Origin of the sequence: Brevibacillus sp. HB1.1, assembly GCF_013332445.1 — a bacterium.
GTDB lineage: Bacteria > Bacillota > Bacilli > Brevibacillales > Brevibacillaceae > Brevibacillus > Brevibacillus porteri.
Map to the genome: position 1 here is coordinate 1 of NZ_JABMIV010000004.1, position 57,671 is coordinate 57,671.

A 57,671-nucleotide genomic window follows, 5' to 3' on the forward strand; every position below is an offset into this window, starting at 1 on the left:
GAATAATCTATCACATATAAAACTCTAAATCAAGAGTGTTTTTAAAAGTTTTTTTACCGATAAACGAGCAACAGCTAAAATACCGCGATACGAAAGGAAAAAGAGCGAGAATCCTATCTCGCTCTTTCTATTAATTATCTCTACTATTTTCAAGCTTGAACGACATATCCATTTCTTTTCTTGCTAGCTTGCAGGAAATCCATCCCCACAATGATAGAAGCAATCATCATAAACAGCAAAGTCATAAACAAGCTTCCCAAGCCCATCATTAAAATAATATTAGCCAGCTTTAAGCCTAATCCTGAGTGCCTCATGAATTTTCGACAACAGGGACCTATTCCTTCGCTCGCTGATAAAACTCTTCACGTAGTAGCCCCATCATAATGGTGTCATAATACTGCCCATCTACATATTCATTTTGGCGCAGTCGGCCTTCTATCACAAAGCCTGATTTTTCATAAGCGCGAATGGCACGCGTATTTCCGCTCCACGTATCCAGCTGCACCCGATTCAAGTTCAACTTGGAAAAGAGGAAGTCGAGCAGGAGGCGCAACGTATCTGTACCGTAGCCTTTGCTCCAATACTCTTTTGCCATGATCGCAATGCCAATTGTTGCGGCCCTCGTAATTGGATTCACATCTCGGTAATCACAATTTCCAATGTGCTCTCCGTCCAAGGTATAGACAGAGAATACAAACCTCTTTAATTTATCATCCAGCCGTGAAGCACGAACGTTTTCCTCATACATGGCTTTCAGTGAGTCGAGCGAAACATAACTATAGGTTACCAGACTTGAGCCCGCTGCCCATTTGGCCGCTTCTTCATCGTTGCGCCAATGGAAAAGTCTCTCCATATCCTCAGCAATAACTGGCCGTAATTCTACTAAATTCCCTTTGATCATTTGGTATCCTACCCTTCGATTGGTGTTTGAAAATGGAGTCTCTTTGGTTTGAAGTGAACTTGAATTTATTCATGGTCACCACACCTTTCGCAGTAAGATACCGATTATTCTAACAAAAAAACCACGCTCTGGAAACAGAGGTGGTTATTACTTTATTTGTTAACGACGCCTCTGAAGCTCCGTCAGCACTTCATCCAGCGGCAGCTTTTGCTCCCGTAACAAAACCATTAAGTGAAAGATCAGATCAGAAGCCTCATACCGCAGCTCCTCACGACTTCGATTTTTCGCTGCAATAATGACCTCGGCAGCCTCTTCCCCGACCTTTTTCAGGATTTTGTCTACGCCTTTTTCGAACAAGTAGGTAGTATAGGAGCCTTCCGGACGCTCTGCCTCCCGCGCAGCAATCAGTTCTTCGAGCTCACCCAAGATTGCAAACCGATCTGCTTGTACCGGCTCCTCATCTGTATCGGTGAGAACTTCCTGCGAGAAACAGCTGTAAGCTCCCGTATGGCAAGCAGGCCCGTTCGGCTCGACCATCACAACCAGTGCATCTCCGTCGCAATCATACCGCATGGAAACGATCCGCTGCGTATGACCCGAGGTCTCACCCTTGTGCCACAATTGTTGTCGGGAACGGCTCCAAAACCATGTTTCTTTGGTCTCTAATGACTTTTGTAGCGATTCTTCATTCATATAGGCAAGCGTTAAGACTGTCTTGCTTCCGGCATCCTGCACGATGACAGGAAGCAAACCCTTTTCGTCAAAACGCAATTTTTCCACTGCAAATGCTTCTGCTCCTGTCATGGTCGTACGACAACTCCTTTGCTTTGCAAATACTCTTTCACCGAGTGAATCGACGTCTCGTCATAGTGAAAAATGGAAGCGGCAAGCGCGGCATCTGCCTTTCCTTGCGTCAGCACATCGTAAAAATGCTCCCTTGAGCCCGCTCCACCAGAAGCAATGACCGGAATTCCGACCGCTTCTGATACCCGCTTGGTCAACTCGAGTCCAAAGCCTTTCTTTTCTCCATCGCCGTCCATGCTGGTCAAAAGGATTTCGCCCGCTCCGAGCGCCTCTGCCTCCTGCGCCCAACGGATGACGTCTCTCCCCGTCGCATTCCGTCCACCGTGGGTATACACTTCCCAGCGATCTTCCCCGACACTTCTCGCGTCGATCGCTACGACGATACATTGTGAGCCGAAGACCGTCGCTCCCTCGCGGATCAATTCCGGACGCAAAACAGCTGCTGTATTCAACGAGATTTTGTCCGCACCCGCACGCAATATCCTTTTCATATCGTCGACGCTGTTAATGCCACCACCAACCGTGAAAGGAATCGTAATGTTTGCGGCCGTTTTTTCGATGACATCCACCATTGTCTTGCGCCCTTCGTGGGACGCAGAAATGTCGAGAAAGATCAGCTCGTCTGCTCTCTCTTCACTATACTTCTTTGCCAGTTCAACCGGGTCTCCTGCATCGCGAAGTCCGACAAACTGCACGCCTTTTACCACCCGTCCGTCTTTTACATCGAGGCACGGGATGATTCGTTTAGCCAGCATGCGATTCACGCCCCTCCATACGCTGGAGCGCTTCTTCCAATGTAAAAGCGTCCGTGTAGAGTGCTTTGCCAACAATGGCGCCAGAGACTCCGTTCGAAGCATGGGCAGCCAGCGTCAACAAGTCGTCCAGTTGGCTGACGCCTCCCGAGGCGATCACCGATTTACCTGTAGCCATCGCCAATGCTGCAATTTCTTCTACATTGGGTCCTGTCATCGTGCCATCACGGGCGATATCGGTGTAAATAAACGTCTCGGCACCATACGTAACCAACCGTTTGGCAAGCACTGTCGCTAGCACATCTGTCGTGGTCAACCAACCTCTGGTAGCCACCAGCCCATTCCGGCAGTCCAGACCAATCGCGATTTTGTCCCCATCGTTTTGAAGAATTCGCTTCGTAAAAGGCTCGTCTTCGATTGCAGCAGTCCCGACGATCACTCGCGCGACGCCTGATTCCAAATAGTCCGCAATCTGCTCTTCTGTTCGAATACCGCCCCCAACCTGCACGGGTACAGGGATCGAGCGCGCTATCTCTTTGATGAGCGCTGCATTTGCAGGCTTGCCTTCCTTTGCCCCATCCAAATCTACGAGATGAACCCAGGAAGCCCCTTGTTCTACCCAGCGCTTCGCCATCGCGAGCGGCGAATCAGCATACACTGTCTCTTGCCCGTAATCTCCTTGGAAAAGTCGAACACACTTGCCCCCGCGAATATCGATCGCCGGATAAACGATAAAGCTCATGTCAAAACCCCCTCGCATTGAACGGCAAAGTTACGCAGCAGTAGCATTCCTGTCTCTCCGCTCTTTTCCGGGTGAAACTGCATACCATATACGTTGTCACGATTCACAATGGCCGTGACGTCCTGGTGATAGTCACTCGTCGCAAGCAAGACATCAGACTGGCACAGGACATGATACGAATGGACAAAATAAACGTAATCGCCATCCTGCACACCGTTTAGTAACGGTTGCTTTTGCTTTATCATCAGTTGGTTCCAGCCCATGTGCGGTACCTTGTAATCCCCGCGAAAACGAACGACCTCACCACCGAGCAGTCCCAAGCCCGTATGCTCGCCATGCTCCGCACTTTTCTCAAATAAGAGCTGCATACCGAGACAAATGCCCAAGATTGGACGACCTGTTACTACGTATCCCTTGATCGCTTGCTCTAATCCAAGCTCACGTATGTTGGCGATAGCATCCCCGAACGCCCCGACTCCCGGCAAAATCAACCCGCTATATTGCTGTAGACGCTCTGCTTGAGAGACGAACTCGTACGAATAGCCCAGCCTTTCCAACGCCTTGCTCAAGCTGTACAAATTCCCCATGCCGTAATCGATGATGCCAATCATGTTACAAAACCCCTTTTGTTGACGGGACCCCTTTTACACGCGGATCGATCGTCGTCGCTTCATCCAGTGCACGGCCCAGCGCTTTGAAAATCGCCTCGATCATGTGATGCGTATTGTGACCGTAGTGCAGGATCACATGCAGATTGATCCGCGCCTCCAGTGCGAGCTTCCATAAAAATTCGTGTACCAGCTCCGTCGGAAACTGACCAACCATATTCGTAGGGTACGTAGCGCGATAATCCAGATGAGGACGGTTGCTGATGTCAATGACGACCTGCGCTAGCGCGTCATCCATCGGGACAAACGCATTTCCATAACGCTTGATGCCTTTCTTGTCTCCCAACGCTTCCCGCAGAGCATGCCCAAGACAAATCCCGATATCCTCCACCGTGTGGTGATAGTCGATTTCGATATCTCCCTTTGCCTTGACAGTCAGGTCAAAATGTCCGTGTCGGGTAAACAGGTCTAGCATATGATCCAGAAATGGAACACCCGAATTTTGCTTGCTCTCACCCGCGCCGTCTACACCAAAGGAAAGCGCGATCTGCGTCTCATTCGTATTGCGTTCGATCTGTGCTGCACGTTGTTTCCCTTCACTCATCTCTTTTCACTCTCCTGCTCTTCGGTCTCAAAATCTCGCAATCGCGCAAGGATAGCTCGACCGTGCCCAGACAATCCTTCCTGCTCTGCTAGTACCACAATTTTATGTCCATTGTCTCGCAAATCTCGCTTGCTGTAGGAAACAACACTCGACTTCTTGATAAAATCATCCACGGATAATGGCGAGGAGAATCGCGCCGTTCCATTCGTAGGAATCACATGATTGGTACCGGCAAAATAATCGCCGACTGGCTCTGAGCTGTATGGGCCGAGGAAAATCGCACCTGCATTTTCCACTTTTCCGAGATACTCAAACGGCTCCGCCATCATGATTTCCAAATGCTCAGGTGCGATACGGTTGATGACGGCAAACCCTTCGTCCAAATCGTCGACGAGTAAAATAGCGCCGTAGTCGCGTATCGCCGCTTCCGCAATCGATTTGCGTGGAAGATCGGCAAGCTGTCGCTCGATTTCCTGTGACACCTGCTCCGCCAACGATTTTGATGTCGTAACCAATATAGCGGCTGACATCGGATCATGCTCAGCTTGAGACAGCAGGTCTGCCGCAACGTATTGCGGGTTGGCCGTTTCATCTGCGATCACCGCAATTTCACTTGGCCCTGCCACCATGTCGATACTGACCAATCCGAATACTTCTCGCTTTGCCAGTGCCACGAAAATATTGCCAGGCCCGACGATTTTATCAACCGCTTTGATTTGCTCCGTTCCGTAGGTCAGTGCCGCGATTGCCTGTGCCCCACCTACCTTGTATATCTCGGTCACATCTGCGATTTGAGCCGCAACGAGTATCGCAGGGTTGATTTTCCCATCCGCTCCTGGTGGTGTCGTAATGACGACTTCTGGAACACCTGCGATTTTCGCAGGGATGGCATTCATCAGTACGCTGGAAGGATAAGCAGCCGTTCCGCCTGGTACATACAATCCAGCGCGCTGCAACGGACGTATCAGTTGGCCCAGCAATGTGCCACTCTCTTTGGTGGTAAACCAGGACTGACGCACTTGCCGCTCGTGAAACGCCCGAATATTTTCGGCTGCTTCCCTCAATGCTGCCTTTACTTGTGGAGAAACGAGCTCACTTGCTTCTGCAAATTCGCCTTCGCTCACCCGGAAGTTTTGTAGAAGCACACGATCAAATCGTTCCGTGTAATAGCGCAGCGCTTCGTCCCCTTGCTGGCGAACCGAGGTGAGGATTGCCTTCACCGCTTCTTGCTGTTCTCTCGTCCCTGCGTCTACCGATCGTTTCCCGTCATACTGGCTGGCTGACATGATACGCATGGCTGTCTCCCCTTTTTCTCTAGTTCCCGCGAGGAACGACCTCTAAAAATTTTCCAGCGATCTCATCCACCGCTTCACTTTTCATCCGATAGCTGGCTCGATTGGCAATCAGCCTCGTCGTAATTTCACAAATGCTCTCCAGTTCGACCAATCCATTTTCCCGCAATGTCCTACCTGTTGAGACAATATCCACAATACGATCAGCCAGTCCAATCATCGGTGCAAGCTCTACGGAACCATTCAGCTTGATTACTTCAACCTGCTGTCCCTGCTCACGAAAATAACGTGACGCAATCTTCGGATATTTCGTCGCAACACGCAGCGCTTCCGTCGGTTTCCAATCTGGTAGACCCGCTACCATCATGCGACAATAGCCGATATGCAAATCCAACAGCTCGTAAACATCTCGTTCTTCTTCCAATAAAACATCCTTGCCAACCACACCAACGTCAGCCACCCCATACTCGACATAAGTAGGAACATCGGTAGGCTTCGCCATAATGAATTCGAGCTTGGCATTTTTCACAGGAATGATCAGTTTACGAGAATCTTGTAGATCCGCAGTAACCTGCAAACCAGCCTGCTGGAGGAAGTGGACGGCCTCTTCAAAAATCCGCCCTTTTGGCATGGCGATCGTCAGCTTTTGGTCGTTTTTCGTAAGTGCCATCTCCTACTCCCCCTGTTGTGTTATGCAAATGACCTTGGTAAATCCCGCTTCTTGGCCAACCTGTTTCTCATCTATTTTGGAGACGAGACGTGTCACCACTACGAGCCCGTCCTCACGCAATTGCTGTGCCTCTGCCAAAGCGGCACTGCGGCAATCCTCCGTGTAAACAAGCAACACGCGAGCATGTGCTTGCCTTTTTACCAAAGGAGTGACCTGAAGCAGCCGATCCATCTTGATCGCAAAGCCTGTGGCGGGTGCAGCACGCCCAAATTGGGAGAGCAATTGATCGTAGCGTCCTCCGCCCAATAGTGGGGAGCCCAAGTCCGCAGCGTACCCTTCGAAAACAACGCCTGTATAGTAGTTCAAATTGATGATCAGATTGAAATCAATCAACAAATCTTCGGTCACTCCGTAGGCTTCTAACGACTCCCACAAGGAAGCAATCGTCTCGACTGCCCTCCCTGCCTTTCCCTTGCCTGCCAGTTCGCGGGCGACCTCAATCTTCCCTTTTCCCCCTTGCAGGCGCAATAAGGATTCCAATCGGCTTTTTGCCTCCGTAGGGATGTCTACTGTCGCGAGTAGCTGCCGGAAGCCAACGAAGTCCCGTTCGTACAAAAACTGTCGGAATTGATTGCGAATAGGCTCATCCTCAATCTCTTCCTCCAAAAGACCGTCTACGAAATCAACATGCCCAATGGCAATGCGGAATGTTTCCACACCCGCTGCCCGCAAGCAAAACACAGCAAGCGCAATGGCTTCTGCATCCGCATCGACAGACGCATCTCCGATTAGCTCGATCCCGGTTTGAGAAAACTCTGCATTCCGTCCCGCTTCCTTTTCTTGTGCCCGAAACACATTTGCCTGGTAATACAACCGAATTGGCAATGCAACATCTTTATAAAGGGAGGAAACAACCCTTGCAATTGGCGTTGTCATATCTGGACGCAGGACTACGGTATGGCCTTGTTTATCCAGGAGGCGAAACATCCGGTCTGTTAATGTTGCACTTGCTGCTCCTACCGTATCGAAGTATTCCAGAGAGGGTGTGGATATTTCGTCATAGCCCCATCTCTCGATACACCGCCTCAGCTCCCGCTCCAAGTGCCGTTGTTTCGCCAGTGATTCCGGCAGTATGTCCCGCATCCCGAGCGGCTTTTCGAATCCCAACGGCTTTGCCATCTTTGTTCCCTCCATCGCATTCGCTTTACTCTGCTAATATGGTAACAAACTAAAGTGTTATGAAGAAGATTACCACGACGAGAATCTTAGGTCAACCAAGATAAGAATAGTCGGAAAATTTAACACAAAACAAAAACCGCCAGGATAAGCACCTGACGGCTGAACACAATGGAAGAGACGCTACATGACTTCTTCCTCTGAAGCTTTCATTCGAATAAGCTGCATGGGGTTCCCACCTACAAAGGCACCAGGCGGGACATCTTTATGAACAACCGTTCCCGCTGCGACAATGGCCCCTTTGCCAATCGTTACTCCAGGCAAAATGGTAGTGTTGGCCCCCACTAGGACAGCATCCTCAATAATCACTTCTCCCAAACGGTATTCATCTATTAAATATTCATGCGCAAGTATGGTCGTATTGTACCCGATCACGCAATTACGGCCGATCTTGATTTTCTCCGGAAACATGATATCCATCATCACCATCAGCGCAACCGCACTATGCTGGCCTACTTCCATACGCAAAAATGTGCGGTACATCCAGTTCTTCCATGAAACAATCGGCGTATATCTCGAGAGTTGGATGACGATGAAATTTTTCATGACTTTCCAGAAGCTTACCGTTCGATACATGTGCCAAAGCGGATTTACCCCATTTACGGGATAACGTGTTGTCTTCCTCATATGCGTCTCTTTCTCCTACAAGTCAGAATCGGCATCTTCTAAAATGGCATTCGACTGTTTGCGTGTGAAGTGCATTGCTGCGTTGTAACCCATCCGTTTCAGACGGAAGTTCATCGCTGCAACCTCAATGATGACTGCCAAGTTTCGTCCTGGTCGAACAGGAACGGTAATAATCGGAATTTCGGTATCCATGATCTTCAATGTTTCCTCATCGAGCCCCAACCGCTCGTACATTTTATGTGGCTCCCACAGCTCTAGCTGAACAACCATCTCGATGTTTTTCACATTGCGCACGGCACCAGCACCAAACATCGTCATAATGTTGATAATCCCCACACCGCGGATTTCCAAGAGATGCTGAATCAGCTCAGGAGCGCTACCACTTAGCTGCCCACCCTGTGTCTGCTTAATCTCCACTGCGTCATCTGCTACGAGTCGGTGTCCGCGCTTTACAAGCTCAAGTGCGGCTTCACTCTTCCCGATCCCGCTCGATCCCATAATCAAAACGCCGACGCCATAAATGTCTGTGAGTACCCCATGAATCGTCGTCGTTGGTGCAAGACGATTCTCCAGGAAGTTGGTCACTTTCCCGACTAGCGTCGTCGTTGCCAGCGGGGACTGAAGTACAGGTACCCCCAACCGATTGGAAACGTTAATCATCTCTTCAGGCACCATCTGATTACGGGTCACACAGAAGCAAGGAACCTGACTTTGCATGAGAAAATTCATCCGTTCCAGCCGTTCCTCTGGGGTCAGCGTCTGAAAAAAGTTGATTTCCGTCAAGCCGAACAATTGAATTCGCTCTTCCACAAAGTACGAATAGTAACCGGCTAACTGCAGGCCGGGACGACTCAAATCCGTTACGGTAATCTCACGCCCCAAGCCCTCTTCCCCGCTCAAGATCGTCATATTGAAATGGTCCACTAGATGGCTCACATTCGTCTTACGCATGAATCTTCCCCCTCACATGGGATTTTCCGTCCCTATGGTTGTGTCTCTATTGTATCGAAACCTCTGTACTTACGACAACCTAATAAGACCGAGCATCCTTATTAGGCAAAAACCCCGCGACTCGTTTGAGAGAATACGGGGCTTTTTCGAACATACTATCTCTTTTCTCTTTTCATCCCTACCACAACTTCAATGAGGTAGCCAAAAATACTCATCAGTGCTGCTGCTACGATGACAGTCCCAATGTTGTCAGGCCATGGCCCCACTTCAAATCCATCAATAAAGTAGGCTGTCAACGCAAACGTCACAGCATTAATGACAAACCAGAACAAACCGATCGTCAATACTTGCAAGGGAAAAGTAAAAAACAGGAGAATCGGCCGAATCACGGTGTTTACCATCCCCAATATCAACGTAGCCCATAGTGCTACTGTGAAATTCGCGACATGAATGGAGTGGAACCACTTGCTGATCAGAAGTAGCGCAGCCCCATTTAAAAGCATTTTGATTATCCAGCGGCTCATGGTGCATTCCCCCTATACAGTCTTGCCTTCGCGCAACGATTAACGAATCCCCGTTACTTCCCATTCCCATTGCTCAAAAAACGTTGTCATGAATCGATGCCTGTCTTCGGCGATTTTCTGGGCAGTCTTGGTGAAAAGCTTGTCTTTGATGCGCTGCAGCTTCCAAGTGTATTCCTTATACGGTGTATGCTGATTGGGATCATCCGATTGTATGGGTTGCCCAATAACCCCAGTATAAGCAAAAACCCGAGCCACTCCAATAGCCCCAATCGAATCCAGCTTGTCGGCATCAAACAGGATCTTTTCTTCCAAAGTATGTGGAGGTCGTTCTTTGCGAAAACGATGGGCGAGAATTGTAGACTGTACACGTGAGATAAATTCTTCCGTCATACTGCGTTCGGAGAGCCATACCCCTGCTAGTCTTGCGCTGATTTCGGCATGGCACTCTCCTGTTTGCCGTTCTTCTGCTCTCCCGATGTCATGCAGCAAAGCAGCGAGGCGCAGCACTTCCATATCTGCCCCTTCCTCGCGACCAATCCGCTCACACATCGCCATCACACGCAAATTATGCTGCCAATCGTGTGCAGGATCTTGTCCATCAAAGCGCTTCTGTGCTTCTGCCACCAGATCGGCAGGTAGTGCGGCAAGAGAATCCTTCACGTAATCCATCTTTTCCTCCCCCTTTACGTCCACCTAGAAAAGATGCCCCCCTGGATCAGGGAGGCTATCTCTTGATTACTTCGAAACGAATTGCTCTAGCTTGGCATTCGTCCGTTCTCTATCTCGTTCCAAAATCGGCTTCAAATAGATACCCGTATAAGAGCCTTCTAGTTTGGCCACTTCTTCAGGTGTGCCCGTTCCGATAATCTCTCCACCGCGAGTACCGCCCTCTGGTCCTAAATCCACGATGTAGTCAACCGTTTTGATCACGTCGAGATTGTGCTCGATGACAAGAACCGTCTCACCGTTTTCAACCAATCGTTGCAATACCTTCAACAAACGATCAATGTCATCTGTATGCAGACCCGTTGTCGGTTCATCCAGGATGTAAAGCGTACGTCCTGTACTGCGGCGATACAGTTCAGAAGCGAGCTTGACGCGTTGCGCTTCCCCGCCAGAGAGCGTCGTAGCAGGCTGCCCAAGCTTTACGTATCCTAGCCCTACATCTACAATCGTCTGTAGTTTGCGCTCAATCTTTGGCAGGTTGCGGAAAAACTCTACGCCATCCTCAATGGTCATTTCCAGCACATCTGCAATGTTCTTGCCTTTGTATTTTACATCGAGCGTCTCGCGATTGTAGCGTTTGCCATGGCAAACTTCGCAAGGCACATACACATCCGGCAAAAAGTGCATCTCGATTTTAATGATCCCATCACCACTGCACGCTTCACAACGGCCACCCTTGACGTTAAAGCTGAAGCGACCTTTTTTATAGCCGCGCACTTTGGCTTCGTTGGTGGAAGCAAACAGGTCGCGAATATCATCAAAGACACCTGTATATGTCGCCGGATTGGAACGCGGTGTACGTCCAATTGGAGATTGGTCGATGTCGATCACCTTATCCAGATGCTCCAGTCCTAGGATGCGACGATGCTCCCCTGGCTTCACTTTTGCCTTATTCAAATCGCGAGCCAGTGTCTTTTGCAAAATTTCATTGATCAATGTACTTTTTCCTGAACCAGATACACCTGTTACGGCAACAAAAACGCCTAAAGGAAGCTTCGCAGTGACGTTTTTCAGGTTGTTTTCCTTCGCGCCCTCAATCTTGATCCATTTGTCCGAAGGCTTGCGACGCTCCATCGGAACAGGGATGAATTTGCGCCCACTCAAATAGGCACCAGTCAAGGAGTTAGGGTCCTTCATGACTTCATCCGGTGTTCCTGCCGCGACAATTTGACCGCCATGTATGCCGGCGCCCGGTCCAATATCAATAATATAATCGCAAGCCATCATCGTATCTTCGTCATGCTCGACGACGATCAATGTATTCCCCAGCTTGGTCATATGCTCCAGCGTCTTGATCAGACGCGCGTTATCCCGCTGATGTAGTCCGATACTCGGCTCATCCAAAATGTAGAGAACGCCCATCAGACTAGAGCCGATCTGTGTAGCCAGTCGAATCCGCTGCGCTTCTCCCCCGGACAATGTTCCCGCCGCACGGCTCAGCGTCAAGTAATCCAGTCCGACATCAATCAAGAAGTTCAGTCGCGCCTTGATTTCTTTTACGATCAGGTTCGCGATCTTCGTTTCCCGCTCTGTCAGTTCCAGCCCACCGACAAACTGATGCGCATCGAGAATCGACAGCGTAGTCAGCTCGGAAATGCTGCGCTCCCCGACCTTTACCGCCAAGCTCTCTTGACGCAAACGTTGGCCTTTGCAGACAGGACACGCCTTTTGGCTCATGAAGCCTTCGATTTGTTCACGGATGTAATCTGAGCTCGTCTCCAAATGACGTCGTTGCAGATTAATGACGACACCCTCGAACGGTACGACCGCCTCACGCACTTGCCCGAACTCGTTCTCATAGCGGAAGTGAATTTTTTCGCCTTCACTGCCGTACATCAAGATTTGTCGGTGCGCTGCTGTAAGCTCCTCGTATGGCACATCCATCCGAATGTTAAAGTGGCGGCAAGCTGATTCCAACAATTGTTGATAGTAAGTAGAAGTCTTCGGCTCCCATGCGCCAATCGCCCCATCATCGAGCGTCTTCGTCGCATCGGGAACGACCATATCCGGGTCTACCTCCAACTTGACACCCAGTCCATCACACTCCGAACAAGCACCAAACGGGCTGTTAAAGGAGAAAATCCGCGGCTCTAGCTCCCCGATGGAGAATCCACAAATCGCGCAAGCATGCTTTTCACTGAACAGCAGCTCTTCTTGCTCCATTACATCGACGATGACCTTGCCATCTGCTAAGCGAAGTGCCGTTTCCAAGGAGTCTGCGAGACGCGCCTGTACATCCGGCTTCACGACGATCCGGTCAACGACAACCTCAATGTTATGCTTCTTGTTCTTTTCCAGCTTGATGTCTTCGGACAGATCGGTAATTTCACCATTGACCCGCACACGGACGAAACCTTGCTTGCGGATGTCCTCGAACAACTTGACGTGCTCTCCCTTGCGTCCTTGTACCATCGGCGCGAGAATCTGCATTTTCGTGCGCTCAGGATACTCCAATAGTCGATCGACCATTTGTTCAATGGTCTGAGATTGGATCTCGATGCCATGCTCCGGGCAAACCGCTCTCCCAACACGCGCATACAAAAGGCGCAAATAGTCGTAGATTTCCGTAACCGTACCTACCGTGGAGCGAGGGTTGCGGCTCGTTGTTTTCTGGTCAATCGAGATCGCAGGGGAAAGTCCCTCAATCGAATCCACGTCCGGCTTGTCCATCTGCCCAAGAAATTGACGGGCGTATGCAGACAGAGACTCGACATAGCGTCGTTGTCCCTCTGCGTAAATCGTGTCAAAAGCAAGCGAGGACTTACCCGAGCCAGACAAACCCGTCAGAACGACGAATTTGTCCCTCGGAATGACTACATCAATATTTTTCAGATTGTGGGCACGTGCACCCTTTACGACAATATGTTCTAATGGCATGAAAAAAACCTCTCCTTAGAGTTCCGCCTTCAGCTCAAGAATCAAATCACGCAATTCGGCCGCACGCTCGAACATAAGGTTGCGTGCCGCTTCCTTCATTTCTTCTTCCATACGTTCTATAACAGCCACGCGATCCTTCTTCGGCATTTTCTTAAAGTCTGCATGTGGCAAGTAATCTGCTTTTTCCTCCGCTACCTTGGTCGCCTCGATCACTTCGCGGACGGACTTTTTCACGGTTTGCGGCGTGATGCCGTGCTCTTCATTGTAAGCCATCTGAATGGAACGACGACGTTCTGTCTCTCGAATCGCAGAGGTCATCGAATCTGTCATTTTGTCCGCGTACATGATAACGCGTCCCTCTGAGTTCCGCGCAGCCCGACCAATCGTCTGAATCAGCGAACGCTCATTGCGCAGGAAGCCTTCCTTGTCTGCATCCAAAATCGCCACAAGCGATACTTCCGGCAAGTCCAAGCCTTCCCGCAAGAGGTTGATTCCGACTAGCACGTCAAACTCACCCAAGCGCAATGAACGTAATATTTGCATCCGCTCAATCGTTTTAATATCCGAGTGAAGATAGCGGACCTTGATTCCGATTTCTTTCAGATAGTCCGTCAAATCCTCAGACATTTTCTTCGTCAGAGTCGTGACGAGAATCCGCTCATTTTTCGCAATCGTGGCTTGGATTTCGCCAATCAAATCGTCAATCTGTCCCTTGATCGGACGTACCGTAACCGTTGGGTCAATCAAGCCTGTCGGACGAATCACCTGCTGCACCATTTCTGGGCTGTGCTCCAGCTCATAAGGACCCGGCGTAGCTGAAATGTAAATCGCTTGTTTCAGCTTTCCTTCAAACTCCTCGAACTTGAGTGGGCGGTTATCGCGTGCAGAAGGCAGACGGAATCCGTGATCGACCAGTACATCTTTCCGTGCGCGGTCACCGTTATACATCCCCCGAACCTGTGGCAAGGTCATATGCGACTCATCCATCATGACGATAAAATCTTCTGGGAAGTAATCCAACAAGGTATACGGAGCATGCCCGGCAGGCAGTCCTGTCAGATGGCGCGAGTAGTTTTCAATACCGGAGCAAAAGCCCATCTCCATCATCATCTCAATATCATACCGTGTACGTTGCTCCAGTCGCTGTGCTTCCAAGAGCTTTCCCGCATCACGGAATTCTTTCAGTCTTTCTTCCAGCTCGGCCTCGATGCTTTGGACAGCCAGCTTCATTTTCTCCTCGCGCGTCACATAGTGAGATTTAGGGAAGATGGCAATGTGATCACGCTGTCCCAAAATCTCGCCGGTCAGTACGTCAATCGAAGTAATCCGCTCTATTTCATCTCCAAAAAACTCAACGCGAATCGCCTGCTCACTCTCTGAGGCAGGGAAAATCTCCACGACGTCACCCCGCACACGGAACGTACCGCGCGTGAAGTTGATGTCGTTGCGTGTGTACTGGATATCGACCAGACGATGCAAAATCTCGTCCCGTCCTGTTTCCATGCCAACACGTAAAGACAAGAGCAACTCCCGATACTCTTCAGGCGAACCTAATCCGTAAATGCATGAGACGGAGGCAACAATGATGACATCTCGGCGTTCAAACAACGCACTGGTAGCCGAGTGACGGAGCTTGTCGATCTCGTCGTTAATGCTCGAGTCTTTTTCAATAAACGTATCCGAGTGGGGAATGTATGCTTCGGGTTGATAGTAATCGTAGTAGCTGACGAAGTATTCCACCGCGTTGTTCGGGAAAAACTCCTTAAACTCTGCACATAGCTGAGCGGCCAGAGTTTTGTTGTGTGCCATCACGAGTGTTGGCCTGTTCACCTGAGCAATTACCTGGGCAGCCGTAAAAGTCTTTCCCGTTCCCGTCGCCCCCAGCAATGTCTGGTGTCGCTTGCCAGCTTGTAACCCTGCCACCAGCTCGGCAATGGCGGTCGGCTGGTCACCGGACGGTTGAAACTCCGATACCAATTCAAAACGCTCCATTCCCTCGTTCATCTCCTCATAGCATGACTGTTTCTACTTCCATTATAACACAATTCCGGCTAGTTTAAGCCCAAAATTCGAACAAACGTTTGTCTTCATCTTTCCACCGATTTGTCCGATATAAGATGAAGGAAGTGCAAACATGCACAGATAGACTCGCCACCTTCAGGGAGGATTGACATGTCAGATACCGGAACAACCGTTAAAAATAATCCATATATACAACCTCATTTGAGCTATAAAGGCAAAAAAGAATTCACCACCGAGCTCGACCAAAATGCCTTTATGAAGCTCATGCTCGAGCAGTTAAAACATCAAGACCCTATGTCCCCAATGGACAACTCTCAGTTCATCCAGCAAACAAGTATGCTGACCATGGTAGAAAAAATCACAAAAATGACCACGCTGATGGAGCAATCGAACAACAGCATGGTCACTTTGGAGAAGTATGAAAAGCTGGTAGGTCGTACTGCTTCGTATTCCCTTACTACAAAAGACGAGATGACGGGAGAAACTAAGACGGAGAAGAAAGAAGGCGTACTTGATGCCGTATACATGGATCAAGGCAAAATCTACTTCCGTATCGCAGGCGAATCGACACCGATTCCGCTGGCAGACGTCTCCGGATTGGAATCGCAAGGTCTGGCCGGCAATACGCTCGACAACAGCGTGAAGTACATGGAAATGATCGGTCGTGAGATTTCCTATAAAGTAACAAAGGAAGTCGACCGGGATGGCAATCCAGATACCAAAAACGACGTTTCCAAGGTTGATGAAATCTTGAATGGCGTCATCACTGGCTTTACCACCAAAAACGGTACCGCACAATTCCAACTGGATAATGGATCAACCGTAAAAGCCGAAGAAATCGTAGGCATGACGGTGAAACCTGAAAACAGAACAATGGGCAACTCCCTTGCCTATGCGCAAATGATCGGCTACAACATCACGTACAATCAGTCTCAGACGAATCCGGACGGTACCACTACCAATACGCCTCTTACAGGCGTGGTCAAAGCTGTCAGCATGAAAAACGGAGTAGTCGAATTCGTCCTCAAGGATGATAAGAAAGTCGCTCTCAACCAAATCACGGGATTCGAAGCAACTGCCTAGAATCGTATACAAAAAGCCGCAACTCTTCGAAATCGGAGAAGGCGGCTTTTTCTTATACAGGGTCCTATTCGTTTACGATCACTTTTCCGGTTATCGCATCCACATAAAATGTATCATCTACTTTAAATTCTCCCCCGCAGAAGCAATACGAGCGAGTCTGACGAAACGAAAGGTCATAGCCGAGCTTCCATGTAATCGTGTTTTTCTCGTAATCCGGCTGGTGGATGTAGGTCAGCTCAAGTGGAAAGGTTTGCAGTAAACGGGTCATGGCCACTTGTTCTTTAAGTGCTTGGGAATGGGCCGGGTATTTGACACTGGCCGGTTTGTTTATGCTTACCTGTTCCCATGCACCCGTCCATGAATCGATCCGAATCGTATACATCCCGTCCTCCACACTCTGATTGATCCCATAAACCGGAATGCTGTTCACGAGAGGATCAGCTACGATCGAGGTGTACCTTTTATTTCCATCCTCCGTTATTTGGAGTTGATTGCTTCCAGACGGAGTCAGTCTTTTCAAAAGCTCATCCGCTTCTATTCGATCTCGCTTCTTATCCGTTTTCACATTAGACCAATGCGGATTGTTCACCCTCGTAGAAAATTCAAGCAGTTCACCAGTCTTTGCATCCGTCACGAGAAGATGATGCTGCTCGCCGTTACTACTTCCCTCGGGAAAGGTAGCCATTCGTGATATCTTGTCGGCATCGGGAACCCCCTCACCAAAATTTCCCCATATGAAATAACGAAGGGCTGGACCATCATCGTAACTCGCCTCGTAGATGGATAGCGACAGCTTTTCTGTTTCGATTCGAAACAACATGCGTAACAAATCACGCGCTTGCGACTCTGTTTGCGCTACCCACTTCTCACCTGTTCCTGTCACATTGATGGTCTGAGACGGATTGGTTGTCCCTCGGGTATTCTTTGTTACTAATCGTTTGCCACTAAAGGCATCTAATGCACTACCTGTATGTTGCTGCGTTATAATTCCATTTTTCAGGACATAAGCAAGCTTTGCTTCTACCTGATCGCTTTGCTTATGAATGGGCAATAAATAAACAAGTTCCAATGGACGGCTTTCTTGCCACTTTCGTACAGCTTGTTCGGAAGAGATGACGCGCTGTGGAGATGGGAGTGAAGCGGGACTTACTTTTTCGTATAGCCTGCCATCAAAAGTGGAAAACCAAACAATTCTTCCCGATGCATCAAAACTGACGAGACAATCATAATCGTCATCGAGTACAACATTATTCAGGACTCGCACCAGTCGAACCGTCAACAGGTCCTTATTTTTATATACCTCTCTCGCTTGATAGGCGTTACCTGTACCTGTTCCCTGCAAACCAGCGACAAAAGCCAGCGCACGTGTTTTGGCCTGCTGCTCAGTCGGGTAGGCAGGCTTTGTTGCTATTTTCGGAGTAAGTTTCAGTCTGAGCAACTCCCCTGTCTGTCCGTCGAAAATCGCATCATCCATGGACGATTCGGCCTCAGCAGCAGACTGTGCAAACGTGACCACCACCCCGCTAACACCAGGTCCATCCACATCGCCACCGTAAACGACATAGCGCGAAGACAGCTCCGGTAAAAGCTTGACTAGCTTTTGGACACCTTTCGTCACGTGCATCGGGACAGCCACAACCGATTGAGCCTGCGCTACGGTCACAGGACTCGTTGCGCCTACTCCTGATAAGGGGGAGGCAAAAATTGTGGCTGCAGCTAATGTACCCGACAAAAACCACGAGACCGTTCTTTTCACTTTGAACACCGAACCCACTCCCTCTTTTTTCCTCCTACATTGAGACGCAACTGCCACCAGTAAGTTTCCGAATGGACAAGCTTTTCTAGAAAAAAAGAAGGTATGCATTTTTGACTGCATACCTTCTCCCCAACTATCCTTATGCTCCTACATTCAGCTTCTCCAGCTTTTGCTTGATCAGCTCGACTACACTGGCGCGTTTCAAATCAACAAATGCACGGGTATTTGCATCCGGAACCACAATGATCCCCAACTGGTGATGATTACCCGCATAGACTGCACACTGTACGAACTTCAGCTCGCCTTCACGCGTGAGTACTTCCATTTTGCAAAAGGCAGGATTGGCTTGTAGTGCTGGATACAAATCTTCTTTTTCCCGCACCGAAATGCCATTTACTTTCACGATAATCTCACCGGGCGTGATGCCGATTTCCTCTGCTCTCGTCCCTGGAATGACACCCATTACTTTTACACCACGTGAAGACTGGATGAAATAAGGCGAACGCTTTCTTTCTTGATACTGACTCCAGAAAAACAACGCCTCATGACCGAATAGTGCAAAGATCGCGGCCAGCAAGATCAACGGATAAAACCATACAGCCAGAGCACATAACCCCAACAAACCAATCGCATACAGTGTCAAATTTTTCGCAACCTGCGTTGCTTTTCTATAAGGTGTCATCGTTTGCGTCATATCGGAGAACCCGGTCACCGTCGGCAAAAGCATCAGTCCGAATGAAGCGGCTTCCGGCGAAAAGAACGGCCACCCCGGATACAATGCACCACTGATAGCACCTGGCTCCAACTGTACGAACAACACGGCTGGCGTCAGCCAAAAAGAATGAAGCAAATAGGCACCGACGATCCGACCACGCTGCCCTTCCACGAATAGCGGAGAAGCGTCCCGCCCACCATTCCAGCGTACGAGCATCGCTTCAATCAGATGCATGACCGCAACTAACGCAAGCAACGGCAAAGGTTTCGCCTGACGTATCATTTCCCAGACATAGCTCAATCCAGGAACATCCGTAACCGGTGGAATGACCTGTGTGATCGCGTGTAAAATCGCCAAAATCCCTGCAGCATATGCGAAACAGAGAAACCGTAAACGAATCAACGCCAAGATGAGCGCCAATCCCCATAGTATCCACAAATCCTGTGCTTGCACGACCACGCCGAGTCCTGCACTAAGAAGAGAAATAAGCAAGCCTCCCACCAAGCCCATCCCTACTGCCCGTATCGTCGAGAGCAAGGGTGACTGAATGCGTGCAGAAAAAAGCTGTCTTTCCAGGTTCATCTGTCTGCGATAATGCAAATAAATAAAAACCAGAAAGAGATAGAAAACAGGATTGATAAAAAATGCGGCAAAGCCATATGCAATGGTAAGCATATCTGCCTGTATCGCCAATTGCCTCACCTCAACTAAAAGAAAGAAAAACCACGGCATTTGATTTGCCGTGGTTATCATTTCTACGGAAAGCAGGGAATTACCTGCTTCCATTTTCTTGATTATTCATTACTTGCCCGTAACTACATCCAGAGCTTTTTGCAATTGCAGGTCATTTTCTGGCTTCGTCATCGTTTTACGGAGACTTTCTTCCAGCGAAGAGCGTGTCTTCGCGTCTACTTTACCAGTTACCTCAAGCTTGCTGGAGGTTTGGAACTGCTTGATTGCTTCCTCTGTCTTTTCATCAAAATAGCCATCTTCGCGTCCTGGGGACAGATTCAAGCCCTTCAGGATGAGCTGCAGGTTTTTCACGTCAGTACCAGCCATGTCGCGCTGCAATACTTTATCTGCCGGCAACAGAGTTGCGTTGAAATAGTCTGGTTGCTTGACTGCAAAATCTGGCGTAATGCCTTTTTTATGGACCCATTCGCCCTTCGGCGTGACCCACTTGGCAATCGTCAGCTTCAATTGGCTCTTGTCGTTCATTTCCATTGTACTCTGAACGGTTCCCTTACCAAAGGTCTTCTCGCCGACCAGCTTGTAGTTACCGCTATCCCGCATGGCACCTGCCAAAATCTCCGAAGCACTGGCGCTTCCGCCATTAATCAGTACTGAGATTGGATAAGACTTAGCAGCTTCTGTTGTCGAGAAATATTCTTCTTTTTGCTGTCCGCCATTTCCATACTCGATTTGCACGATCTTGCCTTTATTCGGTACGAGGATTTCTCCGATTTCTTTCACAGCCAGCAAATACCCGCCCGGATTGCCTCGAACGTCAATTACCAAACCGCCAATTCCCTTCTGCTCGAGAGCAGCCAGCTGTTCTTTGAAGTGCTTAGCTGTGTCTGTAGAGAATTGGGTAATGTTGATTACGCCTACTTTAACACCGTTCTTCTCGAGTATCTGACTGTTTACCGTCTCAATCGGAATATCATCCCGCACACACACGATGGTAAGAGGCTCTGGCACTCCGGCTCTCACTACTTTGAGAACCGCCTTTGTACCTTTAGGCCCGCGAATCTTCGTCACTGCCTGATGCAGGTCCAATCCTTCAAGAGATTCATCATTTACACTCAAAATTTGGTCGTTTGGTCGCAGCCCTGCACGCTCCGCTGGAGAGTTTTTGAATGGTGAAACAACCGTTACCCGACCATTTTGCATCGTAACTTCTGTCCCGATCCCTTGGAAAGTCGAGTGTAGGGTAGATGTGAACTCCTCAGCAGAACGAGGGTCCATGTAATCACTGTACGGATCTTCGAGCGACCCGACCATTCCGCCAATTGCACCTTCTACTAATTGCTCATTGGTGACATTTTGGATGTAATCTTTCTTGATCGTGGAAAACGCCTCGTACAACTTCTGGAACTCTTTCGGATAATCTCCGCTCCCAGAAAACAGCGCCATGCTGGAAGCTGTTAAAGCCCCACCTTGACTTGAACTGGCGCTAGCCGATGTCTTCATGATCGCCATCGTAATAAAACTGCTGGCTACCATCGAGATGAGTACAAGCGCGATTACGGTACGTCCTTTCCATCTCACTGTTACGTCACCATCCTTTGTGCTACCGGAAAAGATATGCTGCTAGTTTATGCATGTTCCGTTAACAATATTTGTCTGGTCGCACGAGGTTTACTTCAAATACGGCATTGGGTTGACCTCAACATCGTTTTTATAAACGGTAAAATGCACGTGATTCCCAGTTGATCGACCGGTAGAGCCTACCTCCGCTATCTTTTGACCTCTCGATACGGACTGGCCAGCAGACACCTTGATACCGCCCTCGCGAATATGGCCATACAGGGTGGTATATTCCGCGTTATGCTTGATCATTACAGTATTCCCGTAGCCGTTGGAATATCCGGCATAGATCACTATTCCGTCAGCCGCAGCCATAATTGTAGTTCCTTTTGGTGCTGCCATATCTAAACCATTATGCCCAGCAGATCTACCCGTAAACGGGTCCTTTCGTACACCGAAACCAGAAGTGAAGCGAAACTGACCACTCGCCACTGGTAAAGCAAACTTTCCGCCCTTGTAGCTTGTACTGGAAGAACTCATCGCTCGTACTCGCTCGGCGTATTTCGCTGATTCCATTTTAGTGATCGACAAGAGCTCCTGTCCATACTGAACAAAATCTTCTTGAAGGGCGGATTCTTTCTTTTCCAATTCAGCCTTTACCACCATGCTTTGCTTAAACTGCTTGTCCAATTCGACTTTGAGCACCTCAGCCTCATCGAACATCCCAGCGTACACAGTCAGTTGATGATCAATTTCTTTCTTTTTGGTCTCGATGGTTTCCTTATCGCGAATGTTATCCTCTAAAATACGCGTGTCCTGCTCCAAAATAAGCTGCAAGGCCTGCATACGCGTCAAAAAGTCCCCAAAGTCAGAGGAGCCGAGAAGTACATCCAAATAAGAGATCGTACCGCGTTCATACATGGAAGTCACACGCGTTCTGAGTAAGGCATCCCTTTTGGCTACGCGGTCTTTTGCTTCATCCAACTGATCCTGAGCGTTTGCTGCTTTTTCCTTGGTATCATCCATTTGCTGCTCAAGCTTGTCCAGCTTTTTCTGTGTATCGTTGCGACGCAAATCAATTTGCATCAATTGCGTCTCCAAGCCTTTTTTCTCTTTTTGCACGACATTGATCTGTTCTTCGGTCTTCTTCAATTGCTGCTGCTGGCTTTTCTTCTTCTTTTGGATGTCTTTTAGCTCTCGATTAATCTTGTCCAAAGAAGCCTTACTAGGCGCTGCCAAGCTCACATTTGTCGGGAGCACAGTACCGACTACAAGCCCAGTGATTACGAGTGCTAGCAGGATTCTCTTTCTCATGATACTCCTCCCACGCTCTTCAAATTATTAAACTCGCAAGAAGCGACGTACGGACACCAAACTTCCCCATATCCCGATGAATGCGCCAATCGCTAGCAAAGCCAGCGCCACTTGATACACGAGCGGGAATAGCGGCAACAGTTTAAACAGTTGGGAAGCTTCAAAGCTGGAGTGAATGGCATCCAGAAGGTAGTAATATCCAACCATTAACATAATGGTAGGAATCAATGCCCCTGCCACACCCATCAACAGCCCTTCCACAAAGAATGGCCAACGGATAAACCAGTTCGTGGCCCCAACCAACTTCATGATTTCAATCTCTCTGCGACGTGCCACAATCGTCAGCTTAATCGTGTTGGCAATCAAGAACATCGCTGTAAAGCCAAGTCCAATAATAAAGGCAATCCCGACATTACGAACTGCTCCTGTCAAGGAAAACAGCTTATCCACAGTGCCTTCCCCATAGGTTAGGCTTTTGACATACTGGAGATTTTTAATTTGAGCGGCAACAGCAGCAGTGTCTTGTGGTTGCTTCGTTTTTACGGTAAACGCATCCGGCAGAGGATTGCTCTCCTCCAAGCCTTCAAATAAGTATGCTTTTTCACCAAGGCTCTCTTTAAACTGCTTCAGACCCTCGTCTTTCGGTATAAATGAAACGGATTCCACTTGCGGAAGTTTCTTGATGTTGTTCTCAACCTGTGTGATGTTTTCTTTTGTCGCCAGCAAGTCCATGAAAACGCGAATTTCCACTTGTTTTTCGACGGATTGTGCAAAGTAATTGACGTTCATCGCCAACACAAGAAAAACTCCCAAAATAAAGAGGGTAATGGTCACGGCACTAATAGAAGCGAACGACATCCAGCCGTTCCGCCCGAGGTTTTTGACCCCTTCACGGACATGGCGCCCCAGCGTCCTAATCTTCATAACCGTATTCCCCTCTCTGCTCATCACGGGCGATTTGGCCTGCTTCGATCGCAACCACCCGTTTTCTCATGGTGTTTACAATTTCCCTGTTGTGTGTCGCCATGACGACAGTCGTTCCTCGCTGATTGATTTCTTCAAACAGCTTCATGATTTCCCATGAGGTCTCTGGGTCCAAGTTCCCCGTTGGTTCGTCCGCGATAATAATTCCCGGACTATTCACCAGTGCACGCGCTAAAGCAACACGTTGCTGCTCACCACCGGACAACTCGCTCGGCAGCATTTTTGCTTTATGCTTGAGCTTTACCAGTCCCAAAACATCCATCACGCGCGGCTTGATTTGTTTGGGATTACTCTCGATTACTTCCATCGCAAATGCGACGTTTTCGAAAACAGTCAATGTCGGCAGCAGCTTGAAGTCTTGGAATACAACACCGATACTGCGGCGGACTAATGGAATTTGACGTTCTTTAATTCTGCTGACATTGAAGCCACCCAAAAAGATTTGTCCTTTCGTCGGCTTCTCTTCACGGTACATCAATTTGATAAACGTAGATTTACCCGCTCCACTGGGGCCTACTACGTACACAAATTCACCCTTTTCGATTCGAATGTTGATACCTTTCAAAGCATTCGTACCATTCGGGTATGTTTTCCACACATCGAACATTTCGATCAAGCAAATCACATCCTACTTCGTCAGATCCTTCTTTATGTATCTTGATCCTGATTTTTTGTTAACGGTAAAATCGACAAAACCCCTCTACCCACTAGCAACCGCTGCCATACCTTGTTGAAAAACAGCGGGATTTCCCATCTTATCCATTATACCACCACGATTCAAGGATGGTATCCACTAAATCTCTCATTTCTTGTCGAAACAGCTTCGATTGTTAACAACTGTCACGAATTAGGGAGAAAATAAGATTGCACATTCCCGCCTAGCATCATGGAAAACAGTTGGCTACAATGAGTGTGACAAGAGGTTATTCATGTAAAAAGGAGCTGGATATAACGTGGAAAATTTTGTTTACCATAACCCGACTCAGCTGATTTTTGGACGGGGTCAATTGGCCCAGCTCGAGGAAAAAGCAAGACAGCTAGGTCCCACTGTTCTTTTGGTATATGGTGGTGGCAGTTTCAAACGAACCGGACTCTACGACAAAGTAATTTCTCTCCTCCAGTCTGCGGGCTGCCGCGTACATGAATTGGCAGGAGTGGAGCCAAATCCACGTCTGAGTACCGTGAACAAAGGAATTGAGCTATGCCGCCAAGAAGGCGTTAATTGGATACTCGCTGTTGGTGGAGGCAGTGTAATCGACGCGGCCAAAGCAGTCGCGATCGGTGTGCCTTACGAGGGAGATGTGTGGGATTTTTATACGCGTAAAGCGGTCGCACAAGAGGCTCTCCCCCTCGGTACCGTACTGACACTTGCTGCTACGGGTTCTGAAATGAACCGGGGAAGCGTCGTCACCAACTGGGAGACACAAGAAAAGCATGGAGCTGGCACGACGTTTCCAGCGTTTTCGATTCTGGATCCTGCGCATACGTTTAGCGTACCTCGCGACCAAACGATCTACGGAATCAGCGACATTTTGTCCCATGTATTCGAGCAGTATTTCACGCATACAACCGAAATTCCACTGCAAACACGTTTTGCTGAGTCAATCATGAAAACCGTCATCGAAAATGCAGAACGCGTCCTCACGAATCCGGAAGACTACGATGCTCGCGCCAACATCCTGTACTGCGGAACAATGGCATTGAACGGCACTCTCCCGGTTGGCGTCACAACAGACTGGGCAACTCACTCCATTGAGCATGCTGTCAGTGCTGTTTACGACATCCCGCACGGTGGCGGTCTGGCCATCATCTTCCCGAAATGGATGCGCTATGTGTACCGTGATAACGTCGCTCGCTTCGTGCGCTTCGCAACAGAGGTATGGAATGTCGATCCTTCCGGCAAGACAGATGATGAGATCGCCTTGGAAGGGATTGCCGCTACAGAAGCTTTCTTTGCCCGTATCGGTGCCCCGACCCGCTTGGCTGATTACGACATCACCGACGAGCACTTGCAGCTGATGGCCGAAAAAGCCACTCCGTTTGGCCCGATTGGTACTTTTAAACAGCTTACAAGCAAAGATGTTCTACTGATTTTACAAAAAAGTTTGTAAGGAGATTTTCTCAATTCTTGTAGTCTCCAAGGATCGTTTAACAAAGAAGAAAAACCAGAGTGAATATCCCCTTAGATAATTTATAAGGAAACATTAAGTATACACCTTTCTCAGATGGCATGGTTGCACGACACTTCCATGACTCAATTTAAGAAAGGTGTTTTACTTCCTATCCATGGACTAGTCTCAAATGCCGAATCAATAGAGTATCAAGAAATCCCGCTTCAATGGGCCCTATATTGTAATCCGTCTCCTTGCTCATAGATTTGGATAATCGATCCAACAAACAAAAAACATTACCTATGAAACCACAAAAATGTACATGATAAAACTGGCTAATTTTACCAAATTGTTCTTTACACGAAATTGATATAATGCTAATATTTGGATATTCCTGTTTTAAATGGAAAATTTTTAATTTTCGGAGGTATAAGTTTTATGAAAATCAGTCAGCTTATATTCACAGCTACACTCGCTGTACCGCTTCTCTTCGGAGTTCAAGTAGCGAATGCTTCTGAAAACGCGACTTATTTTGCTCGAGCTGCCGCTGACCCTGTTTCAGTATCTCTTAAAGTTGGCGGAACTTATCAACTTCCAAAAGGTTATACTTATTCTGTGTTTCCAGGTGACCCAGATCAAATGGAAGCAACTGTATCAGTAGATAAAAACTCTGTTTTGAAAGCAAACGCAACTGGAAAAAACTTAGTTATTCAATTAAAGAACGGAAATCCAACTGGAAACTCTTGGAGTGTATCAGTTACAAAAAAATAATAGTGCTTTTACAAACTCAGTATATTAAATAAAAATATGACCCGTATGATGGACACTTTAGTATAGTGCTTCTCATATGGGTCATTTTTGTTTTACTATTGATTGTCTTATCAATACAATTTAACTTTTCTCTGTTCGTTAGGAGTGGTAGTAGTTCCACTGGTTAAGCTCTCTACTTCTCACTTTTTTACTGTCCTAATGATCTTTTCCTAATTGTATGTGCGCATAACAGCACCAACGGTACACCGAAGCTATAAGTAAAATCATAGAATGGCCAGTACTTCGAAATGATGTCGCCAAAGACGACGATATTGGGTGAGAAAATCGTGGACATCACCATGAGCAAAATGATGTACGGAAAGATTAGAACCTTGAAGTTGTCGATTCGAAAAACGTGACGGATTCCCAAATGAAAAAACAGGCAATACAGCGTAATTTTGACGCTCACTGCGATAAACCAGATCACCGCGATAATCGCTTCTAGCCGCTGAATGAAATCCCCGAGCTTCAGCTGTTTGATGAGAACATAGGTCGGATAAAAATGCCGCGCAGTCTGATCTGCCCCCAAAACAAGGATGCACATCAGCATGATGATGAACAGCACAATTCCCCCAAGCAACGTCCCCAGAAAAAAATATCTCATCCGTTTTTGGATGGGCGAGACAAACGGAAGAACCGCCATAAAAATGACCAGCTCTGAATAAGGAAAGGCAATTGCCGCCGTAGATCCCTGCAAAATAGGCTTCCACCCATTTTCAAAAACAGGTGAAATTCTCGATATTTCCGCCTGTGGCAGCAGAGTAATCATGAGTAAAACAAAAAAGAAAAAGAACCAGACAAAATAGATTTCTGCCGATTCTGCGACTGTTTGCAGTCCCAAACTCACCCCAAACATAATCACAATGACAAACAACAGCTGTATCGCGAATCTTGGAGTCGAGACTAATAGATGCGTACCAACAAAGTCGCCAATTTCCATCACATGCGCCCCTGCTGAAAACAGCGTATAGCTAATAAACGAGAGTGTAATGATCGTTCCTAATACTCTCCCAACGGTTTGATCCACAAAGGTGAAAAAGCTTTGATTCCGATAAAGCTTCCCCACAGCTATGAGTAAGACAATATTGAGCAGTCCCACCACAAGCCCGATCAGGACGGATATCCACGCATCCTGTTTCGCGAGTGCAGCCGTCATGCCAGGCAGGACGAGAACGGAGTCCCCAATGGTAACAAGGGTGACGAGCATCAATAGTTGACGGGGACTGATCTTGTAGCTCTCTTGCATGATTGCTCCCTGCTCTCTTTAGGCCTTCGATTCCTTTGTACAATTATTTCCTCCATGAATCGGCGCTAAACACATAGGCATTTCATGCTATGATAAAGAAATATATGTAAATTTCGAAATGGACTGGAGGACTGCAACCATGTACAGAGTAAAAAAGCAGGACGTGATTTATGCCATGTCTCCTGAGAATCAGCCGGTCTTGAAGGTAGAAGCAGGCAGTATCGTAACGGTTGAAACCTGCGATTGCTTCGAGGACCAAATCCAATCAGCTGACACCGTGTTTCAAGAGCTTGATTGGAATCGGATCAACCCCGCTTCCGGACCTATTTATATAGAAGGAACAGAACCAGGCGATATTTTGGTTGTTCATATTCAGAAAATTGAGATTAAAATTCAAGGCGTAATGGTTACTGGACCAGAACTGGGTGTAATGGGATTCGACCTCCAAGAAAATGTAATCAAAATGATTCCGATACAAGATGGACAAGCTGTATTGTCAGACAAGCTTCAGGTTCCACTCAATCCCATGATTGGCGTAATTGGAACAGCTCCTGCCAAAGAAGCCATTTCATGCGGTACGCCAGGCGATCACGGCGGCAACATGGACTGCAAGCAAATGCGCGAAGGTACTACATTGCTTTTACCCGTAAATGTTCCCGGCGCATTATTTGCCCTGGGTGACCTTCATGCTGCAATGGCTGACGGTGAAGTAGCTGTATGTGGCGTGGAAATTGCTGGGGAAGTAACCGTAAAGCTCGATGTGATAAAAGGAAAGCAGTGGCCGCTACCGATGGCAGTCAATCAAGAGCACCTGATCACGATTGCATCGGAAAAAGAGCTGGACAAGGCTGCGGATCGAGCGGTAATTAACATGGTACAATTTCTACACGAAGAGCTGGGAGTAGAAAAGGCCGAAGCCACCTTCTTGCTCTCCGCTGCGGGAGATTTGCGTATCTGTCAGGTCGTCGATCCTTTAAAGACAGCCCGCATGGAGCTGCCTCTTGCGTACGCAACTGCATTAGGCTTTGATTCGAAAATAGTCGGTAGATAAGGATAGAACGCAAAAAAACCCCAAAGCTCTGGGGTTTTTGCTTTACCTACAAGTACGTTTTTATGCAGGTGAACCGACATCGATCAGGGATTCAATCATGACCTTTTGACTGTTTTTGTTTACCCAAGCATGTGTTTCTACCAGTTGCTTGCGGTACCAATCCATTTGTACTTCTACCTGATTACGAGCGGTCCCACCCAGCACGTTGCGTGCATTGACAACTGTCTCAACAGCGAGAGCGTCATACACATCTGCCCCAATAGCCTCTGAGAAACTCTGGAATTCTTCCAAGGTCAGATCGAGAAGATACTTTTGCTGCTCGATGCAGTACAAGACGGTTCTCCCTACGACTTCATGCGCCTGACGGAACGGCATGTCTTTGCGAACCAAATAATCTGCCAAGTCTGTCGCATTGGAAAAATCGTTGGTAACTGCTTGACGCATGCGATCTGCTTTGACTTGCATCGTCTTAATCATCGGCGTGAGCAACGCTAGCGCACCATGAATGGTAGTTACCGTATCGAACATGCCTTCTTTATCTTCCTGCATGTCCTTGTTGTAAGCCAGCGGCAAACCTTTCAATACGGTCAACAATCCAAATAGATTGCCGTAAACACGCCCTGTTTTTCCGCGAACCAGCTCTGCTACATCAGGATTTTTCTTTTGCGGCATGATACTGGACCCCGTGCAAAATGCATCGTCTAGCTCCACAAAAGAGAATTCCTGACTGCTCCAGATGACGAGTTCTTCGCACAGACGGGAGAGATGGGTCATGACCAAAGAAGCATCAGCCAAAAATTCGACGATGAAATCACGATCACTCACTGCATCCATGCTGTTTTGATAGATACCATCAAATTGTAGCAATTCCGCTACAAACGTGCGGTCAATCGGGAATGTCGTACCTGCGAGGGCACCTGCTCCAAGCGGCAGCACATTCACACGCTTCCACGTCTCGGTCATCCGTTCGATATCGCGTTGCAGCATGGACACATACGCCATCAGGTGATAGCCAAACAATACTGGTTGCGCACGCTGCAAATGTGTATAGCCTGGCATGACGGTATCGAGATGCTGGCTCGCTTGCTCGAGCAATGCCTCTTGCAAATACATCGCCAATTGGATAATCTCCATCAGCTTTTCTCTGAGGTACAGATGCATATCTAATGCAACCTGATCATTGCGGCTGCGGCCGGTGTGGAGTTTGCCCCCCACCGGACCGATTTCTTCAATCAGCATCTTTTCAATATTCATATGCACATCTTCGTGCGCAACGAGAAACTCAGCTTGCCCGCGCTCAATTTTCTCTTTTACCTTTTTCAAGCCAGCGATGATCTGTCTTACTTCCTCCATCGGCAGGATGCCGCACTTGCCCAACATGGCAACATGAGCCAGGCTTCCGACGATGTCCTGTCGCCACATTTTCTGGTCGAAAGAAATAGAAGCAGTATACTCTTCTACGAGTTGATTCGTCGGCTTCGTGAAGCGTCCTCCCCAGAGTTTCATTGCTTGATCGCATCCTTTTCATCCAAAATCTTAATGGCCGTGTTTTTATTCTCGTGCAGTACACCCTCGTTTACCTGTGCGTATACCTTTGTTGGCAGACCCCACAGCTTGATAAAACCGAGTGCTGCTTTGTGGTCGAATTGGTCACCTGCATTGTAAGTCGCCAGCTCATGGCTGTAGAGAGACGATGCAGAGGTGCGGCCTACAATGATCGCATGGCCTTTGTGCAGCTTCACACGTACGACACCCGTTACGTGTTTTTGCGTTTCTTCAATGAATGCCTGGACAGCATTGCGAATCGGCGAAAACCAGAGACCCTCGTAAATCACTTGCGCCAGTTTTTGCTCGACAATCGGTTTGAACTGGGCGACCTCACGTGGTTGCGTCAAGAATTCCAGCTCACGGTGAGCCAAAATCAAAGTAGTTGCAGCCGGTGTCTCGTAAACTTCGCGAGATTTGATGCCCACCAAACGGTTTTCCACATGGTCGATACGACCTACACCATGGTTTCCAGCGATTTTGTTCAGCTTGAGAATCAGCTCAGCCAGCGGGAGCTCTTCGCCGTTCAATGCAGTTGGCTTCCCTTGCACGAAGGCGATTTCGATTTCTTCTGCCTCGTCTGGTGCATCCGTGATTGACTTCGTCAGATCGTATGCACCTTCTGGAGGAGCAGCCCATGGATCTTCCAGAACACCGCACTCGCAGCTTCTGCCCCACAAGTTTTGGTCAATGCTGTATGGATTGTCCAGATCGATTGGGATCGGGATATTGTTCTTTTTCGCATATTCAATCTCTTCGTCACGCGTCCAGCCCCATTCCCGAACCGGCGCCACGATTTTGATATCCGGGTTCAGCGCTGTAAAGGAAACATCGAAACGTACCTGGTCGTTTCCTTTTCCTGTGCAACCGTGTGCGACAGCTACCGCGCCTTCTTTTTCCGCGATTTCAACCAGCACGCGCGAAATCAGGTAACGCGACAGTGCAGACACCAGCGGATACTTCCCTTCGTACATGGCGTTTGCCTTCAAAGCTGGCAATACGAATTCTTCTGCGAATGCATCTTTTGCATCGACTACGATTGATTTCAATGCCCCTACCTGCAATGCTTTTTTCTGTACGAAATCGAGGTCTTTCCCTTCCCCCACATCCAATGCAACTGCAATGACATCGTAGTTATACGTATCTTGCAGCCATTTAATTGCTACCGATGTATCTAAACCGCCTGAATAGGCCAACACAATTTTTTCTTTTGCCATCATTCTCTCTCCCCGTTTCGAAGTTTCTCTCATGCGAGTAATTATACAAACGAACTAATAAAAATACAACTATTTTTATTGTATATTTCTTGTGAATTCGCAGACAAAAACAGGAATGCAAAGAAATTATACATTTCTCGCATAAAGAGTATCTTGTTTTTATGCATACTCATTGTCTGTTTATGCATAAACGTTGCGCGATTGACAGGAAAACGAATCCAAGGTAGAGAATGAGTGAAAGGAAGAATTACATAGGAGAAGTCTGTTGGAGGGATTATGAAAACAATTTATTTGGTACGTCATTGTCAGGCTGCTGGCCAAGAACCCGAAGCCCTGCTCACGGAAAAAGGAGAAGTTCAAGCCCGGGAGCTTGCCACCTTCTTCGCAGATTCCCCCATCGATCGAATCATTTCGAGTCCATATCATCGGGCGATTGCTACCATCCAGCCTCTTGCACAGGAGCGCGGAATCGTGGTTGAAGAAGACACGCGTTTGGTCGAGCGCGTCCTTAGCGGAGTGGCACGTGAAGATTGGTTCGAGCGACTGCGCGATACGTTCGATGACCTGACTCTTGAATTCGAAGGGGGCGAATCCAGTCTCACTGCTATCAACCGGGCAAATTCGTTGCTCACTGAGATTTTGGCAGATGCGCACAAAGAAATCGTGCTTGTTAGCCACGGATGCCTGCTGGCCTTGCTCATGAAATCAATCGATGACCGCTTTGGCTTTCACGATTGGGAGAAATTAAGCAATCCGGATGTATTCAAGCTTACCTGCCATTTAGAAACCAGAGAGATCGTCCGCATATGGTCGTAAACGAATAAAAACAGTTACAAGGGGCAGCTCATCTGATTGCCTCCTGTAACTGTTTTTGTGGGATGGACTCTATTCCGATAATGCTTTGCAACTCTTCGTACGGCAGTCGCTGAACGATTCTGATAAAATGCTCCGCCAATATCGGATCAAATTGGGTACCAGAGCCCCGTCTGATTTCTTGAAGCGCTTCCTCCACAGGCAAACCTTTTCGATAAGGCCTGTCCGCAACCATCGCATCGAAAGCGTCTGAAATGGCTAAAATTCTCGCCATCAACGGAATCTCATCCCCAGCTAAACCATCCGGGTATCCCCTTCCGTCTATTCGCTCATGATGGGAGCGGATCGCAGGAAGCAATTCGTTGAACATCCCTGCTTGCAAAATAATTTCGTAGCCAATGACTGTGTGCTGCTTGATCTTGTCGTACTCTTCCGGGGTCAGCTTTCCTTTTTTATTGAGAATTTCGTCTTCAATGCCGATTTTTCCAATGTCGTGCAGGATTCCCCCGATATAAACATCCTCCACTTTGCGTTCGGACAAACCAATATCTCTCGCAATTTCTCTTCCCCAGTAAGCTACCCGCTGAGAATGTCCACTTGTGTAGCGATCTCGTGCGTCAATGGAAGCAGCCATCGTCGTTAAGAAGTTGTGATTGAATGATTTGACCTCTTCTACTTTTTGCTGAAGCCTTTGGAGGTTGTCATAGTAATGATGAAATACGTAACTGATCGTAATAAACGCAATCATCATAGGAATTAGTGGTAGCGGGCCATATGACTCTACTAAGCGGGAACCTACTCCGGCTAAAATTAAAAGCAGCAAGTAAGTCGAGGTAAATCCTTTTGCCATCATCTTTACGGTTCGCGCCCAGGTCATTTGATGAAAATAGGAGATACCCAATCCACATAAAATCAGGTTCACAAACCAATAAACCACAGCCAAAATCAAATCGCTAATAATAGGAGAAACGGTTCCGAAGCCCTCGATCCAATCCTTCAAAAACGCTACTGTCCATATCGTCATTAACAATTGTCCAATATTAATGATAGCTTTTAGCGGATTAAACCTTACCAGGAAAGCAATGATTAAAGATTCAATAACTGCAGCCCATACTCCGACCCATACGCCGTACAACAAGATACCCGAAAAGATTACAGCATTGTTCACTGTTAAAATCGTATTCGATATACGCACGGGAGCAAAACAGGAGAAAATGGTCAGGAGAGTATAGGTAGATAATACCCCCCAATGCTCACGAACTGCCCATTCAGATGAAGATGTGTAAAAAATATAGATTGCTGCAATGACAAATCCAACCTGTACAACAATCCCCTTTATCCAATTTGCATAATCAGTTTTTTGTCGCATAACTTTTACCTTCGCGAAGTTGTAGTAATGAAATGGGTTTATTCATCAATCGCTGAACAAGTAAAAAGGCGCCTAGCATAATAAAAATATCGCCGATGCTAATAATCCGAGGAATGATAGATGGCATGTAGATGACATCCGTCAAAAACGGAAAATTTGAACTTTCCGTCAATACACTATGCTTGAAATTCGTTCCGTTTATAACCGGCTCTAAATCATAAGGAAGCTTTGCTGCTTGAACTAAATCAATTGGCATTTTTCCATTGTTAGACCAAATTGCAATCGCATTCAGAAACCAGCCGATTAAAAATATCCGCATATCCTCAAATTCTCGATTAAAAACGAGGAAAGCCAAAATAAACACATACGCGATCGATATGAAAATGCCACCGATCGCAGGGAATAAGACCGCACAAGCTTGGAGCAGTATGGTAACGACAAGAAGTTTTATTTGATTGAATTTAGGAAAATCCTTGATTCTTCCCCCTCGCAGCAATGCTACGAGAAAAGATAGGGCAATTACATCCAATAGCATGTTGTTTCCTCCAAGCTTGAAGAAAAAACACCACTCAGCCAAGCGGTGTTTGTTTCTCCAATACGCTTATTATCCAATATGGAAGTTTGCAGAAGTAGCTGCTACGATTGCTACCACCATCATAATTGCCGCGAACCATTTTTTCATTTTCTTTTCCCCCCTTCAGGCATAGTGGAGAAAGCTGGCTTCGCTACTGTCCGTGATGCAGAGGCCAAGCGACCAAGTACAACCCCTGCTCTTCTTTCCTTTTCCATTACGGAAAAGGTTGGATTCGCTACTGGCTCCATACGGACCAAGCGACCAGATACAGTCCGTACTTCTTTGCTTCTTTCTTACCTTTATTTTACACATAAGTGACAAAATTCGGCAATCATAGATTCATAGTCTATTCGATTTAATTACAGATAGTTCTATTTAACTAGAACTATGTTCACACCAGCGCCGCCAATATCGCCTTTTGTGCGTGCAATCTATTTTCAGCCTGATCGAAAATGACAGAGCGTGATCCGTCGATAACCCCTGTTGTCACTTCTTCCCCACGATGTGCTGGTAAGCAATGCAAGAAGAGATAATCACGATTTGCCGCTGCTACCAACTTTTCGTTCACTTGATAGTCGGCAAATGCTTTCAATCGCACCTCATTTTCTTCTTCAAAACCCATACTAGTCCAAACGTCCGTGTATACAGCATCTGCCCCCATGACAACCGCTATCGGATCGGTGGTCACCATCATTTTTCCACCGCTTTGTTTCGCATATTCTGTAGCTTTTGCGACAATTGTTGCATCCATTTCATAGCCTGCCGGAGTCGCCACCCGCACATCCAGGCCTAGCAGGGCTGCGCCCAGCACCAGTGAGTTCGCCACGTTGTTGCCGTCTCCTACATAGGCGAGCTTGACTCCTTTCAGCTTGCCTTTATGCTCCCAGATCGTCAGCAGATCAGCCAATGCCTGACAAGGATGGTACAGATCGGTCAAGCCATTGATAATGGGGATCGAGGCGTGCTCAGCAAGCTCTTCTACATAAGAGTGGGAAAAGGTGCGAATCATGATGGCATCCACGTACCGGGAGAGAACTTTTGCGGTGTCGCTGATCGGCTCCCCGCGTCCGAGCTGTAGCTCTTTTCCGCTCATGAACATCCCTAGGCCACCCAACTGATGCATCCCTACTTCAAAGGAGACGCGCGTACGGGTCGAAGCCTTGTCAAAGATCATCCCCAACGTCTTGCCTTGCAAAGGCTGGAATGGCTGTCCCAGCTTTTGCAATTGCTTGACGTGAGCAGACAGATGGAGCAGCTCCATCAATTCTTCCCCGTTGAATTCATCGACGCGTAAGAAATCTTTTCCTTTATGCTTTTGTAACGGCAAGTTTTGAAAGTGTTCCAATATCTTCACTGGCTGCATGCGAGCCACCTCTTTTCTTCATAATAGACTTCACGTATAACTCGAACGTATCGACAGCGGAGAACAACGGCACACCCTGTTGTACCATACGACTTCGCAGAGCAAATCCTGTCCGGCCCTGACGATTGCCTTTCGTCGCAGTAACAAGTGCGTAGGCCGCTTCTTCCTTTTGCAATAGCTCGATCCACGCCGTTTCATCTGCCACGACATGCTTCACGACAATTCCTTCGGCTGCAAGCCACTTGGCCGTTCCCGGAGTCGCTGCCAGATTGGCACCGTCTACTTGAATTTTTCCAATCGACTCTCTTACGCCGTCCTGCTTATCTCCATCTGCCAGAGAAATCATAACCAACTGACCTTTTTGCCAGTCGCCGTACAAATTGTCTTTGAAAGCAAAGGCTTTGCCTGCTGCCTCTTCGAAAGAATGCCCCAAGCCGAGAACTTCTCCCGTCGATTTCATCTCTGGACCTAGTACCGGGTCTACGCCGTTCAGCTTGATCGTGGAGAAGACTGGCGCCTTGACGACTGCAAAAGGAATCTCTGGCAAAAGCCCTGTACCGTAGCCCATCTCTGACAGCTTTTCACCCAATTGTGCGCGCACTGCCAGTTGAACCATCGGGATGCCAGTCACTTTGCTCGTAATCGGTACGGTCCGTGAAGCACGAGGATTTACCTCCAGTACATAAACCGTTTCGCTATCAATGACGAACTGGATATTGATTAACCCGACCGCTTCCATTTCTCTCGCGATTGCTTCTGTATAGCTCGCGATTTTTTGCTTGCTGTCATCCGTCAGCTGAGGAGCTGGGAACAAGGCTACACTGTCGCCTGAGTGGATGCCCGCTCTCTCCACATGCTGGAAAATCCCTGGGATAATGACAGATTGTCCGTCGCATACCGCATCTACTTCTGCTTCCTTACCTGGAACGTATTTATCCACAAGGAGTGGGAAAAACATGCTCATATCCGGATGATTCAGCCAGTCGTGAATGGTAGCCTGCAGCTCGTCGATATTGTGGACGACTACCATACCTTGCCCGCCGATGACGTACGAAGGTCGCATCAAAACAGGAAAGCCGATTTCCTCCGCAATCACGGTCGCATCCTCCAAGGTCGATACTCCTTTACCGGGGATATGCGGAATATCCAACTTGCGCAGCATGGCATAGAACAGCTCGCGGTCCTCCGCACGTTCGATGGCTGTAAGTGACGTACCCATTACTTTCAGCCCCGCGTGCTCCAGCTTGGCGGCCAGATTGATCGCGGTTTGACCGCCGAACTGAACCATGACGCCCTCAACCTGTTCGCGTTCTGCGATATGCAGCACGTCTTCTACGTGAAGCGGTTCAAAATAAAGATGGTCGGCTGTTTCATAGTCCGTGCTGACCGTCTCTGGGTTGTTGTTCACAACGACAGCCGCAATACCGCTTGCCTGAAGCGCTTTGGCTGCATGCACGGAGCAGTAGTCAAACTCGATACCCTGACCGATGCGAATGGGACCTGAGCCAAGTACCAGTACTTTGCGGCCAGACAGTGACTCGACCTCATCTATTCCTTGCCAATCCGAATAGTAGTAAGGGGTTTGGGCATCAAATTCTGCTGCACAAGTGTCCACGATTTTATAAGTAGGCGTAATGTCCGATTCTTGACGCAATGATTTGATTTCGGCAGGTGTAGCACCTACCAGTGAAGCAATGGTTTCATCGGCAAACCCGCGACGCTTTGCTTCCAACAACAGCTCAGGGGTCAGTGTTTTCCGATCGTGGCAAGACAGCTCTACTTCCAAATCCACGATTTTACGCAAGCTCCGCAAGAAAAACGGATCGACACCAGTCAGACTGTGCAGCTCACTTTCTGTAAAGCCTTTGCGGATCGCCTCGGCAAAAACAAACAGTCTGATATCCGTTGCTTCTTGCAAGGAATGTGCAAGCTCATCACGTGTCCAGGAGGCCAGCTCTGATCGAGTCAAATGTGTGCAGCCCTGTTCCAGGGAGCGAACTGCCTTCAAAAGTCCTGCTTCCAGATTGCGGGCGATCGACATGACCTCGCCAGTCGCTTTCATTTGGGTCCCCAGCTTGCGGTCTGCCAGCGGGAATTTGTCAAATGGGAAGCGCGGGATTTTGACAACGATGTAGTCCAACGCTGGTTCAAAACTAGCGTACGTATAGCCTGTGATTGGATTGAGTACCTCATCCAGTCCATAACCTAGTGCGAGCTTGGCGGCGATCCGCGCAATTGGATAACCTGTTGCTTTGGATGCCAACGCACTTGAACGGCTTACACGAGGATTTACTTCGATCAGCACATACCGATCGGAATTCGGATCAAGCGCAAATTGAATATTGCAACCGCCTACTACCCCTAGCGAACGAATCACTTTCGTTGATACGCTGCGCAGCATTTGGTACTGGCGGTCTGTCAGCGTCTGAGATGGCGCGACAACAATACTGTCTCCCGTATGAATGCCTACTGGGTCCAAATTTTCCATATTGCACACGATGATGCAGGTATCATTTGCGTCCCGCATGACCTCGTATTCAATCTCTTTCCAGCCTTTTACACTGCGCTCAATCAATACCTGACCGATTGGGCTAGCTGCAATGCCACCCGCTGCAACTTTGCGCAAGGACGATTCATCCCCTGCGATCCCGCCGCCTGCTCCTCCGAGTGTATAAGCAGGACGGACAATCACGGGATAGCCTATAGTGTTCGCAAACTCGATTGCTGCTTCTACAGATTCGACTGTATCGCTCTCTGGAACAGGCTCTCCGATTTTTTGCATCAATTGCTTGAACAGCTCACGGTCTTCCCCGTTTTGAATGGCAGCCAGCGGCGTACCCAACAGTTGGACGTTGTACTTTTCCAACACACCCGCTTCTGCCAGCGAAACAGCAAGATTAAGTCCCGTTTGGCCGCCTAACGTAGGCAAGAGGCCATCGGGACGCTCTTTTGCGATAATAGCTGTCACGGATTCCACCGTGAGCGGCTCCAGATATACTTTGTCCGCTACTTGTTCATCTGTCATGATCGTAGCTGGATTGTTATTCACCAGCACGACCTGCACGCCGGCCTCCTTTAGGGAAAGGCAAGCCTGTGCACCTGCATAATCAAATTCCGCTGCCTGCCCGATGACGATCGGACCAGAACCGATGACCAATACTTTATGAATGTGTGGCAATTTAGGCATATCTCTTCGCTCCTACTACGCGCATCGACTGCAAGAATTGGTGGAAAATGTGGGATGTATCACTAGGGCCCGGATGTGCTTCTGGATGGAACTGCACACTGAAAACAGGCAGACTAACGTGACGTAATCCTTCGACTGAACCGTCATTGACATTGCGATAGGAAACCGTTAACTGACGTTTATCCAGAGACTCTTCCTTGACCACGTACCCGTGATTTTGTGAACTCATGTATACTTTCCCAGTCATCAGATCTTTGACCGGATGATTGCTACCGCGGTGACCGTATGCGAGCTTTTCTGTCTTGCCGCCGTACATCAACGCCAATACTTGATGCCCCAAGCAGATGCCTAATGTCGGGTACTGCTCCACGGCTTTACGCCATTCGCTGCAATACGCAAGCAAATGCTCCGGATCGCCAGGCCCATTGGAAAACAACAAGCCGTCTGGTACGAGAGCATTGATTTGGGCAAAACTCGTATCAAATGGAACGACCGTGACACGGCAGCCCTGTTCGAGAAGTGCATCCAAAATCGATTGCTTCATGCCGAGGTCAATCAAGACGACATGCTCGCCTGTTCCCGGATACCGCTCCACCTGCTGTCTGGATACGTTGGCAACTAATGATTTCTTGGCGTGCTTGTAGCGCAGGGACACAACTTCCTCCACCTGCATAGGCTGATCGGAAATGACACCGAATACGGTACCGTCTTGGCGGACGCGCTTTGTAATCGTTCGCGTATCAATCCCTGCAAGGATCGGGAACCCAAATGCTTCTGCCGCTTGAGCCAAAGTCATGTTTGATTCGTAATGGCTTGGCTCTGTGCATAGCTCGCTGACAATCATCCCTGTCAAAGCTGGCTTGGCTGCCTCATAATCCTTTTCGTTGATCCCGTAGTTTCCGATCAAGGGATACGTGAAGGTAACGATTTGCCCTGCAAAAGAAGGGTCTGTCATCACCTCTTGATATCCTGTCATTCCTGTATGAAAAACCACTTCTCCGAATCCGTTAATGGGGGCGCCATACAGCTTCCCTGTAAAAACCTCACCGCTCTCCAGCGTTAAATATCCTGTACCTAACGATTGATTCTCTCTATCCATCTATAAAGCCACTCCTCTCCAATGGGCACCGGCCTGATCGCTCTTACCGAAAATTTATGCAACCTTTTGTATTAATATACATTTGAGATTATAAAAATGCAACGAGTTTTTTGACCACTTCCACTCGTTGCATTCTTTGCTTTTTCATCTAAACCTGAAACAGTGCCTCGCTTAATACGTCAATGGCCTGCTTTACTTCATCATCGGTCGTTACAAACGAAGGCAAGAGTCTCACTACTTGTGGACCAGCCATCAGCAGAATGACTCCTTTTTCCCGTGCATACGCGACCAGCTCACCAGCAGGAATCGTTAGCTCCACACCGAGAAGCAATCCTTTTCCCCGAACCGTAACCACTTTGTCTGGATGCTCTGCCTTGAGCTTCTCCAGCTCTTTGATCAATTCATCATGGATATGGGCTACCCGCTCCAAAATCTGCTCTTCTTCCATCGTCGTAAGCGTCGCGATTCCAGCAGTTGCTGCCAATGGATTCCCGCCAAAAGTTGTACCATGCGTACCTGGAGCAAACGCTTCTGCTACTTCCTTAGTCGCGACGACAGCTCCAATCGGGAACCCACTTCCCAAGCCTTTTGCCAATGAAATCGCATCTGGCTTCACGCCATATTGCTGGAAGGCAAACCATGTACCCGTGCGACCAATCCCAGTCTGTATCTCATCGATTAACAGGAGCAATCCGTGCGCATCGCACAATTCACGCAGCGCCTTCACCCAGGCCTCTTCTGCTGGATGTACGCCACCTTCTCCCTGGACCAGCTCCAGCATAATCGCGCATGTCTTGTCTGTAATAGCTGACTTGACTGCATCGAGGTCGTTGTAAGGAACGGTGACAAATCCTTGCGGCAATGGTGCGAATCCGTCCTTCACCTTTTCCTGTCCAGTAGCCGTCAGGGTAGCCAATGTCCGTCCATGAAAAGACTGTTCAAAGCTGATGATTTCGTAACGGTCGGTCCCTTTTATTTTTTGTGCATAGCGGCGGGCGAGCTTGATCAAGCCTTCATTCGCCTCCGCCCCACTGTTGCAGAAAAAAGCCTGATCCAGTCCAGACAGACGGCTCAGTTTTTCCGCCAAAATCTCTTGCTGAGGAACATGCACCAGATTCGAGCAGTGCCACAACGTATCGAGCTGTTCGTGCAGCTTTGCCGTTACTTTTGGCGGGACATGCCCTAGTGAGGTCACGGCAATTCCTGAGGTAAAATCGAGATATTGCTTGCCTTGATCATCCCACACCTGGTTTCCTTGCCCTTTTACCAAACTGATTGGCCATCTCGCATAGTTATTCATGAGATGCACAGGCGCTGTAGTTGTATGCATATTCATTTTCCTCCTCACCTAAGCGTAATTGACATTCATACGTACGGTTGTCCCAACTCCCTGCCCCGCACAAACACCGAGCAGATCATCAGCGGTTCCCCGGCAGATGACTACCTGCTCCACGCCCTGTCCGAGAGCGTCAAGAGCTGCCTGAACCTTCGGAATCATTCCACCAGTAATAATCTCTGCCTGAATCATTTCCTGTATCTCTTCTGCACTTGTAGCTGGCACTACTGCTTTGGTTCCGTCTGGCTGAGGCTGCATGATGCCCGGAACGTCTGTCACCATGATCAGTTTTTCGGCGCTGAGTGCTGCTGCAATCGCTCCTGCGGCTACATCAGCATTGACATTAAATGTCTCTGTGCCATCTTCACTAACGGAAAGGGGAGCAATCACTGGGACATAGCCCTGCCCAAGAATCGCTTTCGGAATGGTCGTATCAGCCTTCTTGATTTCTCCTACCCACCCGAGTGGCTTTGGCGTTTTTGTTGCCAAAAGAGTCTGACCATCGATGCCACTAACTCCCCACGCCTTGGCTCCTGCCTGCGTCAGCCTTTTTACCAGCGCCTTATTGATACTGCCGCACAAGACCATCTCTACAACACGCAGCGTGTCCTCGCAGGTAACACGAAGCCCATCGACAAATTGCGGAGTGATCTGAACTCGATCAAGCATACTGTTAATAGCAGGTCCGCCCCCGTGGACGATGACGATCTCTTGTCCTTGCGCCTGCAGTCCAGCAATCGCCTGAAAGAAAGAGTCAGGTAGCTGATCCATGGTGCTTCCGCCACATTTGATCACGACAATTCCTTGCATCTGCTCTCCTCCTCTACGGGTATACTGGTACGAGCGGCAAGCCCGTTTTCTCAGGCAAATCAAACATGACATTCATGTTTTGCACAGCTTGACCAGCCGCGCCCTTCATCATGTTATCGATGACCGACAGCAAGATAACACGCTTCGTGCGCTGATCAACATGGATGGCGATATCGCAGTAATTGGAGCCATAAACTTCTTTTGTATGTGGATGACTGCCTGCAGGACGTACACGCACAAAAGGCTTATCCGCATAAGTAGCTTCATATAGCTCCTGGATTTGCGCTTGAGTGACATCAGTGGTTAGTTGTCCGTAAGCCGTGACTAAAATCCCTCGGGTCATCGGCACCAGATGCGGCGTAAATTGAACAAGCGTCTCTTCCCCGCTTTGTTTATGCAGCTCCTGTTCAATCTCTGGTGTATGCTGATGACTCGCCACTTTATAAGCATGGATGCTTTCATTACTCTCGCTGTAATGAACACCGAGCGATACTCCACGTCCAGCGCCGGACACACCTGATTTGGCATCGACGATCCAACTGTTAGGCTGTACCCAGCCTGTCTTTACCAGCGGAAGCAGGGCGAGGAGCGTAGCAGTGGGATAGCAGCCTGGATTTGCTATGAGACTGGCACCCGCCACTTGCTCTTGATTCCACTCGGTTAAACCGTAAACCGCCGCTTCTACCCATTGGGAAGGGGCAGGCTCATGTTTGTACCACTTTTGGTAGACCGCACCGTTTTCCAGACGAAAATCCCCGGATAAATCAATGACCTTTACGCCTTTTTCGACCAGCTTCGGAGACAGCCCGCTACTTACTCCCGCAGGCGTAGCGAGGAAGATCAAATCGTTCACACCGCTCATGCTGTCTGCATCAATCGGTGACAACGTCGGCAATCCGAGCCCAGCTGCATGTGGAAACGATTTTTCCAAGCTTTCTCCTTCTGATGAACTTGAATATAAATTTGCGATCTCAACATGCGGATGCCCAGCCAAAAGACGGATCAACTCCGCGCCACCATATCCCGTTGCTCCAACAATCCCGACCCGAACCATGCTCTCTCCCCTTTATCTCATTCCGTATTTTTATACATGAATAATAATAAAAATCCATTTGGAATACAACAAAAAAACTTTTTTACGTCCAAAGAAAAAAGCGCCCGATTGCTCGAGCGCTGGTTTGTTGCCCTGTTTACTTTTTGTCCGCTAACCATGCAGCGATGTTTTCTGCATCTTTTCCTTTGACGAGACCCGGAGGCATTGATCCTTTTCCTTTTTCCAAAATGCCCAGGATCTGCTCCTTGTTCAACTGACTACCGATCTTTTGCAAGTTCGGTCCAACTGCCCCTTCCAGCGTCTGTCCGTGGCAGCCTGCACAGGTATTTTTGAACATGGTTTCTGCAGTTGCTGCATCATAGCTGCCAGATGGCGTCGTCGAAGGTGTTTCTGTTGCTGGTTTTTCGGCTGCCGGCGTTTCTGTCGCTGGTTGTTGTGCTGGCGGCTGTGTTTGCTTACTGGTACCACAGGCACTTAGCGAGAATGCGAGTACAGCCGCTGTCAAAACGAGTGGAATACGTTTCAAGGCTGTTCCCTCCTTTATTCGGATTTCTTCGCTAAGTATGCCTCCGACTACCACTTCTCATTCTTGCCAGAGCCACATTTAGGACAAAGGAAACTCTAACGGGCTCCATTCACGTAACTCCAACGTCCGTGCGCCTTCCACGACAACTGGATCAGCCTCAGCCAATTTGCGAGCTTCTTCCAGAGAATCCGCTTTGTAAATAACCAATCCGCCAAGCTTATCTGTGAAGGGTCCTGCCATGATCACTTTTCCCTGCTTGTACAAATCATTGATATACGTAAGATGCGCAGGTCTTACTTGAGCATTCAGCTCTTGATTCACGATTGGCAAAAATGCGGCATACAACATGGACGGTTTCTCTCCTTTTTCATGACCTTGTTCTTTCATGAATTATAACATAATTATGAATACGGACTTTGGTCTGGTAGGATTTTTCCTTTCTACAGCGAACGATTCAAAGGTAGCAAGTAGCAACAGAGAGGCGGATAGGTATGGGCACGCAGATACAGTTATATACATCTCTCTTCCACAACAATCCTGACGCTGTTTTCATGTTCGACATGCAGGGAAGATTCACAGGAGTAAACGCTGCTGGTGAAGCATTGGTAGGATACACCTCTCAAGAATTGCTGCGCATGCAAATTTGGGAAATTCTCGCTTCTACAGAAGGTCTCGACAGTAAGGAACAACAACAAATCCTCTCTGCAAGAATCCGAAAAAATAAGCATTATCAGTTGCTCCATAAAAACGGGCAGGTTGTGGATATTATCGCTTCCAGCTTTCCCATTTTTCAAAACGGCGAAATCATTAGTCGCTATTCCATTGCCAAAAACATCACGCAGCAAAAGAAAGTGGAAGAGGCTCTTCACCAGATGCAAGAGAACTTTCGGTTAATATCCGAAAACATTATGGATTTGATTTTTATTGTAAATGTGGATGGAATTATTACCTACGCTTCCCCTTCTGTTCAAGCGGTTACTGGTCTCACGATTGGTCAAGTGATCAATCAGCATTTTTCGATCTTGATTCATCCTAAGCAAGTAACCAACGCCAAAAGCGATTTTGCTCAAATGATGAAGCAGAAGATTACACTCGATGCCGAGTACCATTACCTGCACCCTAACGGAAGAATGTTGCTGTTCGATGTGAAAGGAACACCTGACATTTGTTCGAACGGTCATATTCTCAGCACGGTTTTTGTGGCACGTGATATTACAGAACGTCGACAATCAGAGGAATTGCTTCGTTACTCTGACAAGCTGTCAGTTCTAGGTGAGCTTGCCGCGGGAATTGCCCATGAAATTCGCAATCCACTTACGGCCTTGAAAGGGTTTATTCAACTCATGGAAGGGGACGAGTTCGCCAATCAGCAATACTTGCAAATTATGCGATCCGAAATCGACCGGATCACTTCGATTACCAGTGAGCTTTTGATAATGGCGAAGCCCCAAGCCTTGCGATTTGCTCCCAACGGCCTTTTGCCATTGCTTTCGTCTGTCATTAAGCTTTTGGAACCACAAGCACTTCTTAAAAATGTATCTATTCTTACTGATTTTCCGCAAGTGACTTCCCTCATTTTGTGTGAGGAATATCAAATCAAGCAAGTCTTCATAAATATCATAAAAAACGGCATGGAAGCCATGCCGTTAGGTGGAAATCTCACAATCAAGGTTGTAGAGCGCTCTTCCGATGTTGTCATCCGAATCAGCGATCAAGGACAAGGTATCCCTGCCGAGCTACTTCCCCGATTAGGAGAGCTTTTTTATAGTACAAAAGAAGCAGGAACCGGCCTAGGGTTAATGGTAAGCTCAAAAATTATTCGCGATCACGGCGGTACAATCAACATCGTCAGTGATGTCGGCAAAGGAACCACCGTATCGATTTCCATACCAAAAGCCTTGAAGCCTTCTGTTTCGTTTAACGATTAATCTGCGCGCGTAGATAAGCATCGATAAACGAATCAATCTCACCATCCATGACTGCTTGAACGTTTCCTGTCTCCATATTCGTCCGGTGGTCTTTTACCAGACTGTATGGGTGGAAGACATAGGAACGAATTTGGCTGCCCCATGCAATATCTTTTTGTTCACCTTGAATCGCGGCCAACGTTTTCTCTTGTTCTTCCCGTTTTTTCTCGAACAGTCGTGCCGTCAGCATCTTCATCGCACGCTCCCGGTTTTTAATCTGGGAGCGTTCTGTTTGACACGTCACCACAATTCCAGAAGGCAAGTGAGTAATCCGTACAGCGGAGTCAGTCGTGTTGATATGCTGACCACCTGCACCGCTGGAACGATACGTATCGATTTTCAGGTCTTCTGTACGTATGTCTACCGCATTATCGTCTTCGATCTCCGGCAGGACGTTGCAAGACACAAACGATGTGTGACGACGTCCAGACGCATCAAATGGAGATATCCGCACAAGACGATGAACCCCTTTTTCTGATTTGAGGTAGCCATACGCATTATAACCCTTAATGAGGAGAGTAACACTTTTTACACCGGCTTCATCACCAGGCAAATAGTCCAATGTTTCCACCTTGAAGCCCTTGGCATCCCCCCAACGTGTATACATGCGCAGAAGCATGGACGCCCAATCCTGGGACTCTGTCCCACCCGCTCCCGGATGCAGCTCCAGAATGGCGTTGTTCTTGTCGTATTCATCACTCAAAAGCAATTCCAGCTCAAAGCTCTCAAATGACTTCCGCAGCTCCTGTGTACTGTCATACAGATCTTGAATGAGGGACGCATCCCCTTCTTCGATGACGAGCTCCAGCATTACCTGGAGATCCTCGTACTGGGAATCCAGCTTGGCCATCGTCTCTACGAGGCTTTTGATGGCATTTAGTTCACTGATTGTCTTCTGCGCTGCATCATTGTCATCCCAAAAATCGGGTGCCAGCATGCGCTCTTCTAGTTCACCGATTCGTTCCTGTTTTACTGGGAGGTCAAAGAGACCCCCTGATATCCGCTAATCGCTTAGCCATGCTAGACATCTCTTGTTTGATGTCCGCAATATCGATTAATGCCATGTTGCGAATCACCTTCTCTTTACGTAAGCTATGTTTTATTGTAACGTAATTTGCCAGATGCGCAAATACGGCAGCATGTCACGTTTAGAAAAGGGACTTCGCCGCTACCCTTTGTCACGTTGCCACCGGTGGTGATGGCGAGGATCTCAGGTCTCGGATTTCATGTGGTTGTTTATTTTCCGTCTGTGGTACTGCAACCAGATGGAGATGCGTACGCCGAGCTTCGCTTGCTTTCAGCTGATAAGCTTGCTTGATAAAGGCTTGTCTCTTCCAGTTGTGTGTTTTTCGATATTTTTTGGCTAGCGAACTTTCACGCGTTCGATCCACCATTCCATTCGGCGGTGCGATCAAGGCCTCATTCCAATTCGGCTCCGGAATTTCCTCTATCAGTCGCTTGTCCTCAAAGACTGGGTCTTGCGCGGAGATGACTCTCGGTAATTCGATCCCCTCTTCCTTTTCAATCAGCTGTACTTTTTTATTTTCTTTTCCTGTCTTTAGCACTGCTTTTAAAGTAACAGAAATGCGCTCCATAATATTCTTCGTTTGTATCCCCATCACGTTCACTGACGTTCTCATTTGTTCATTCCCCCGTCTTCGTGAATTTTTGGTAAAAGTGTTGTACTTACGATTCTATTTATTTTTCAGATAATTACCACTTGAATCGTTCGATCACATTTACCAGTGTTAGACAAATAGATCGTTAATATCAGACGAGGAAGAATAGATGAGGACGAATACTGTCAAGGCATTAGGAATGGGCAAGAAAAAAACATTCCCCTCGCACCGAATTTGCCGATACGAGAAGAATGTTTTGTCATATTCCTTAGTGTTTCTTATTTTGGCGTTTGCGTTCTTGCTCCTGAGCGCGACGCTGTGCACGGTTTTTCGGATCAGCATCACCGGAGGTCTCTGGATCTGGACGATCAGATGGTCCGGAAGTTTGCAAGTTGTCCGGGTCGATTCCTTGACCGCGAATGACATCCTGACGCTCCAGGTTTTGACTGACTTCGGCCTTCATGATATACATAGCGACTTCTTCCTGAACAGCAGCCAGCATACCTTGATACATTTCGTATCCTTCGAACTGGTACTCACGAAGCGGGTCGTTTTGTGCGTAGGCGCGCAGGTGAATACCTTGACGCAACTGATCCATCGCATCGATGTGATCCATCCACTTGCTGTCGACAGCACGCAGAATAACGACTTTCTCAAACTCGCGAATCGATTCGCCGATTTCTTCTTCACGCTGTTTGTACTGCTTATCGACTTCTGCTTTCAACAGCTCGAGAATTTCTTCTGTTTCCATGCCTTTCAGCATTTTAGCTGAAATCGTTTCTTCATGGAGGAACCCATTATTGGCAGCATCGGCCAATGCTTGCAGATCCCAATCCTCTGGTACCTCTTCTTTTGGACAATGCAGAGACACTGCACGCTCCATTACTGCGTAGATCATATTCAAAGCAACATCGCTGAGGTCTTCCTGCTCCAGGATGTCTTTACGCTGTTTGTAGACAACCAGACGCTGTTGATTCATCACGTCGTCGTACTGGAGAACGCCTTTACGTGCATCGAAGTTCGATCCCTCTACACGCTTCTGCGCAGATTCCACCGCACGAGTAACCAGGCGGCTCTCGATCGGCATATCCTCTTCCATACCTAGACGATCCATCATATTCATAATATTGTCCGCACCGAAACGACGCATCAGCTCATCTTGCATCGAGAGGAAGAACTGGGATGAACCCGGGTCCCCCTGACGACCAGCACGACCACGCAGCTGATTGTCAATCCGACGGCTCTCGTGACGTTCTGTACCGATAATATGAAGACCGCCCTGCTCCGCAACACCTTCGCCCAGCTGAATGTCCGTACCGCGACCCGCCATGTTTGTCGCAATGGTAACCGCTCCATACACACCTGCACGCGCAACGATTTCCGCCTCGCGCTCATGCTGCTTCGCGTTCAGTACGTTATGCGGTACGCCTTTTTGCTTCAGCATTTGGGACAAGCGCTCCGAGTTTTCGATGGAGATGGTACCTACCAGGATCGGTTGGCCCTTTTTGTGACGCTCGACAATGTCGTTTACAACCGCACGATATTTGGCTGCCTCTGTTTTGAAAACAAGGTCTGGTGAATCGATACGCTGCACAGGCTTGTTCGTTGGAATCACCACGACGTCGAGACCATAAATCTTTTTGAACTCCTCTTCTTCCGTCTTCGCTGTACCTGTCATACCAGCCAGCTTCTGGTACATACGGAAGTAGTTTTGCAAGGTAATGGTCGCCAGTGTCATGCTCTCGCTTTGAACACGCAGACCTTCTTTGGCTTCAATCGCTTGATGCAAGCCATCGCTGTAACGACGTCCAACCATCAGACGGCCGGTGAACTCGTCAACGATCACAACTTCGCCTTCCTGCACTACGTAATCAACATCGCGCTTGAACAGCACTTGTGCCTTCAACGCCGCCGTAATGTGGTGGTTCAACGTGATATGTGCCGTATCGTACAGGTTGTCGATGTTGAATGCCTGTTCGACTTTGCTCACGCCTTCATCTGAGAGGTTGACGATTTTCAGCTTCTCATCGATTGTGAAATCTTTTTCTTCTTCCAAGCGTTTCACAAAATGCGAGCAGATGTAGTACAGCTCTGTCGATTTGTTAGCAGAACCGGAGATGATCAACGGCGTACGTGCTTCGTCAATCAAAATGCTGTCCACCTCGTCGATGATAGCGAAGAAGAGTGGACGTTGCACCATTTGTTCCTTGTACAGAACCATATTGTCACGTAGGTAATCGAAGCCAAACTCGTTATTCGTACCATACGTAATGTCACACGCGTATGCTTCGCGTTTTTCTTCAGGGCTCAGTCCATTCTTGTTCAAACCGACTGTCAGTCCAAGGAAGTTATACAGCCTACCCATGATAGTCGAGTCACGCTCAGCCAAGTATTCGTTCACGGTAACGACGTGGACGCCTTTGTCCATCAAAGCATTCAGGTATGTCGCCAGTGTCGCAACCAGCGTTTTACCTTCACCCGTCTTCATCTCGGAGATACGGCCTTCCTGAAGCACCATACCACCAATCATCTGGACGTCGAAGTGACGCATGCCCAGTACACGGATCGATGCTTCACGTACAACGGCAAACGCTTCATTCAAAATTTTGTCTAGTTCTTCTCCATTTGCCAATCGCGCCTTAAACTCAGCTGTCTTCTCACGCAATTGGTCATCCGAGAGTGCCTTAATCGTTGGTTCCAGCGCGTTGATACTTTCTACGCGCTTAAACATTTTCTTTACTTCACGTTCATTGCTGTCACCGAATATCTTTTTAACGAGTCCTAACATAAGGACACCCCTTCCATATACTGCCAAACGAAAATGCACAAGCCGGCATGAGTCCAGATAATAAAAAAGGATACCGATTCTACGAAAATAATACTTTCTAAAAAGATATTTTATCAAATAGAGCATCCTCTACACAAGTAAAGGGAGTTGCTAATAGCAACTCCCTAGTCTTATACGAATGAGAATGTGTAAAGTTTCGTTATTTTGGTTCAATCAATCCGTAACGCCCATCATTGCGGCGATACACCACACTGACGTCATTGGTGTCACTGTTTTGGAAAACGAAGAAGCTGTGTCCCAGCATATCCATCTGCATGACCGCTTCCTGTGCATCCATCGGCTTCAGATCGAAGCGTTTGGTTCGAACGATATCGATGTCTATATCCATATCATCCTCATCCACATCCGGGATCATGACTGCTACTGGTTGACTCTCACGCTGTGCGATTCTTCCTGTCGAATCAACTCGAAGCTTCCGCATCAGCTTCGTTTTGTGTTTGCGAATCTGACGTTCCAGCTTTTCTACTACCAGATCGATAGCAGCATACATATCTTCGTGCGTTTCCTCCGCTCGGATAATGACCCCACTCAGTGGAATAGTTACCTCGATCGTGCCTTCTCCGCGATGTACATGCATGGTGACTTGTACTTCTGTAGGCTGTGGAGTTTCAAAATATTTTTCCAGACGGCCGACTTTCTTTTCGACATATTCTCTAAGGGCAGCGGTGACTTGAATGTTTTCTCCACGAATGTTAAATTTCATGGTTCCAACCTCCTTCCGTCTATACATACTTATTCGCCGCCTCTGTAAATAATCCTTCTACTCAGCTTAAAAAAATCTTTGCAAATCTTTTACAAACCATCAATATCCGACATTTTTTTACCAATACTTACTAGATTCCCTATGCTATAATAGTTGAGGTAGTCATCCCATCCTATATCGCGGTCGTACATCGCACTGGAGGAATCCTCATGGCCGAGGTAAAACCTTCCCATTCACTTATCGGAACAACGCTCGCTCAAGACGTCTACAATGAGTACGGCCTGCTTTTATTACCCGCTGGTGCAACCCTTCATCTAACTGATATACGACTGCTAGAGGCTCACCAGGTGGAAGCCGTACACGTTACTACTGACTCGGAAGCACCCGAAATGCCTTTTCCTCTCCTTCATTGGAGTGAGGCAGAGGCTGCAAAGGCCTATATGGTGGCCGCACAAAAAACCGAGTATTTATTTAACCAGCTCGCAAATGGGGATACCCCCCGACTGCAACAATTTAGCGACGCTGTTCATCCTATGCTCGATCAAGTTCTTCATCACATGAGATTTCTGCGCTTCATTTATTTGAATGAAGGAACAGAAAGTTATACGTATCGCCACTCCCTGCATGTAGGTATCGTGGCAGCTTTAATCGGAAAAATCATAGGATTGCCGCAACGTGATGTTCATTTTTTGGGCCTGGCAGGTCTTCTTCATGACATCGGCAAGATGAAAATTCCCGATGAGCTGCTGTCCAAGCCAGAGCGTTTGACAGACGAAGAGTATACGATTATGAAAAAGCATACCGTTTATGGCTACGAGCTCCTGCGCACCATGGACGATGCCGACAACTTGCTGGCACAATGCGCTCTGATGCACCACGAACGTTGGGATGGAAGTGGATATCCCCTCGGACGAAAAAAAGATGGCATCCCTTTTGAATGCCAAATCATCAGTGTCGCAGACGTATTTGATGCCATATGCACAGATCGCGTGTATCGGAAGGGAACCTCTCCCTTTGAAGCAGCGAATGTTCTGTGGGAGTTAGCTTGTTCAGGCCAATTAAATCCGATGATTGTGTCTCGTTTTATCCATTACATTATCTTACTTTACATTGGTTCCCATGCGCTTTTGAGCAATGGCGACCACGTCGAAATCATTATGATTCATACTGATGAGCCTATGCGCCCTCTCGTTCGAAGAGGTAATGATTTTATAGACCTGAGACTGCAGCGTTCCCTACGCATTCAAAGAATGATCAGTTAAACACGTGGAAAAAACGAATCCCCCTGTCCTATCAAGGAACCAGGGGGATTTTGCTATTGTTTCGTTTATATCTTCACGACGTTCGCCGCTTGTGGACCGCGGTCCCCTTCCACAAGGTCGAATTCTACGGCCTGTCCCTCATCTAACGAACGAAACCCATCCGACTGAATCGCCGAAAAATGGACGAATACGTCATCACCGTGTGGAATATTTTTTCTCTAGTCCTCTCACGACTACACGGGACAAGAACAACGTAAGGACCAGGTAAACCGCCGCCTCTGTTAAATACGGGGGGTAGCGCTCAAATGTACTTTTCGCCACGTTCATGGCTGCGTAGTTTAATTCCGGTGTCGCGATTACTGCCAGAAGGGATGAATCTTTCAAAAGAGCAATAAACTCATTTCCGATTGCGGGCAGCATTCGTGTAAACGCTTGTGGAAGTATAATTTGGCGCATGGCAAGGCCCTTGTTCATGCCAAGTGATCGTGCCGCTTCCATTTGCCCCGGATCAATGGATTGGATGCCAGCCCGAAAGATTTCCGCCATATAGGCAGCCGCATTGAGCGAAAGCGCCACGAAGCCTGAATAAATCGCTTCCGGGCTGCTCGCTCCCGGATACAGAATACCCCAAATCGACGGAATCACCGCAAAATGAATCAGCAAAATTTGGACCAGCATCGGGGTTCCCCGAAACAGCTCTACGTAAATTGAACAGGTCCACCGTATCATTCGCTTGGAGGACATTTTCCCCAAGCTGATAAACAACCCCAAAAACGTTCCACAAACCGTAGCCACTGCGGTCAGTAAAATTGTATTAATAATGCCGCGGATAAACAGTTCACGATAGTCGTAGATGACACTCCAGTCCAATGGCTAATCCTCCCTTCTTCATGTCAGCAAGCCCTGTTGCGAACAAACGCCGGCTACGTCGTAGGGACGCACCCGGCCATTTTGCTGCCTACTTATTGCCAAAGTACTGGGTGTAAATTTCCTGCAGCTTTCCATTTTCTTTTATCTTTTTCAATCCGTCGTTGATTTTGTTCATCGCATCGGTATTGCCCTTTTTCACGATAATTCCGTAAAATTCCTTTTCAAAGGAATCATCTTTAATCAGCTTAAACTTCTTATCTTTAACTTTATTCACGTAGTAGGACAAAACGCCATTGTCGCCAATCACTGCATCTACTCGACCATTAAAGAAGTCATCGACGGAGGATGGCATGTCGTCATAGCCTTTCAAGCCTTCGTACGTATCTCCAAACGCTTTTTTGACCACTTCTTCACCCGTAGTTGCAGCTTGGACCCCGATCTTCTTGCCTTTCAAATCTGCCAGTTTCGTCACTGGAGAATCTTCCGCTACCAGAATGAGTTGGTTTGCTTCAAAGTATGAGTCCGAAAAATCGTATTTCTCCTTGCGTTTCTCCGTGATCGTGATGGACGAGATTCCAATATCAACCGTCCCTTTGTCCAGTCCATCAAAAAGCGGGTCCCACCCGGTGTTTTTCCACTCGATCTTGAATCCGCCAGCTTCCGCGATCGCGTTCATCACATCGATGTCATGCCCACTAATCTTGTCAGCCTCAAGCATTTGGAACGGTGGATATGCCGCATCTGTACCGACTACGTACACCTTGCCACCACTCGCTCCGCTACTGCCAGACGTTTGCTGACCACCCGATCCACAGCCTGCGAGGAGTACCCCCACACCGACGACCAACGCGAGCGATTTGAACCAATTTGTCCCGATACGCATTTCGAAATCCCCCTTGTGTCTCTCTATCTGCCCATTTTGTCCCCAGCAATGTCCACATGGAAATCACGGTTTTTTTGCGTTCTCCACAGAGTTATCCACATTATCCACATGACCTTGTGCACAAGCTGGGTATAACTATTTTCCTGTATATTCTGCCACTTTAGTACGAAAGTAAGGGGAACGAACGGGGAGAATAAGTAGGTATAGCAGCAAAAAAACAGGATTCATATATACGGGATATAGTTCTATCCTGCATATAAAAATCCTGCTTTTATCTGAAAATAATGAATTATTCTTTTTCTGCCAAAATCACGACCTCTACCCGGCGATTCTTCGCACGGTTCTCCGCGTTGGAGTTGTCCACAAGCGGTTTGTATTCACCCAAGCCTGCCACTGTAAAGCGAGACGCTGGTAAGGAGTGAGCATCCACCATTTCACGCATGACAGAGATCGCGCGCGCCGAGGATAGCTCCCAGTTGGATTGGTAGGAACTGCGCGATATCGGTACATCATCTGTATAGCCCTCGATTCGCACCTTGTGCTCGAAACGCTTCAACACCCCTGCTACTGTCCCGACGACTTGCTTTCCTTGGGCCCGTAGCTCTGCCGAACCACTCGTAAACAAGATCGTTTCCGGCAAACGGATACGCAGGCCTTCTTCGGTCTCCTCGTAGTCAAGATTCAGCTCAGCCAAAGCGGAGGATAGCTGGTTGCGCACCGTCTCCATATCGCGCTCACTCGAGTCAGACATGCCCATTGGCGGCTTTGGCACGTTTACGGTGTCTTCGGAGCCTTCTTCTTTTTCGCCTTTGAGCTCCTTCTGGCGAGCCTCCAATTTGTAGACCTCTCGCTGCAACTCCAGCTTTTGCAGGTTGAGCAGGTCGAGACTCTCATGCACCTGCTCCAAGCTCGCTTTTTCCTTTTGGACCTCTTCTTTTTGTGTCTGAATGCTCTTCGTCTGCGTCGCCGCGATAATAATCACGATCACGAACAACAGCGTAATCAGGTCACTGTAGCTAAGCAGCCAGCTTTTCTCTAGCTCTTTTTCGTCGTATAACCGTTCGTCATGCATAGCGGTCCTGCCTTTCAATCGTGCCCTTCATGCTGCCTGCTTCTTTAATGAGCACCAGCTTTTGGTCACCTGGCAAGAATGAGTTCAGCTTTTCAAACAACAAGCGTGGTGTCTCCATGCGCTGCAGACCAATACACCCTTCGATAAAAAGACGCTTTTCAAACATTTCCCGGTCGTACAGATCCATCAGACGGTAGTAGCATGGCAACGCGAACAGATTCGCCAAGAGCGCGCCATACAACGTCGCTACGACCGCTGCGCTCAGACTGTGTCCGGTCAAGGCCATGTCTTCGAGCGACTTCAGTACACCCGTCATCCCCAGAAGCGTACCAACCAGCCCCATACCAGGTGCCAACAAGCTAATGAGGCGGAAGAACCCTGCTGACTGTTGGTAGCGATACTGCTCTCCCTTGAGCTCGTTCTCCAGGATCAGGCGTAGCTCTTCTTCGGGAACACCCTCGATCGCCAGCAGACTGCCGCGTTGGACAAAGATATCGGTTTCTTGCTGGAGCTCCTTTTCGAGCGCGATATAGCCCTGCTCCTTCTGGACGAGCGCGTAGTAGTAGAAGCGCTTGATCGTTTCTTCGACGTTGCTTTGTCGGCCGTGGATGAGGAGATGCCAGATTTTTTTCAAGTCGAGATGCTTGCGTTTCACTGCATAGGACATGACTACGGAGAGCGCGACTAGCTCAATGGCGGTTACGTTGAGGAGGTCCGATAAGGTTCCGTTTAGGTAGACCGCGTGTATGAAGATGAGGAGGACGGCTCCGATTAAGACGAGTGAGCGGCGTTTTGTGGACAAAAGTGATTCACCTTCCTAGTTTTTCAACAAGATGTTCTTAAAGTATAGCAGATGGTGGAAAAAAGATGAGAGAATAGAGTCATGGTTATAGTGAAGCTTGGTATAGAAAATGTCGATAATGATAAAGAAAGTAATTCTAACAAAGAGGTGATCATCAGTGAATGCCGTACAATTAAAGCAAGCTGTTACTATTAGTTTGACGAAGCAAGTGCAGGAGACTGCGCAAGCGCAGGCTTCCATCATGTTGGAGGGTTTGGCTAAGACGCAGCAAAATGTTCAAGCGGCTCAGGCAAGTCACCCATCTCTTGGAAAAACGATCGATATTCGTGCATAAGTTGTGAAAAGAAAACGGCCGGTTCCCCGGCCGTTTTTACTTTTTGCGGTCGAAAAAGGCACCATAGCCGTTTGGACCTGCTTCGTTGTACGTATTCATTGCGAGCTTACTGCGTTGAACATTGTTTAGTTGCTGCTGAACGCCCTGCTTTCTTCCGTCGATCAGAGGAGCAAGGCGTTTGTTAGTCTCGTAAATTTGCTCAAGCTGTTGCTTTTGAGTTGATGATAGAGATTCACTGTTTAACTCGTACTGCTGAATTTGTGAAATCACATCTTCTCGCTCATCTAATAAGGACAACCATTCATCGGGTTCAGAATCCTTTACACCTACTACTTGTTCTAAGCGTAATGTTGTTTCTAATAGGCTACCAAGAAGAACATCAACTGTTTTTTCCATGTCCTAATACCCTACCCTTGTCTTTTCGCCAATAGCATGGCTTCTTTCCAAGTGTCACGGAATTGAACAAAAAGTTCTTCTACTTCCAGAAGAATGCGTACATCTTTACGCATATTAGCCTCAATTGTACGTTGAAGCATATATTCATAGAGTTTGGAGAATTCCTTGGATATACCATAATCGCTGTTTAAGGTAGACATCAACTCGTAAAGGATATTCTGTACTTTCAAAGAGGCTTCATGGGCTTTTATTACGTCTTTTTCCTCTAGAGCTGCCTTTGCCTGTTTAATGAACTTGAGTGCCCCGTTGTACAGCATCAGTGTCAAATCAGCAGGGGTAGCGGTAGTTACCTGATTGGACTGGTATGTCTGTGCAGCATTCTGTAACATCTGCATCTCTCCCTGTTATTTCTGTCCTAACATTTGCGCAAACCAAGAGCCTTGGGATTGAGCTTTCGACATTGCTTTTTCCATAGCACTGAATTGTTTCCAGTAACGGTCTTCAATCATTTTAAGACGATCTTCCCAACGATCAATATCATCATCAGTCTGCTTAATTTTCTTGCTTAAATTGCTATCATCTGCAATTGTTCCTACTGCTCCTGCTTCCTTTGTAATCTTGTCTATGACCTGATTTAATTGATTATATAAACGCTCCGCTACTCCACTTTCATTATACTTTGTCGAAGCATTGCTACTACTACTATAGTTTGTAAACAGCTTCAGTACATCATCACCATTATTACGGATAGATTCACGAAGCTTCGTTTCATCAATATACAGCTTTCCGTTTTCGAGATAGGCATTTTTACCACTTGGAGCGCCACCAATCCCAATCTCAGAAAGTGTATCAAATGCTGGATTAGTACCCGCAACCTGCAATGGTGTGCTGATCGCACGTCGTAGTTCATTCAATCCGCTCGTAAGAATAGGATCCCTCAAAAGAACACCACTTTTTGCCATGTTCTCCAATTTTTCAGCCGTTTTTTCAGGCAGAGCTTCCTTTTCTTCTTCTAATAAAGGCTGATAGCTCTTGTATTTGGGTTCAGCTATCTTCTTATTAATTGTCTCAAGAACTGCGTTATACTTGTCGACAAAGTCTTTTACCATATTAAAAACAGCATCTTCGTCAGTCTTAGTACTAACTACTACGGGTGCGCCAACATTAGCTTGTTTTAAGGTAAGGTCGATGCCGTCAAATGAAAAAGAGTTTGTTGCCGATGTATATTCTACGCCATTAATCTTAAATTTTGCAGGAGTTCCAACGGTACCGGCAGTAGAGGTAGTAGAACCTATGTTTAGGTTATTTGAATTCGAAGTATCTACTTTAAACTGTTTGCCATCCTCTGATGTCAGTACAAGCTTAT

The 57,671-nt window shown here is 47.8% G+C and carries 53 protein-coding genes and 1 pseudogene (1 of these 54 running past the window's edge); 8 read left to right on the forward strand and 46 right to left on the reverse strand.

Going from position 1 to position 57,671, the window contains the following annotated elements:
- Positions 1-334: 334 nt before the first annotated feature.
- The 15 genes from HPY27_RS12585 to uvrB form a co-directional block, all read right to left on the reverse strand.
- A complete protein-coding gene (locus HPY27_RS12585; protein ID WP_017252221.1) occupies positions 335-901 on the reverse strand; it encodes a GNAT family N-acetyltransferase in 567 nt (188 codons plus the stop codon).
- A gap of 159 nt (positions 902-1,060) precedes the next feature.
- Positions 1,061-1,705, reverse strand: coding sequence for a bifunctional phosphoribosyl-AMP cyclohydrolase/phosphoribosyl-ATP diphosphatase HisIE (gene hisIE, locus HPY27_RS12590; protein WP_017252222.1), 645 nt, complete (start codon positions 1,703-1,705; stop codon positions 1,061-1,063).
- Complete coding sequence (hisF, locus tag HPY27_RS12595; RefSeq protein ID WP_174225139.1) at positions 1,702-2,460, reverse strand: imidazole glycerol phosphate synthase subunit HisF; 759 nt, start codon at positions 2,458-2,460, stop codon at positions 1,702-1,704. Before hisF ends, hisIE begins: the two co-directional genes overlap by 4 nt.
- Positions 2,450-3,199, reverse strand: coding sequence for a 1-(5-phosphoribosyl)-5-[(5-phosphoribosylamino)methylideneamino]imidazole-4-carboxamide isomerase (gene hisA, locus HPY27_RS12600; RefSeq protein ID WP_174225140.1), 750 nt, complete (start codon positions 3,197-3,199; stop codon positions 2,450-2,452). The genes hisF and hisA overlap by 11 nt, the downstream gene beginning before the upstream one ends.
- Positions 3,196-3,810, reverse strand: a complete 615-nt coding sequence (hisH, locus tag HPY27_RS12605) for an imidazole glycerol phosphate synthase subunit HisH (protein WP_069850755.1) — start codon at positions 3,808-3,810, stop codon at positions 3,196-3,198. The genes hisA and hisH overlap by 4 nt, the downstream gene beginning before the upstream one ends.
- Before the next feature lies 1 nt (position 3,811).
- Positions 3,812-4,411 (reverse strand): imidazoleglycerol-phosphate dehydratase HisB, encoded by a 600-nt coding sequence (gene hisB, locus HPY27_RS12610; RefSeq protein WP_174225141.1) that lies wholly within the window; start codon positions 4,409-4,411, stop codon positions 3,812-3,814.
- A complete protein-coding gene (gene hisD / locus HPY27_RS12615) occupies positions 4,408-5,706 on the reverse strand; it encodes a histidinol dehydrogenase (protein ID WP_174225142.1) in 1,299 nt (432 codons plus the stop codon). The genes hisB and hisD overlap by 4 nt, the downstream gene beginning before the upstream one ends.
- Before the next feature lie 19 nt (positions 5,707-5,725).
- Positions 5,726-6,373 carry an ATP phosphoribosyltransferase gene (hisG, locus tag HPY27_RS12620; protein WP_017252228.1) on the reverse strand — a complete coding sequence of 216 codons (648 nt, stop codon included), beginning with the start codon at positions 6,371-6,373 and terminating at the stop codon, positions 5,726-5,728.
- A gap of 3 nt (positions 6,374-6,376) precedes the next feature.
- On the reverse strand, positions 6,377-7,552 hold the full coding sequence (locus HPY27_RS12625; RefSeq protein ID WP_174225143.1) for an ATP phosphoribosyltransferase regulatory subunit: 1,176 nt from the start codon (positions 7,550-7,552) through the stop codon (positions 6,377-6,379).
- Positions 7,553-7,732: 180 nt separating this feature from the next.
- Positions 7,733-8,236: an acyltransferase gene (locus HPY27_RS12630; protein ID WP_017252230.1), complete on the reverse strand. Its 504-nt coding sequence runs from the start codon at positions 8,234-8,236 to the stop codon at positions 7,733-7,735.
- 15 nt (positions 8,237-8,251) lie between these two features.
- The gene (gene hprK, locus HPY27_RS12635) at positions 8,252-9,187 is read right to left on the reverse strand and encodes an HPr(Ser) kinase/phosphatase (protein WP_017252231.1); all 936 of its coding nucleotides are present in this window, start codon (positions 9,185-9,187) and stop codon (positions 8,252-8,254) included.
- A 155-nt stretch (positions 9,188-9,342) separates the two neighbouring features.
- The gene (locus HPY27_RS12640) at positions 9,343-9,711 is read right to left on the reverse strand and encodes a phage holin family protein (protein ID WP_174225144.1); all 369 of its coding nucleotides are present in this window, start codon (positions 9,709-9,711) and stop codon (positions 9,343-9,345) included.
- Positions 9,712-9,750: 39 nt separating this feature from the next.
- The gene (locus tag HPY27_RS12645) at positions 9,751-10,380 is read right to left on the reverse strand and encodes an HD domain-containing protein (protein ID WP_174225145.1); all 630 of its coding nucleotides are present in this window, start codon (positions 10,378-10,380) and stop codon (positions 9,751-9,753) included.
- A 66-nt stretch (positions 10,381-10,446) separates the two neighbouring features.
- The gene (gene uvrA, locus HPY27_RS12650; RefSeq protein ID WP_173623378.1) at positions 10,447-13,314 is read right to left on the reverse strand and encodes an excinuclease ABC subunit UvrA; all 2,868 of its coding nucleotides are present in this window, start codon (positions 13,312-13,314) and stop codon (positions 10,447-10,449) included.
- Positions 13,315-13,329: 15 nt separating this feature from the next.
- The gene (gene uvrB, locus HPY27_RS12655; protein WP_174225146.1) at positions 13,330-15,306 is read right to left on the reverse strand and encodes an excinuclease ABC subunit UvrB; all 1,977 of its coding nucleotides are present in this window, start codon (positions 15,304-15,306) and stop codon (positions 13,330-13,332) included.
- 180 nt (positions 15,307-15,486) lie between these two features.
- Between uvrB and HPY27_RS12660 the strand changes: the two genes are divergently transcribed.
- Entirely contained in the window at positions 15,487-16,419 is a 933-nt protein-coding gene (locus tag HPY27_RS12660) for a flagellar hook assembly protein FlgD (RefSeq protein WP_017252236.1), read from the forward strand.
- 64 nt (positions 16,420-16,483) lie between these two features.
- Here HPY27_RS12660 and HPY27_RS12665 read toward each other — a convergent pair whose 3' ends face one another.
- The 6 genes from HPY27_RS12665 to ftsE all read right to left on the reverse strand — a co-directional run bounded on the left by HPY27_RS12665 (position 16,484) and on the right by ftsE (position 24,054).
- Positions 16,484-18,193: a hypothetical protein gene (locus tag HPY27_RS12665; RefSeq protein ID WP_174225147.1), complete on the reverse strand. Its 1,710-nt coding sequence runs from the start codon at positions 18,191-18,193 to the stop codon at positions 16,484-16,486.
- A 121-nt stretch (positions 18,194-18,314) separates the two neighbouring features.
- Positions 18,315-19,676 (reverse strand): PDZ domain-containing protein, encoded by a 1,362-nt coding sequence (locus tag HPY27_RS12670; RefSeq protein ID WP_069850781.1) that lies wholly within the window; start codon positions 19,674-19,676, stop codon positions 18,315-18,317.
- A 15-nt stretch (positions 19,677-19,691) separates the two neighbouring features.
- Positions 19,692-21,161: a S41 family peptidase gene (locus tag HPY27_RS12675; protein ID WP_069850783.1), complete on the reverse strand. Its 1,470-nt coding sequence runs from the start codon at positions 21,159-21,161 to the stop codon at positions 19,692-19,694.
- 90 nt (positions 21,162-21,251) lie between these two features.
- Positions 21,252-22,454, reverse strand: coding sequence for a murein hydrolase activator EnvC family protein (locus HPY27_RS12680; protein WP_174225148.1), 1,203 nt, complete (start codon positions 22,452-22,454; stop codon positions 21,252-21,254).
- 27 nt (positions 22,455-22,481) lie between these two features.
- The gene (gene ftsX, locus HPY27_RS12685) at positions 22,482-23,378 is read right to left on the reverse strand and encodes a permease-like cell division protein FtsX (RefSeq protein ID WP_017252241.1); all 897 of its coding nucleotides are present in this window, start codon (positions 23,376-23,378) and stop codon (positions 22,482-22,484) included.
- Positions 23,368-24,054: a cell division ATP-binding protein FtsE gene (gene ftsE / locus HPY27_RS12690; protein WP_015893511.1), complete on the reverse strand. Its 687-nt coding sequence runs from the start codon at positions 24,052-24,054 to the stop codon at positions 23,368-23,370. Before ftsE ends, ftsX begins: the two co-directional genes overlap by 11 nt.
- A gap of 337 nt (positions 24,055-24,391) precedes the next feature.
- Here ftsE and HPY27_RS12695 point away from each other — a divergent pair, with 337 nt between their 5' ends.
- A complete protein-coding gene (locus tag HPY27_RS12695; RefSeq protein WP_174225149.1) occupies positions 24,392-25,549 on the forward strand; it encodes an iron-containing alcohol dehydrogenase in 1,158 nt (385 codons plus the stop codon).
- A 438-nt stretch (positions 25,550-25,987) separates the two neighbouring features.
- Entirely contained in the window at positions 25,988-26,320 is a 333-nt protein-coding gene (locus HPY27_RS12700; protein WP_174225150.1) for a hypothetical protein, read from the forward strand.
- Positions 26,321-26,507: 187 nt separating this feature from the next.
- Here HPY27_RS12700 and HPY27_RS12705 read toward each other — a convergent pair whose 3' ends face one another.
- Entirely contained in the window at positions 26,508-27,605 is a 1,098-nt protein-coding gene (locus HPY27_RS12705) for a GerAB/ArcD/ProY family transporter (protein WP_174225151.1), read from the reverse strand.
- A gap of 139 nt (positions 27,606-27,744) precedes the next feature.
- Here HPY27_RS12705 and HPY27_RS12710 point away from each other — a divergent pair, with 139 nt between their 5' ends.
- Positions 27,745-28,656, forward strand: a complete 912-nt coding sequence (locus HPY27_RS12710; RefSeq protein ID WP_174225152.1) for an acetamidase/formamidase family protein — start codon at positions 27,745-27,747, stop codon at positions 28,654-28,656.
- Between the two features lie 60 nt (positions 28,657-28,716).
- Here HPY27_RS12710 and argH read toward each other — a convergent pair whose 3' ends face one another.
- Both argH and HPY27_RS12720 read right to left on the reverse strand, forming a co-directional pair.
- Positions 28,717-30,162: an argininosuccinate lyase gene (argH, locus tag HPY27_RS12715; protein WP_106835123.1), complete on the reverse strand. Its 1,446-nt coding sequence runs from the start codon at positions 30,160-30,162 to the stop codon at positions 28,717-28,719.
- Positions 30,159-31,418, reverse strand: coding sequence for an argininosuccinate synthase (locus HPY27_RS12720; protein WP_174225153.1), 1,260 nt, complete (start codon positions 31,416-31,418; stop codon positions 30,159-30,161). The genes argH and HPY27_RS12720 overlap by 4 nt, the downstream gene beginning before the upstream one ends.
- Before the next feature lie 276 nt (positions 31,419-31,694).
- Between HPY27_RS12720 and HPY27_RS12725 the strand changes: the two genes are divergently transcribed.
- Positions 31,695-32,234: a histidine phosphatase family protein gene (locus HPY27_RS12725; protein ID WP_174225154.1), complete on the forward strand. Its 540-nt coding sequence runs from the start codon at positions 31,695-31,697 to the stop codon at positions 32,232-32,234.
- Between the two features lie 28 nt (positions 32,235-32,262).
- Here the strand turns inward: HPY27_RS12725 and HPY27_RS12730 are convergent, their stop codons facing one another.
- From HPY27_RS12730 to HPY27_RS12775, 10 genes are all read right to left on the reverse strand, one after another.
- The gene (locus tag HPY27_RS12730; protein WP_017252248.1) at positions 32,263-33,600 is read right to left on the reverse strand and encodes an HD-GYP domain-containing protein; all 1,338 of its coding nucleotides are present in this window, start codon (positions 33,598-33,600) and stop codon (positions 32,263-32,265) included.
- Positions 33,584-34,135, reverse strand: coding sequence for a DUF5317 family protein (locus HPY27_RS12735; RefSeq protein ID WP_017252249.1), 552 nt, complete (start codon positions 34,133-34,135; stop codon positions 33,584-33,586). The genes HPY27_RS12730 and HPY27_RS12735 overlap by 17 nt, the downstream gene beginning before the upstream one ends.
- 430 nt (positions 34,136-34,565) lie before the next feature.
- The gene (gene argF / locus HPY27_RS12740) at positions 34,566-35,537 is read right to left on the reverse strand and encodes an ornithine carbamoyltransferase (RefSeq protein ID WP_174225155.1); all 972 of its coding nucleotides are present in this window, start codon (positions 35,535-35,537) and stop codon (positions 34,566-34,568) included.
- Positions 35,482-38,724 carry a carbamoyl-phosphate synthase (glutamine-hydrolyzing) large subunit gene (gene carB, locus HPY27_RS12745; RefSeq protein ID WP_174225156.1) on the reverse strand — a complete coding sequence of 1,081 codons (3,243 nt, stop codon included), beginning with the start codon at positions 38,722-38,724 and terminating at the stop codon, positions 35,482-35,484. The genes argF and carB overlap by 56 nt, the downstream gene beginning before the upstream one ends.
- On the reverse strand, positions 38,717-39,823 hold the full coding sequence (locus HPY27_RS12750; RefSeq protein ID WP_017252252.1) for a carbamoyl phosphate synthase small subunit: 1,107 nt from the start codon (positions 39,821-39,823) through the stop codon (positions 38,717-38,719). Before HPY27_RS12750 ends, carB begins: the two co-directional genes overlap by 8 nt.
- Positions 39,824-39,971: 148 nt before the next feature.
- Positions 39,972-41,153, reverse strand: a complete 1,182-nt coding sequence (locus HPY27_RS12755) for an aspartate aminotransferase family protein (RefSeq protein WP_017252253.1) — start codon at positions 41,151-41,153, stop codon at positions 39,972-39,974.
- Positions 41,154-41,171: 18 nt separating this feature from the next.
- Positions 41,172-41,969, reverse strand: a complete 798-nt coding sequence (gene argB, locus HPY27_RS12760) for an acetylglutamate kinase (RefSeq protein WP_017252254.1) — start codon at positions 41,967-41,969, stop codon at positions 41,172-41,174.
- A gap of 13 nt (positions 41,970-41,982) precedes the next feature.
- Entirely contained in the window at positions 41,983-43,023 is a 1,041-nt protein-coding gene (gene argC, locus HPY27_RS12765) for an N-acetyl-gamma-glutamyl-phosphate reductase (RefSeq protein WP_174225157.1), read from the reverse strand.
- 136 nt (positions 43,024-43,159) lie between these two features.
- Positions 43,160-43,549, reverse strand: a complete 390-nt coding sequence (locus tag HPY27_RS12770) for a c-type cytochrome (protein WP_026043384.1) — start codon at positions 43,547-43,549, stop codon at positions 43,160-43,162.
- A 78-nt stretch (positions 43,550-43,627) separates the two neighbouring features.
- Complete coding sequence (locus tag HPY27_RS12775) at positions 43,628-43,897, reverse strand: YciI family protein (protein ID WP_017252257.1); 270 nt, start codon at positions 43,895-43,897, stop codon at positions 43,628-43,630.
- A gap of 143 nt (positions 43,898-44,040) precedes the next feature.
- Here HPY27_RS12775 and HPY27_RS12780 point away from each other — a divergent pair, with 143 nt between their 5' ends.
- Positions 44,041-45,477, forward strand: coding sequence for a PAS domain-containing sensor histidine kinase (locus HPY27_RS12780; RefSeq protein WP_174225158.1), 1,437 nt, complete (start codon positions 44,041-44,043; stop codon positions 45,475-45,477).
- Here the strand turns inward: HPY27_RS12780 and prfB are convergent.
- The 4 genes from prfB to hpf form a co-directional block, all read right to left on the reverse strand.
- A protein-coding gene (gene prfB, locus HPY27_RS12785; RefSeq protein WP_106835133.1) for a peptide chain release factor 2 occupies positions 45,467-46,580 on the reverse strand; the annotation gives its coding sequence in 2 pieces (ribosomal slippage) (positions 45,467-46,498 and positions 46,500-46,580; 1,113 coding nt in all). The genes HPY27_RS12780 and prfB overlap by 11 nt on opposite strands.
- Positions 46,581-46,694: 114 nt before the next feature.
- Complete coding sequence (locus HPY27_RS12790) at positions 46,695-47,156, reverse strand: hypothetical protein (protein WP_174225159.1); 462 nt, start codon at positions 47,154-47,156, stop codon at positions 46,695-46,697.
- 247 nt (positions 47,157-47,403) lie between these two features.
- Complete coding sequence (gene secA, locus HPY27_RS12795; protein ID WP_174225160.1) at positions 47,404-49,923, reverse strand: preprotein translocase subunit SecA; 2,520 nt, start codon at positions 49,921-49,923, stop codon at positions 47,404-47,406.
- Positions 49,924-50,122: 199 nt separating this feature from the next.
- The gene (hpf, locus tag HPY27_RS12800; protein ID WP_017252261.1) at positions 50,123-50,686 is read right to left on the reverse strand and encodes a ribosome hibernation-promoting factor, HPF/YfiA family; all 564 of its coding nucleotides are present in this window, start codon (positions 50,684-50,686) and stop codon (positions 50,123-50,125) included.
- Between the two features lie 209 nt (positions 50,687-50,895).
- Between hpf and HPY27_RS12805 the strand changes: the two genes are divergently transcribed.
- Complete coding sequence (locus HPY27_RS12805; protein ID WP_174225161.1) at positions 50,896-51,948, forward strand: HD-GYP domain-containing protein; 1,053 nt, start codon at positions 50,896-50,898, stop codon at positions 51,946-51,948.
- 65 nt (positions 51,949-52,013) lie between these two features.
- On the opposite strand, the pseudogene HPY27_RS12810 reads toward HPY27_RS12805, so the two are convergent.
- The 5 genes and pseudogenes from HPY27_RS12810 to HPY27_RS12830 form a co-directional block, all read right to left on the reverse strand.
- Positions 52,014-52,148, reverse strand: a pseudogene (locus HPY27_RS12810) (cold shock domain-containing protein); the annotation flags it as partial.
- The gene (locus tag HPY27_RS12815) at positions 52,144-52,818 is read right to left on the reverse strand and encodes an amino acid ABC transporter permease (RefSeq protein WP_026043386.1); all 675 of its coding nucleotides are present in this window, start codon (positions 52,816-52,818) and stop codon (positions 52,144-52,146) included. The gene HPY27_RS12815 and the pseudogene HPY27_RS12810, both read right to left, overlap by 5 nt.
- Before the next feature lie 88 nt (positions 52,819-52,906).
- Positions 52,907-53,701, reverse strand: coding sequence for a basic amino acid ABC transporter substrate-binding protein (locus tag HPY27_RS12820; RefSeq protein ID WP_174225162.1), 795 nt, complete (start codon positions 53,699-53,701; stop codon positions 52,907-52,909).
- A gap of 289 nt (positions 53,702-53,990) precedes the next feature.
- Positions 53,991-54,773 (reverse strand): OmpA/MotB family protein, encoded by a 783-nt coding sequence (locus tag HPY27_RS12825; protein WP_173623366.1) that lies wholly within the window; start codon positions 54,771-54,773, stop codon positions 53,991-53,993.
- The gene (locus tag HPY27_RS12830; RefSeq protein WP_173623365.1) at positions 54,766-55,575 is read right to left on the reverse strand and encodes a motility protein A; all 810 of its coding nucleotides are present in this window, start codon (positions 55,573-55,575) and stop codon (positions 54,766-54,768) included. The genes HPY27_RS12825 and HPY27_RS12830 overlap by 8 nt, the downstream gene beginning before the upstream one ends.
- A gap of 157 nt (positions 55,576-55,732) precedes the next feature.
- On the opposite strand from HPY27_RS12830, the gene HPY27_RS12835 reads away from it, so the two are divergent.
- Positions 55,733-55,909 carry a putative motility protein gene (locus HPY27_RS12835; RefSeq protein ID WP_173623364.1) on the forward strand — a complete coding sequence of 59 codons (177 nt, stop codon included), beginning with the start codon at positions 55,733-55,735 and terminating at the stop codon, positions 55,907-55,909.
- Between the two features lie 36 nt (positions 55,910-55,945).
- On the opposite strand, the gene fliT is transcribed toward HPY27_RS12835, so the two are convergent.
- The 3 genes in view from fliT to fliD are tightly spaced (at most 15 nt apart) and all read right to left on the reverse strand, a layout consistent with a single transcriptional unit that may run on beyond the window.
- A complete protein-coding gene (fliT, locus tag HPY27_RS12840) occupies positions 55,946-56,305 on the reverse strand; it encodes a flagellar protein FliT (protein WP_174225163.1) in 360 nt (119 codons plus the stop codon).
- Positions 56,306-56,316: 11 nt separating this feature from the next.
- Positions 56,317-56,694 carry a flagellar export chaperone FliS gene (gene fliS / locus HPY27_RS12845; protein WP_174225164.1) on the reverse strand — a complete coding sequence of 126 codons (378 nt, stop codon included), beginning with the start codon at positions 56,692-56,694 and terminating at the stop codon, positions 56,317-56,319.
- A gap of 15 nt (positions 56,695-56,709) precedes the next feature.
- Positions 56,710-57,671: the 3' portion of a flagellar filament capping protein FliD gene (gene fliD, locus HPY27_RS12850; RefSeq protein WP_174225165.1), read on the reverse strand. Its footprint extends 547 nt past the window's final position; the window shows 962 of its 1,509 coding nt (coding positions 548-1,509); its start codon lies beyond the right edge, outside the window; the stop codon is at positions 56,710-56,712.

What these genes read in the sequence shown, in the direction of transcription:
- uvrB (WP_174225146.1), bottom strand. Translation starts at nt 15,306, where the DNA reads ATGGAGCGTTTTGAATTGGTATCGGAGTTTCAACCGTCCGGTGACCAG.
- HPY27_RS12645 (WP_174225145.1), bottom strand. Translation starts at nt 10,380, where the DNA reads ATGGATTACGTGAAGGATTCTCTTGCCGCACTACCTGCCGATCTGGTG.
- hisIE (WP_017252222.1), bottom strand. Translation starts at nt 1,705, where the DNA reads ATGACAGGAGCAGAAGCATTTGCAGTGGAAAAATTGCGTTTTGACGAA.
- HPY27_RS12730 (WP_017252248.1), bottom strand. Translation starts at nt 33,600, where the DNA reads ATGCGACAAAAAACTGATTATGCAAATTGGATAAAGGGGATTGTTGTA.
- secA (WP_174225160.1), bottom strand. Translation starts at nt 49,923, where the DNA reads ATGTTAGGACTCGTTAAAAAGATATTCGGTGACAGCAATGAACGTGAA.
- fliS (WP_174225164.1), bottom strand. Translation starts at nt 56,694, where the DNA reads ATGTTACAGAATGCTGCACAGACATACCAGTCCAATCAGGTAACTACC.
- hisF (WP_174225139.1), bottom strand. Translation starts at nt 2,460, where the DNA reads ATGCTGGCTAAACGAATCATCCCGTGCCTCGATGTAAAAGACGGACGG.
- argC (WP_174225157.1), bottom strand. Translation starts at nt 43,023, where the DNA reads ATGGTTCGGGTCGGGATTGTTGGAGCAACGGGATATGGTGGCGCGGAG.
- HPY27_RS12725 (WP_174225154.1), top strand. Translation starts at nt 31,695, where the DNA reads ATGAAAACAATTTATTTGGTACGTCATTGTCAGGCTGCTGGCCAAGAA.
- hisD (WP_174225142.1), bottom strand. Translation starts at nt 5,706, where the DNA reads ATGCGTATCATGTCAGCCAGCCAGTATGACGGGAAACGATCGGTAGAC.
- hisG (WP_017252228.1), bottom strand. Translation starts at nt 6,373, where the DNA reads ATGGCACTTACGAAAAACGACCAAAAGCTGACGATCGCCATGCCAAAA.
- HPY27_RS12820 (WP_174225162.1), bottom strand. Translation starts at nt 53,701, where the DNA reads ATGCGTATCGGGACAAATTGGTTCAAATCGCTCGCGTTGGTCGTCGGT.
- hisH (WP_069850755.1), bottom strand. Translation starts at nt 3,810, where the DNA reads ATGATTGGCATCATCGATTACGGCATGGGGAATTTGTACAGCTTGAGC.
- HPY27_RS12670 (WP_069850781.1), bottom strand. Translation starts at nt 19,676, where the DNA reads ATGGAAGCAGGTAATTCCCTGCTTTCCGTAGAAATGATAACCACGGCA.
- HPY27_RS12755 (WP_017252253.1), bottom strand. Translation starts at nt 41,153, where the DNA reads ATGCATACAACTACAGCGCCTGTGCATCTCATGAATAACTATGCGAGA.
- HPY27_RS12780 (WP_174225158.1), top strand. Translation starts at nt 44,041, where the DNA reads ATGGGCACGCAGATACAGTTATATACATCTCTCTTCCACAACAATCCT.
- HPY27_RS12705 (WP_174225151.1), bottom strand. Translation starts at nt 27,605, where the DNA reads ATGCAAGAGAGCTACAAGATCAGTCCCCGTCAACTATTGATGCTCGTC.
- HPY27_RS12625 (WP_174225143.1), bottom strand. Translation starts at nt 7,552, where the DNA reads ATGGCAAAGCCGTTGGGATTCGAAAAGCCGCTCGGGATGCGGGACATA.
- hisA (WP_174225140.1), bottom strand. Translation starts at nt 3,199, where the DNA reads ATGAGCTTTATCGTTTATCCGGCGATCGATATTCGCGGGGGCAAGTGT.
- uvrA (WP_173623378.1), bottom strand. Translation starts at nt 13,314, where the DNA reads ATGCCATTAGAACATATTGTCGTAAAGGGTGCACGTGCCCACAATCTG.
- hprK (WP_017252231.1), bottom strand. Translation starts at nt 9,187, where the DNA reads ATGCGTAAGACGAATGTGAGCCATCTAGTGGACCATTTCAATATGACG.
- HPY27_RS12735 (WP_017252249.1), bottom strand. Translation starts at nt 34,135, where the DNA reads ATGCTATTGGATGTAATTGCCCTATCTTTTCTCGTAGCATTGCTGCGA.
- HPY27_RS12790 (WP_174225159.1), bottom strand. Translation starts at nt 47,156, where the DNA reads ATGAGAACGTCAGTGAACGTGATGGGGATACAAACGAAGAATATTATG.
- HPY27_RS12660 (WP_017252236.1), top strand. Translation starts at nt 15,487, where the DNA reads ATGTCAGATACCGGAACAACCGTTAAAAATAATCCATATATACAACCT.
- argH (WP_106835123.1), bottom strand. Translation starts at nt 30,162, where the DNA reads ATGAAACTCTGGGGAGGACGCTTCACGAAGCCGACGAATCAACTCGTA.
- HPY27_RS12775 (WP_017252257.1), bottom strand. Translation starts at nt 43,897, where the DNA reads ATGTTGTATGCCGCATTTTTGCCAATCGTGAATCAAGAGCTGAATGCT.
- HPY27_RS12700 (WP_174225150.1), top strand. Translation starts at nt 25,988, where the DNA reads ATGAAAATCAGTCAGCTTATATTCACAGCTACACTCGCTGTACCGCTT.
- HPY27_RS12680 (WP_174225148.1), bottom strand. Translation starts at nt 22,454, where the DNA reads ATGAGAAAGAGAATCCTGCTAGCACTCGTAATCACTGGGCTTGTAGTC.
- HPY27_RS12710 (WP_174225152.1), top strand. Translation starts at nt 27,745, where the DNA reads ATGTACAGAGTAAAAAAGCAGGACGTGATTTATGCCATGTCTCCTGAG.
- HPY27_RS12640 (WP_174225144.1), bottom strand. Translation starts at nt 9,711, where the DNA reads ATGAGCCGCTGGATAATCAAAATGCTTTTAAATGGGGCTGCGCTACTT.
- argF (WP_174225155.1), bottom strand. Translation starts at nt 35,537, where the DNA reads ATGCAGCCAGTGAAGATATTGGAACACTTTCAAAACTTGCCGTTACAA.
- HPY27_RS12585 (WP_017252221.1), bottom strand. Translation starts at nt 901, where the DNA reads ATGATCAAAGGGAATTTAGTAGAATTACGGCCAGTTATTGCTGAGGAT.
- argB (WP_017252254.1), bottom strand. Translation starts at nt 41,969, where the DNA reads ATGCAAGGAATTGTCGTGATCAAATGTGGCGGAAGCACCATGGATCAG.
- hisB (WP_174225141.1), bottom strand. Translation starts at nt 4,411, where the DNA reads ATGAGTGAAGGGAAACAACGTGCAGCACAGATCGAACGCAATACGAAT.
- carB (WP_174225156.1), bottom strand. Translation starts at nt 38,724, where the DNA reads ATGCCTAAATTGCCACACATTCATAAAGTATTGGTCATCGGTTCTGGT.
- fliT (WP_174225163.1), bottom strand. Translation starts at nt 56,305, where the DNA reads ATGGAAAAAACAGTTGATGTTCTTCTTGGTAGCCTATTAGAAACAACA.
- HPY27_RS12630 (WP_017252230.1), bottom strand. Translation starts at nt 8,236, where the DNA reads ATGAGGAAGACAACACGTTATCCCGTAAATGGGGTAAATCCGCTTTGG.
- HPY27_RS12805 (WP_174225161.1), top strand. Translation starts at nt 50,896, where the DNA reads ATGGCCGAGGTAAAACCTTCCCATTCACTTATCGGAACAACGCTCGCT.
- ftsX (WP_017252241.1), bottom strand. Translation starts at nt 23,378, where the DNA reads ATGAAGATTAGGACGCTGGGGCGCCATGTCCGTGAAGGGGTCAAAAAC.
- HPY27_RS12750 (WP_017252252.1), bottom strand. Translation starts at nt 39,823, where the DNA reads ATGGATAGAGAGAATCAATCGTTAGGTACAGGATATTTAACGCTGGAG.
- HPY27_RS12720 (WP_174225153.1), bottom strand. Translation starts at nt 31,418, where the DNA reads ATGGCAAAAGAAAAAATTGTGTTGGCCTATTCAGGCGGTTTAGATACA.
- hpf (WP_017252261.1), bottom strand. Translation starts at nt 50,686, where the DNA reads ATGAAATTTAACATTCGTGGAGAAAACATTCAAGTCACCGCTGCCCTT.
- HPY27_RS12825 (WP_173623366.1), bottom strand. Translation starts at nt 54,773, where the DNA reads ATGCATGACGAACGGTTATACGACGAAAAAGAGCTAGAGAAAAGCTGG.